48 protein-coding genes and 1 pseudogene are annotated in these 48,974 nt (G+C 70.4%); 15 read left to right on the top strand and 34 right to left on the bottom strand.

Going from position 1 to position 48,974, the window contains the following annotated elements:
* Nucleotides 1-83 precede the first annotated feature (83 nt).
* From AB0878_RS39095 to AB0878_RS39070, 6 genes are all read right to left on the bottom strand, one after another.
* Complete coding sequence (locus tag AB0878_RS39095; protein WP_366586109.1) at nucleotides 84-761, bottom strand: class I SAM-dependent methyltransferase; 678 nt, start codon at nucleotides 759-761, stop codon at nucleotides 84-86.
* Between the two features lie 161 nt (nucleotides 762-922).
* On the bottom strand, nucleotides 923-1,561 hold the full coding sequence (locus AB0878_RS39090; protein WP_366586119.1) for a PadR family transcriptional regulator: 639 nt from the start codon (nucleotides 1,559-1,561) through the stop codon (nucleotides 923-925).
* A gap of 70 nt (nucleotides 1,562-1,631) precedes the next feature.
* Complete coding sequence (locus AB0878_RS39085; RefSeq protein WP_366586107.1) at nucleotides 1,632-2,762, bottom strand: hypothetical protein; 1,131 nt, start codon at nucleotides 2,760-2,762, stop codon at nucleotides 1,632-1,634.
* Nucleotides 2,759-3,271, bottom strand: coding sequence for a sigma-70 family RNA polymerase sigma factor (locus tag AB0878_RS39080; RefSeq protein WP_366586105.1), 513 nt, complete (start codon nucleotides 3,269-3,271; stop codon nucleotides 2,759-2,761). The genes AB0878_RS39085 and AB0878_RS39080 overlap by 4 nt, the downstream gene beginning before the upstream one ends.
* Nucleotides 3,272-3,357: 86 nt before the next feature.
* Nucleotides 3,358-4,203, bottom strand: a complete 846-nt coding sequence (locus tag AB0878_RS39075) for a GNAT family N-acetyltransferase (RefSeq protein WP_366586103.1) — start codon at nucleotides 4,201-4,203, stop codon at nucleotides 3,358-3,360.
* A 31-nt stretch (nucleotides 4,204-4,234) separates the two neighbouring features.
* On the bottom strand, nucleotides 4,235-5,917 hold the full coding sequence (locus AB0878_RS39070) for a TM0106 family RecB-like putative nuclease (protein WP_366586101.1): 1,683 nt from the start codon (nucleotides 5,915-5,917) through the stop codon (nucleotides 4,235-4,237).
* Nucleotides 5,918-6,032: 115 nt separating this feature from the next.
* On the opposite strand from AB0878_RS39070, the gene AB0878_RS39065 reads away from it, so the two are divergent.
* Nucleotides 6,033-6,497 (top strand): DUF6474 family protein, encoded by a 465-nt coding sequence (locus tag AB0878_RS39065; protein ID WP_366586099.1) that lies wholly within the window; start codon nucleotides 6,033-6,035, stop codon nucleotides 6,495-6,497.
* A gap of 65 nt (nucleotides 6,498-6,562) precedes the next feature.
* Here the strand turns inward: AB0878_RS39065 and AB0878_RS39060 are convergent, their stop codons facing one another.
* The 6 genes and pseudogenes from AB0878_RS39060 to AB0878_RS39035 all read right to left on the bottom strand — a co-directional run bounded on the left by AB0878_RS39060 (nucleotide 6,563) and on the right by AB0878_RS39035 (nucleotide 11,164).
* On the bottom strand, nucleotides 6,563-6,898 hold the full coding sequence (locus tag AB0878_RS39060) for a winged helix-turn-helix transcriptional regulator (RefSeq protein ID WP_366586097.1): 336 nt from the start codon (nucleotides 6,896-6,898) through the stop codon (nucleotides 6,563-6,565).
* A gap of 10 nt (nucleotides 6,899-6,908) precedes the next feature.
* Nucleotides 6,909-7,478 (bottom strand): NAD(P)H-dependent oxidoreductase, encoded by a 570-nt coding sequence (locus AB0878_RS39055; RefSeq protein WP_366586095.1) that lies wholly within the window; start codon nucleotides 7,476-7,478, stop codon nucleotides 6,909-6,911.
* A gap of 98 nt (nucleotides 7,479-7,576) precedes the next feature.
* The gene (locus AB0878_RS39050; protein ID WP_366586093.1) at nucleotides 7,577-8,548 is read right to left on the bottom strand and encodes a glycine betaine ABC transporter substrate-binding protein; all 972 of its coding nucleotides are present in this window, start codon (nucleotides 8,546-8,548) and stop codon (nucleotides 7,577-7,579) included.
* A complete protein-coding gene (locus tag AB0878_RS39045; RefSeq protein WP_366586091.1) occupies nucleotides 8,548-9,327 on the bottom strand; it encodes an ABC transporter permease in 780 nt (259 codons plus the stop codon). Before AB0878_RS39045 ends, AB0878_RS39050 begins: the two co-directional genes overlap by 1 nt.
* A pseudogene (locus AB0878_RS39040) lies at nucleotides 9,324-10,524 on the bottom strand (ATP-binding cassette domain-containing protein). Before AB0878_RS39040 ends, AB0878_RS39045 begins: the two are co-directional and overlap by 4 nt.
* Nucleotides 10,517-11,164, bottom strand: coding sequence for an ABC transporter permease (locus AB0878_RS39035; RefSeq protein ID WP_220245499.1), 648 nt, complete (start codon nucleotides 11,162-11,164; stop codon nucleotides 10,517-10,519). The pseudogene AB0878_RS39040 and the gene AB0878_RS39035 overlap by 8 nt, the downstream one beginning before the upstream one ends.
* 295 nt (nucleotides 11,165-11,459) lie before the next feature.
* Between AB0878_RS39035 and AB0878_RS39030 the strand changes: the two genes are divergently transcribed.
* The 4 genes from AB0878_RS39030 (at nucleotide 11,460) to AB0878_RS39015 (ending at nucleotide 14,426) form a co-directional block, all read left to right on the top strand.
* The gene (locus AB0878_RS39030) at nucleotides 11,460-12,005 is read left to right on the top strand and encodes a hypothetical protein (RefSeq protein ID WP_366586089.1); all 546 of its coding nucleotides are present in this window, start codon (nucleotides 11,460-11,462) and stop codon (nucleotides 12,003-12,005) included.
* A 76-nt stretch (nucleotides 12,006-12,081) separates the two neighbouring features.
* Complete coding sequence (locus AB0878_RS39025) at nucleotides 12,082-12,831, top strand: YcnI family protein (protein WP_366586087.1); 750 nt, start codon at nucleotides 12,082-12,084, stop codon at nucleotides 12,829-12,831.
* Nucleotides 12,832-13,401 (top strand): copper resistance CopC family protein, encoded by a 570-nt coding sequence (locus tag AB0878_RS39020; protein ID WP_366586085.1) that lies wholly within the window; start codon nucleotides 12,832-12,834, stop codon nucleotides 13,399-13,401. It abuts the gene before it with no gap.
* On the top strand, nucleotides 13,398-14,426 hold the full coding sequence (locus tag AB0878_RS39015; protein ID WP_366586083.1) for a CopD family protein: 1,029 nt from the start codon (nucleotides 13,398-13,400) through the stop codon (nucleotides 14,424-14,426). Before AB0878_RS39020 ends, AB0878_RS39015 begins: the two co-directional genes overlap by 4 nt.
* Before the next feature lie 239 nt (nucleotides 14,427-14,665).
* Here AB0878_RS39015 and AB0878_RS39010 read toward each other — a convergent pair whose 3' ends face one another.
* Both AB0878_RS39010 and AB0878_RS39005 read right to left on the bottom strand, forming a co-directional pair.
* The gene (locus AB0878_RS39010; RefSeq protein WP_366586081.1) at nucleotides 14,666-15,595 is read right to left on the bottom strand and encodes an aminoglycoside phosphotransferase family protein; all 930 of its coding nucleotides are present in this window, start codon (nucleotides 15,593-15,595) and stop codon (nucleotides 14,666-14,668) included.
* Nucleotides 15,555-16,952 carry a helix-turn-helix transcriptional regulator gene (locus tag AB0878_RS39005; protein WP_366586079.1) on the bottom strand — a complete coding sequence of 466 codons (1,398 nt, stop codon included), beginning with the start codon at nucleotides 16,950-16,952 and terminating at the stop codon, nucleotides 15,555-15,557. The genes AB0878_RS39010 and AB0878_RS39005 overlap by 41 nt, the downstream gene beginning before the upstream one ends.
* Nucleotides 16,953-17,271: 319 nt before the next feature.
* On the opposite strand from AB0878_RS39005, the gene AB0878_RS39000 reads away from it, so the two are divergent.
* Together AB0878_RS39000 and AB0878_RS38995 are read left to right on the top strand one after the other, a co-directional pair.
* Nucleotides 17,272-17,616: a hypothetical protein gene (locus AB0878_RS39000; RefSeq protein WP_366586077.1), complete on the top strand. Its 345-nt coding sequence runs from the start codon at nucleotides 17,272-17,274 to the stop codon at nucleotides 17,614-17,616.
* 13 nt (nucleotides 17,617-17,629) lie between these two features.
* The gene (locus tag AB0878_RS38995) at nucleotides 17,630-18,034 is read left to right on the top strand and encodes a hypothetical protein (RefSeq protein ID WP_360598643.1); all 405 of its coding nucleotides are present in this window, start codon (nucleotides 17,630-17,632) and stop codon (nucleotides 18,032-18,034) included.
* 348 nt (nucleotides 18,035-18,382) lie between these two features.
* On the opposite strand, the gene AB0878_RS38990 is transcribed toward AB0878_RS38995, so the two are convergent.
* Both AB0878_RS38990 and AB0878_RS38985 read right to left on the bottom strand, forming a co-directional pair.
* The gene (locus AB0878_RS38990) at nucleotides 18,383-19,648 is read right to left on the bottom strand and encodes an MFS transporter (protein WP_366586074.1); all 1,266 of its coding nucleotides are present in this window, start codon (nucleotides 19,646-19,648) and stop codon (nucleotides 18,383-18,385) included.
* Nucleotides 19,641-20,963, bottom strand: coding sequence for a GH1 family beta-glucosidase (locus AB0878_RS38985; RefSeq protein WP_366586072.1), 1,323 nt, complete (start codon nucleotides 20,961-20,963; stop codon nucleotides 19,641-19,643). Before AB0878_RS38985 ends, AB0878_RS38990 begins: the two co-directional genes overlap by 8 nt.
* Nucleotides 20,964-21,139: 176 nt before the next feature.
* On the opposite strand from AB0878_RS38985, the gene AB0878_RS38980 reads away from it, so the two are divergent.
* Nucleotides 21,140-21,766: a TetR family transcriptional regulator gene (locus AB0878_RS38980; RefSeq protein WP_220245489.1), complete on the top strand. Its 627-nt coding sequence runs from the start codon at nucleotides 21,140-21,142 to the stop codon at nucleotides 21,764-21,766.
* Here the strand turns inward: AB0878_RS38980 and AB0878_RS38975 are convergent.
* Both AB0878_RS38975 and AB0878_RS38970 read right to left on the bottom strand, forming a co-directional pair.
* Nucleotides 21,739-22,608, bottom strand: coding sequence for a MerR family transcriptional regulator (locus tag AB0878_RS38975; protein WP_366586070.1), 870 nt, complete (start codon nucleotides 22,606-22,608; stop codon nucleotides 21,739-21,741). The two genes, AB0878_RS38980 and AB0878_RS38975, sit on opposite strands and share 28 nt — an antisense overlap.
* A 690-nt stretch (nucleotides 22,609-23,298) precedes the next feature.
* Nucleotides 23,299-24,486 carry an amino acid deaminase/aldolase gene (locus tag AB0878_RS38970; protein WP_366586068.1) on the bottom strand — a complete coding sequence of 396 codons (1,188 nt, stop codon included), beginning with the start codon at nucleotides 24,484-24,486 and terminating at the stop codon, nucleotides 23,299-23,301.
* Between the two features lie 103 nt (nucleotides 24,487-24,589).
* On the opposite strand from AB0878_RS38970, the gene AB0878_RS38965 reads away from it, so the two are divergent.
* Nucleotides 24,590-25,894 carry a D-arabinono-1,4-lactone oxidase gene (locus AB0878_RS38965; protein ID WP_366586066.1) on the top strand — a complete coding sequence of 435 codons (1,305 nt, stop codon included), beginning with the start codon at nucleotides 24,590-24,592 and terminating at the stop codon, nucleotides 25,892-25,894.
* Here AB0878_RS38965 and AB0878_RS38960 read toward each other — a convergent pair.
* Genes AB0878_RS38960 through AB0878_RS38950 form a run of 3 tightly spaced genes read right to left on the bottom strand, consistent with a single transcriptional unit; the run spans nucleotide 25,891 to nucleotide 28,235 of the window.
* Nucleotides 25,891-26,835 carry a ribose-phosphate pyrophosphokinase gene (locus tag AB0878_RS38960; protein WP_366586064.1) on the bottom strand — a complete coding sequence of 315 codons (945 nt, stop codon included), beginning with the start codon at nucleotides 26,833-26,835 and terminating at the stop codon, nucleotides 25,891-25,893. The two genes, AB0878_RS38965 and AB0878_RS38960, sit on opposite strands and share 4 nt — an antisense overlap.
* A 58-nt stretch (nucleotides 26,836-26,893) precedes the next feature.
* A complete protein-coding gene (locus AB0878_RS38955) occupies nucleotides 26,894-27,544 on the bottom strand; it encodes an NAD(P)H-binding protein (RefSeq protein ID WP_366586062.1) in 651 nt (216 codons plus the stop codon).
* Nucleotides 27,545-27,581: 37 nt separating this feature from the next.
* Nucleotides 27,582-28,235 carry a hypothetical protein gene (locus AB0878_RS38950; RefSeq protein ID WP_366586060.1) on the bottom strand — a complete coding sequence of 218 codons (654 nt, stop codon included), beginning with the start codon at nucleotides 28,233-28,235 and terminating at the stop codon, nucleotides 27,582-27,584.
* Between the two features lie 433 nt (nucleotides 28,236-28,668).
* Between AB0878_RS38950 and AB0878_RS38945 the strand changes: the two genes are divergently transcribed.
* On the top strand, nucleotides 28,669-29,526 hold the full coding sequence (locus AB0878_RS38945; protein ID WP_366586058.1) for a CoA ester lyase: 858 nt from the start codon (nucleotides 28,669-28,671) through the stop codon (nucleotides 29,524-29,526).
* A 22-nt stretch (nucleotides 29,527-29,548) separates the two neighbouring features.
* Here AB0878_RS38945 and AB0878_RS38940 read toward each other — a convergent pair whose 3' ends face one another.
* Genes AB0878_RS38940 through AB0878_RS38905 form a run of 8 tightly spaced genes read right to left on the bottom strand, consistent with a single transcriptional unit; the run spans nucleotide 29,549 to nucleotide 37,963 of the window.
* Nucleotides 29,549-30,931, bottom strand: coding sequence for an amidase (locus AB0878_RS38940; RefSeq protein WP_366586056.1), 1,383 nt, complete (start codon nucleotides 30,929-30,931; stop codon nucleotides 29,549-29,551).
* 13 nt (nucleotides 30,932-30,944) lie between these two features.
* Entirely contained in the window at nucleotides 30,945-31,703 is a 759-nt protein-coding gene (locus tag AB0878_RS38935; protein ID WP_366586054.1) for an SDR family NAD(P)-dependent oxidoreductase, read from the bottom strand.
* On the bottom strand, nucleotides 31,700-33,124 hold the full coding sequence (locus AB0878_RS38930; RefSeq protein ID WP_366586052.1) for an aldehyde dehydrogenase family protein: 1,425 nt from the start codon (nucleotides 33,122-33,124) through the stop codon (nucleotides 31,700-31,702). The genes AB0878_RS38935 and AB0878_RS38930 overlap by 4 nt, the downstream gene beginning before the upstream one ends.
* Nucleotides 33,117-33,908 (bottom strand): ATP-binding cassette domain-containing protein, encoded by a 792-nt coding sequence (locus AB0878_RS38925; protein ID WP_366586050.1) that lies wholly within the window; start codon nucleotides 33,906-33,908, stop codon nucleotides 33,117-33,119. Before AB0878_RS38925 ends, AB0878_RS38930 begins: the two co-directional genes overlap by 8 nt.
* Nucleotides 33,905-34,705 carry an ABC transporter ATP-binding protein gene (locus AB0878_RS38920; protein WP_366586048.1) on the bottom strand — a complete coding sequence of 267 codons (801 nt, stop codon included), beginning with the start codon at nucleotides 34,703-34,705 and terminating at the stop codon, nucleotides 33,905-33,907. The genes AB0878_RS38925 and AB0878_RS38920 overlap by 4 nt, the downstream gene beginning before the upstream one ends.
* Complete coding sequence (locus AB0878_RS38915; protein ID WP_366586046.1) at nucleotides 34,702-35,532, bottom strand: ABC transporter permease; 831 nt, start codon at nucleotides 35,530-35,532, stop codon at nucleotides 34,702-34,704. The genes AB0878_RS38920 and AB0878_RS38915 overlap by 4 nt, the downstream gene beginning before the upstream one ends.
* Nucleotides 35,532-36,476, bottom strand: a complete 945-nt coding sequence (locus AB0878_RS38910; protein ID WP_366586044.1) for an ABC transporter permease — start codon at nucleotides 36,474-36,476, stop codon at nucleotides 35,532-35,534. Before AB0878_RS38910 ends, AB0878_RS38915 begins: the two co-directional genes overlap by 1 nt.
* The gene (locus AB0878_RS38905; protein ID WP_366586042.1) at nucleotides 36,473-37,963 is read right to left on the bottom strand and encodes an ABC transporter substrate-binding protein; all 1,491 of its coding nucleotides are present in this window, start codon (nucleotides 37,961-37,963) and stop codon (nucleotides 36,473-36,475) included. Before AB0878_RS38905 ends, AB0878_RS38910 begins: the two co-directional genes overlap by 4 nt.
* 98 nt (nucleotides 37,964-38,061) lie before the next feature.
* Between AB0878_RS38905 and AB0878_RS38900 the strand changes: the two genes are divergently transcribed.
* Nucleotides 38,062-38,802, top strand: a complete 741-nt coding sequence (locus AB0878_RS38900) for a FadR/GntR family transcriptional regulator (protein ID WP_366586040.1) — start codon at nucleotides 38,062-38,064, stop codon at nucleotides 38,800-38,802.
* Between the two features lie 4 nt (nucleotides 38,803-38,806).
* Here AB0878_RS38900 and AB0878_RS38895 read toward each other — a convergent pair whose 3' ends face one another.
* A complete protein-coding gene (locus AB0878_RS38895) occupies nucleotides 38,807-39,706 on the bottom strand; it encodes a LysR family transcriptional regulator (protein ID WP_366586038.1) in 900 nt (299 codons plus the stop codon).
* 93 nt (nucleotides 39,707-39,799) lie between these two features.
* On the opposite strand from AB0878_RS38895, the gene AB0878_RS38890 reads away from it, so the two are divergent.
* Nucleotides 39,800-40,897: an alcohol dehydrogenase catalytic domain-containing protein gene (locus AB0878_RS38890; RefSeq protein ID WP_366586036.1), complete on the top strand. Its 1,098-nt coding sequence runs from the start codon at nucleotides 39,800-39,802 to the stop codon at nucleotides 40,895-40,897.
* Nucleotides 40,898-40,943: 46 nt separating this feature from the next.
* Nucleotides 40,944-41,339 carry a hypothetical protein gene (locus tag AB0878_RS38885; RefSeq protein WP_366586034.1) on the top strand — a complete coding sequence of 132 codons (396 nt, stop codon included), beginning with the start codon at nucleotides 40,944-40,946 and terminating at the stop codon, nucleotides 41,337-41,339.
* A gap of 16 nt (nucleotides 41,340-41,355) precedes the next feature.
* Here the strand turns inward: AB0878_RS38885 and AB0878_RS38880 are convergent, their stop codons facing one another.
* The 4 genes from AB0878_RS38880 to AB0878_RS38865 form a co-directional block, all read right to left on the bottom strand.
* Entirely contained in the window at nucleotides 41,356-41,952 is a 597-nt protein-coding gene (locus AB0878_RS38880) for a class F sortase (protein WP_366586117.1), read from the bottom strand.
* A gap of 104 nt (nucleotides 41,953-42,056) precedes the next feature.
* Complete coding sequence (locus AB0878_RS38875; RefSeq protein WP_366586032.1) at nucleotides 42,057-42,797, bottom strand: hypothetical protein; 741 nt, start codon at nucleotides 42,795-42,797, stop codon at nucleotides 42,057-42,059.
* Between the two features lie 248 nt (nucleotides 42,798-43,045).
* Nucleotides 43,046-44,074 carry a PLP-dependent transferase gene (locus tag AB0878_RS38870; protein WP_366586030.1) on the bottom strand — a complete coding sequence of 343 codons (1,029 nt, stop codon included), beginning with the start codon at nucleotides 44,072-44,074 and terminating at the stop codon, nucleotides 43,046-43,048.
* A gap of 187 nt (nucleotides 44,075-44,261) precedes the next feature.
* Nucleotides 44,262-47,483 (bottom strand): penicillin acylase family protein, encoded by a 3,222-nt coding sequence (locus tag AB0878_RS38865; RefSeq protein WP_366586028.1) that lies wholly within the window; start codon nucleotides 47,481-47,483, stop codon nucleotides 44,262-44,264.
* Nucleotides 47,484-47,632: 149 nt separating this feature from the next.
* Here AB0878_RS38865 and AB0878_RS38860 point away from each other — a divergent pair, with 149 nt between their 5' ends.
* Together AB0878_RS38860 and AB0878_RS38855 are read left to right on the top strand one after the other, a co-directional pair.
* A complete protein-coding gene (locus AB0878_RS38860) occupies nucleotides 47,633-48,007 on the top strand; it encodes an FKBP-type peptidyl-prolyl cis-trans isomerase (protein WP_364043517.1) in 375 nt (124 codons plus the stop codon).
* Between the two features lie 132 nt (nucleotides 48,008-48,139).
* Nucleotides 48,140-48,895 (top strand): trypsin-like serine protease, encoded by a 756-nt coding sequence (locus AB0878_RS38855; protein ID WP_366586025.1) that lies wholly within the window; start codon nucleotides 48,140-48,142, stop codon nucleotides 48,893-48,895.
* Nucleotides 48,896-48,974: the final 79 nt, after the last annotated feature.

Below are 48,974 nucleotides of genomic sequence, written 5' to 3'. Positions count from 1 at the left end.
GGAACGCGTCGGCGGCGTAGCGGTCCGAGCACGAGGGGCACACCGACTCCCGGCGGTCGCGCGTGGTCCAGACCGCCCCGGCGTCACCCCTTCGTCAGCCGCGCTTCGAGCCCGATGCCGTCGGTGGTGATGCGGCAGGAACCGAAGCGACTCTCGCGCGCCAGCGTCTCGAACTGCTCCGGCGTGTACGCGCGCTTGCGCAGCTGCCCGAGTGTCCACTTTGTCGTGAGCGCACCCACGGGCCCCAGGTTCATCCCAGCCACCTCGGCGGCAATGTCCTCCGAGGTGGCCGTCTTGCGCAGGTCCTGCACCAGCGCCACCCCGCCCGGCCGCAGCACGCGCCACATCTCGTCGAGCGCGTCGACCGGGTCGGCGAAGTTCTTGAACGCCGCCTGCGTGATCAGGAAATCGAACGACTCCGCCGCGAACGGCATCGCCGCGACGTCGCCGTGCACGAACTCCGCCGCGACCCCCTGCTCACGCGCGTACTGGCTCGCCAGGGACACGAACGTGCGGCTCACGTCCAGCCCCGTGACCGCGAAGCCGAGCCGCGCCACCTCGACCGCGTGGAAGCCGGGCCCGGGCGCCACCTCCAGAACGTCGGCGCCACCGGGCAGCTGCTTGGCCAGCTCCGCCGCCGACGAGCGGTAGAACGCCAGCTGCGGCGCCGTTCCGCGACCGCGCGCGTACGCCCGCGCGACCGGTCCTTCCATCTCCGGCACGAGCTTGGTCCGGTGCCGTTTGACCTCGGTGTTCGTCATGATCGCACTCCAGTTCGGTGAGTCGGCCGAACCGCTCCGGGGAGTGCGGGCCCGTATCCTGTGATCGCAGCCTGAGGATCGGGTCCGCTGCCGCGGAATCGGTTCGAGGGTTTCCCCGGTCCCGGTGGCGGTGTGCCAGCACTGCCTCCGGGGCCGGCTTTCTACTCCTGGCCGCCTTCGACGAAAGCGGTCAAGTCTTCCGGCAGTTCGCCGGTCTCGCGGTAGTGCCGCCACTCGGCGACGCCCGGCAGCGCACTCGTGGCCAGGTCGTCACGCAGTCCGCGCACCCAGTCGATCTCGGCGCGCAGCAGCACCAGCTCGTATTCGCCTTCGACGAGGAACAGCCGCGGCACCTCGGCGCGCAACGCGTCGAGCGCCGCCACCCGCTCGGCGAGGCGCTTTTCCAGCGCGGTGAGCCGTTTCGTCAGCAGGTCCGCCACCTCGTCCGGGCCGAGCGAAGCCATGATCGACAGCCCGGCCTGGAACTTCGTCGGTTCGAGGTCCGGCTCGCCGAGCAGCTCGGCCACCCAGTCCTCCAGCTCGGCGCGGCCGGCGTCGGTGAGGCGGTAGATCGTGCGCTCGGGCCGCGCGCCGTCGCGGACGCTCTCCACGGTGGCGACGAAGCCGTGCTTCTCCAGGTTGCCGACGACCGTGTAGAGCGAGCCCCACTTGATCTTCATGTCGGCGTCCTTGCCGCGTTCGCGCAGCACGGAGGCCATTTCGTAGGGGTGCATCGGCCGCTCGACCAGGGCCGACAGCACGGCCAGCCCCAGCATGTTCCCGACCTTGCGCCGCTTCACGGTCACCACTTCCTCGTCTACGAGTATTCGCAGACGAGTATAGGCGCAGCCGGCCGGTGATCGCCAGGGTTCAGCGGTGGATCAGCAGCACCGAGGACTGATCGGGCGGCAGGGGGACGGCGCGCTGCAGCAGCCAAGACCCGTCTTTGCCGGCACGGACGGTGCCCAGGGCGACCACGGCAGCCGAGCGGCCGAACCCGGTCAGCACGATCCGATCGCCTTCGTGCAGCGCGCCCGCACCGGCCGGGATGACGGTCGTCGGGCCACCGGTGCCGATCACCGTCACGGACTCGCCGGACGCCGCCACCGTGCGCAGACCCCAGGGTCCCGACAGCTCGTCCGGGTTCGACTTCAAGAGCGCGAAGTCGTCGAGCCCGGTGGTGACCACGCCGACGAACCCGGCCTGCGTCGCGACCACGTCGCCGGGCTTCGCATCGACACCGGAGATGCCGAACTGTGCCGCGGCCCCTGCGCGCACGACGGTCCCCGTCGAGACCGCCGGGTCGTGCGCCGAGCTGGTCAGCGTGCCGAAGACGGGGTGCTGCGGGTTTCCGGTGGCCAACGAGGTGTTCCACGCGGCCGCGGTGGGTGGGAGCTTCGCGGTCGCGAGGCCGTCGGCCACCTGGGTCTCGCCGGAGGTGAACCTCGCCGTGTCCACTTGCGGAGCCGTCACCGCGACGCCCGTGGCCGGGCCGCCGTCCGGCGCCGAAGCGACAAAGCCGTACGCCGGAGCCGTGAGCTGTGCCGAAGGGACGGTCAGCTGCGCCTGAACCCGCAGCTCAGGCCCGGTGAGGAACGCCAGCCGGACGCCACCGTCGCGCTCCTGGCGGCGGAGCACGACGATCGGGCCCACCTCCGGCCGGCTGCCCGCAAACACCACCTGCGCCGCCGGCCCACCCCAGCCCCACCGCGCGCGCTCGATCACGGCCACGTTCCCGGCCAGCGACCCCCGCGCGGGCCACTGCGTCACCGGCACGGCCTGGACCTGCGACGACGTGGTCTGCGTGGTGACGACCGTCGCCGCACCCAGCGCGAGCACCACCGCAGCGGCCGCGGCCCCGACCAGCGCCCGCTGCCTGCGTCGGGCCCGCGTCCCGAGCACCCGCCGTGCCATCCGAGCCGCGTCCCCCGGCTCCGGCGGAGCCAGCGTGGTCTCGCCGAGCTCCCGGCGAACGGTGTCGGTGAATTCCTGCTGCCTCAACGCGGTCCCCTCCCGCTCGCCGCCGGACTCGGCTCGTGCGTGGCCTCCCACAGCTCCCGCAGCCGGGCCAGCCCGCGCGCCGTCGACGACTTCACCGTCCCGACGGCGCAACCCAGCAGCCGAGCGGTCTCCGCCTCGCCGAGGTCCAGGTAGAACCGCGCCGCCAGCACCGCCCGCATCCGCGGCGGCAGCTGCCACAGCAGCGCGACCATCTCCGACCGGCCCGCCGACACCGCGAACGCGTCTCCCCCGGCCTCGACGTCCGCGCCGGCGATCGGCATCAGCCGCTCCCGCCGGCGACGGTCGCGGCGAGCGAGGAAAACGCGGAACAGCGCCTGCCGGGCATAGGCGCGCTCGTGCTCGATGTCCGCGCGGCCGACGTGCTTGACCAGCCGCAGCAGCGCGTCGTGCACCACGTCCTCGGCCTCGCCGCGGTCGCCGGTCAGCACGAGCGCGTAGCGGAACAGCTCGTCGTAGTGCTGCTCGACGAAGACCTCGAACCCGCGCACGCCCACCGCCCTCCGCTACCTGACGCCCCCTTGGATCACGGAGGACACCGGAAAGTTGCCTGGGCGGCCGAACTCGGGCCGGCGAGTCACTCGGCGGGCTGCCACACCCAGTTCTGCCGCTCGTAGGCCACCTGGAAGCCCAGTTCGAGCATGTTGTGCAGCGACGAGTTGTGCTCACCCTCGGCCTCGGCGCCGGTTTCGGCGACGAGCAGGCTGCAGCCCAGCTCGGCCGCAAGCCGGGCGCGGGCGGCGAGGAGCTCCGTCTGCCCGCCGCGGTTGCGGGCGTGCTCGGCGACCGCGCCGCCGAACATCTGGCCGATCTCGCCCTGCCGGTACATCATCGCGGTGCCGACCAGCTCGTCCTCGAGCCACACGGCGAACGGGTGGCAGTTCGGCTCGGCAGCCGACGCGGCGAACATCTCCGCGAAGTGCTCTTCGGGCATGCCGAAGACGCTCAGCATCAACGCCGCCCACCGGTACAGGTCACCGCGTTCGACCGGCGCGATCCGGATGCCGTCGGCCGGCCTGCGCTCGTCGTCGTCGGCACGGGCCACGACCTCGTCGACGGGGGCGACGAGCTTGGCCCACGACGACGTGGTCGTCAGCCCCTCGCGCGCGCAGATCTCGGCCCAGTCGTCCGGAATCACCGACGGCGCAAGCTGCAACGTGGCGCGACGCGTGCCTGCCGCGCGGTAGAACGCGCACACCTCGGCGATCAGCTCCGCGGTGACGGGCTCCTCGCGGCCGAAGCCGAGCGCCTTGCTCCAGTAGTCCGTCGGGTCGTTGCGCACCGCCAGCACCACCGCACCGCCGAGGCGGGTGGCCGTCATGCCGAGCGCGGAACGCACCGTCTCGGGACCGCCGGTCTCGAGCTGGAACAGCGCTTCCGCCTCGGAATCCTCGATCGCCAGCGGCGGGTCGACCTTGATCACCAGGTCACCCTACTGCGCGCCGGACCCCGGATCAGATGTCGAGCATGAAAGGCACCTCGACTTGTGCCCGATCGGACATCCACTCGCGCAACGCCTTGGTGGCCAGCACGTCGTCCTCGTTGTACTGCAGGAGACGCTCGCGCTGGGTGTCGTCGGGGGTTTCGCCGTCCATGCCCACGGCGTCGCGGTACCAGCGCATCGACGCTTCGCCGCCGGCCTCTGCGTCGCGCCACTGGAAGCCCGCGACGGGGGCGATCACCTTGAGGCCCTTGCCGCGCGAGCACAGGAACTGGTCGGTGACGCTACGGAAGAGATCCACCCACTCGTCGGAGTCCACAAAGGACTGCACGTCCTTCTTCGCCGGGATCCCCGGGTGGTCGCCGAAGCGCTCGACGGAGCCGAACAGCCAGCGGTTCTCCGCCAGCGCGTTGTAGCAGTAGGCGCGGAACGTGAGCCCGGCCGCCAGCGTGCGGTCGCGCACGTCGGTGAACCACGCCCAGAACTCCGCGAACGAACGCGCTTCGTCCGTGGTCGGTAAGGGCTCCCAGGTGGCGAAGGCGCGGTAGCCCCGCTCGACGCCGATGTCGGCACCCGAGAGCAGCGTGCCCCACAGGTACGCGCCGGCGTCGCCGAAGCTCTCCATGTCGACGTCGACCTCGACGTCGCCGCGCGGCACCTCGACCAGCGGCGTGCGGCGCACCACCGTGAGGTCGGCCAGCCACGCGCGCGCGAGCATGATCGCGTCGGCGAACGTGCCGCCGGTCCAGTTCATCGGCGGCGCCTCGGCGGCCGGATCGAGCGCGGCCAGTTTGTCCACAGTCGACACGCCGGCGCGGCGCAGCTCGCCGGCGTCCTCGCCGCGCACCACGAGGCTGACGTCGCGGGTCTCGGTGAGCTGCGCCTCGCACGTGGGCCAGAACGGGCAGCGCCGGCACTCCAGCACGCGCGAGGGTTGAGCCAGCGGTTCGCCTTCGGTCGCGGCCGCGGTGGCGACGGCGAGCCGGTCGGCGAAGCGCGCGTCGTACTCCGCCAGCGCGCTGCGGCCGCCGGGCCAGGTGCCGGCGGTGAGGTCGTGCCAGACCACCACGTCGGCGTCGAGCCCGATGACCCCGCCGACGGCGCGGCCGGTCTCGGCGCGCCCGTACGTCTGCAGCATCCGCCGCAGGTGCGCGAGCCGAAGCTGGTCGCGCGGCTGCGAACGGACCTTGCGCGTCTCGTCCGGCGTGCGGTGCGCCGGGTCGAGGTCGGTCAGCCCGGTGGTCGGCGCACCCTGGCCGCGGTCGGTGATGCGGTGGCGCACCACGAGCACCGGCACGTACCCGGTCGCGGTGCGCACGAGCAGGTCGACGCCGCCGCGCCGGTGCCCGACCGGGTCGGCCCGCAGCAGCGGACCCCAGATGAACCGCGCGCCCTCGGCGAAGGCCTCCTCCGTGAGCCGCACGCGGTCGGCCGCGGGCAGGTCACGCGGGATGCGCACCCAGGTCGCGCCGGCCGCCTGATGGTCCCCGGCATCAGAGCCGTCGACGTCGGTGGTCGCGTCGATGAGGCGCTGCAGGATCGCCTCGCGGTGCGCCGTCGCGTCGGCGATCCGCTGCTGCGCCGTCGGATCCGGCGGCGGCAGCGGGACGTCGCGCATCGCGGGGTCGTGCTCCAGATGCACACGACGACGGCAGCGACTGACCGCTCCGGCGTCGAGCAGCACCTCGTTACCCATGACGATCACCTTATCCGCCCCCACCGACAGAACTGCCTTTCCGTGCTGCGAGCCGACATGCCCGGCCCTGCTCGGACCAGTAAGTTCGACCCCGACGAGTAGCAGGAGGTGGGCCATGGCGCGCAAGGCCAAGCAGGACGCGGGTGAAGCTCGGATCACCCCGAAGAAGGCGAAGAACGCGATCGCGGTGGCCAAGGTGCTCGGCCCGGCCGTGATCCCGGTCGTCGCGCCGTACGCGGTGCGCGCGGCGGGCGCGGCCCGGGAGATGTACGACCGCTACCAGGCGCGCAAGCTCGGCGTCGCCGTCGACCAGCTCGGCGAGTTCTCCGGCCGCGGTGCCGCGCTGCACGCGCGGATCGCCGGTCTCGTGCAGGGGCTGGGCGAGCTCAGGAAGTCGAGCAAGGCCACCGACGCCGACGCGAAGTTCGCGACCGACACCCAGGGCACCCTCGAACAGCTGTCGGCCACGGTCCGCGCGGCCGAGCGGATGCCCGCCGCCCGGCGCAAGGCCGCGCACCGCGCGGTCGCGAGCGAGCTCGACTCCCTGGAGGAACAGCTGCTGCACCGGCTCGGCGTCTGAGCGCGAGCCGGGCCGCTCACCCGAAGTGGTGAACGGCCCGGCTTCGGCCGTTTCGACAAGCAGACTCAAGACGGCAGCGGAATCCACTTGTGCGACCACGCGACCACGGCGTCGAGGACCGGTTCCAGGTCCTGGCTCTTCGCCGTGAGGTGGTACTCGACCTGCAGCGGCGTGGCGGTGAGGACGCGCTTCTCCAGCAGGCCGTCCTCCTCCAGCTTCCGCAGCCGCTGCGTCAGCATCGTGTCGCTGATGCCGGGCACCGCGGCCTTGATCAGGGCGTAGCGGTGGTGACCGGTGAAGACCGCCCGCAGGATCGCGCCCGTCCAGCGCGTGCCGATCAGCTCGATCGCCGCGTGGAAGCGCGTGCACACGCGGTGGGCTTCCTCCGCCTGCCGGTCCACGGCCATTCCCTCAGTCGCCCGAGCGAAGCGGCGCCAGCGACGCGGTGACCCGCACCAGCTCGTCGAACATGGCCTTGGCCGAGGTCTTCACGATCTCGTTGGGCACGAACTCGCCCTCGTCGCTGATGAACTGCTGCACGAACGGCACCGACACCGCGTCGAAGACCGGGGTCATGCGCAGCGTCGTCACGACCTGCTTGATCTGCTGCACCGCGCGCGTGCCGGCTGCGACGCCGCCGTAGCTGACCAGGCCGACGGCCTTGTACTTCCACTCGTTGTGCAGGTAGTCGATGGCGTTCTTCAGCTCGGCGTTGTAGCCGTAGTTGTACTCCGGCATCACGAAGACGAACGCGTCCGCTTCGGACACCTTGGCGCTCCAGTCCTTCGTGTGCTGGTGCTCGTACTGACCGAGGCGCGGGTGCTTCGGTTCGTTGAAGAACGGCAGGTTGACCACGGCGAGGTCCACGAGCTCGACGTCGAAGCCGCCGTGCTCGATCGCCGCGGCCTCCGTCCACTTCGCCACCGGCAGGCCCACGCGGCCCGGTCGCGTGCTCGCCAGGATGATCTCAAGCTTCGGCAACGCCGTCGCCTCCTCCCGGCCCGGCAGAACGCGGGCCGCTCGACTAAGGAATCCTGAGCAACTTAGCATTCCTTAGTGAACGACCCGCGTCCGACCGGTTACTTGATGAACCCCTTGTCGAGCATCCACTGGTGCGCGACCACGCCGGCGTCCTTGCCGTCGACGTCGACCTGCTTGCACAGCTGCACCATCTGCTCGTTGTCGATCGCCGCGGTCACCTTCTCGAGCGGGCCCCGCAGCGCGGGGTGCTGGTTCAGGAAGTCCGTGCGCATCGTCACCGCGGCGTTGTACTGCGGGAACGCCTTCTTGTCGTCCTCCAGCACGCGCAGGTTGAGCCCCGAGATCCGGCCGTCGGTGGTGAACACCTCGCCGACCGGGCACGTGCCGTTGGCCACGGCGGAGTAGATCGTGCCGATGCCGAAGTTCTCGATCTTCGGGTTCTGGAAGCCGTACGCCTTGACCGCCGCCGGGAAGCCGTCCTGGCGGCTGGTGAACTCCGTCTCCAGGCAGAACCGCGCCTGGTCAGGCTTCTGCTTGAGGAAGTTCGCCAGGTCGGTGGTGGTCTTGAGGTTGTTCTGCTTGGCGTACGCCTCCGTCGTGGCGAACGCGTACTGGTCGTTGAGCGGCGAGTACTTGAGCCAGGTGATGCCGTTCTTCTCGGCGTCGGCCTTCGCGGTCGCGTCGTACTGCGCCTGCTCGCCGCCCGGCACCGGCAGCTCGTTGCCCTGGTAGTTGATCCAGCCGGTGCCGGTGTACTCCCACGTGACGTCGGTCTGGCCGTTGAGCAGCGCCTGGCGCGACGAGTTGGACCCCTTGATGTCGGTGAGGTCCACGACGTCGGCGCCGGCGGCGCTCAGCGCCATCTCGGCCATGTAGCCCAGGATGATGTTCTCGGTGAAGTCCTTCGACCCCACCACCACCCGCACGCCCTGCACGCCGGGGGTCGGCTGGATGGAACCGGGCTGGATCGCGTACGGCACGGACGTGTTGAGGTCGAGCCCGCACGCCGAGAGCGTCCCGGCGAGCAGCGCCGCCCCCGCGAGGACGCCCGCCTTCTTGAGGACGTTCATCAGCGCAGCCCCTTCGGTCCGAAGAACTGTTCCGCCACCGCGCCCAGCCAGTCGACCAGCAGCGCCAGCGCGACGGCCAGCACGGAGCCGGTGATCAGCACCTTCGTGAGGTTGAGCTTGTAGCCGGTGTCGATCAGCAGCCCGAACCCGCCGGCGTTGACGAACATCCCGAACGTCGCGGTCCCCACGGCCAGCACGAGCGACGTGCGCAGACCGGCCAGGATCAGCGGGATCGCCAGCGGGAACTCCACGCGCCACAGCACGGCCGACGAGGACATCCCGATGCCGCGCCCTGCGTCGATCAGCGCCGGGTCCACCTGCTGCAGGCCCACCATCGTGTTCCGCAGCACCGGCAGCAGCGAGTAGAACGCCAGCGGCAGCGCCGCGACCCACAGCCCGCCGACGGCGCCGGTGACGATGAACCACAGCACCAGCACACCCAGCGCGGGCGCGGCCTGGCCGATGTTGGCGACCGCGAGGAAAACGGGCGCGAGGAACCGCGCCCACCGCCGCGTGACCATGACTCCGAGCGGCACGGCCACGAGCACCACGAGCACCACCACGACCAGCGTCATCGCGACGTGGTCGCGCAGCGCGGTGAGCAGCGAAGTGGCATTGAGCGTGGTCGCCTCGGTGGCGGTGACGCCGGTGCCGAACACCCAGCCGAGCGTGACCGCGACCAGCACGACCACGGCGATGGGCTGCGCGAACAGGCGGAAGCGCTCCGCGCCGCGGGAGCCGGATTCGGTGGAGAAGCCCGCTTCGACGACTGCTGTCACTGCGTCACACCCCCGACCGTCTCGTGATCGTCGGCGTGCTCGTCGCGCAGCTGCTGGATCGTGTTGATCACGGTGTCCAGCTCGATCGTGCCGGCGAACTCGCCGCGCGCGCCGGTGACCGGCACCGAACCACCCTCGGCGAGCATGGCCTCCAGGGCGTCCTGCAGCGTCGACTGCAGGCTCACGATGTCGCGCAACGGCTTGCCCGCGTCGGCGAGCGAGGTCGCCGCGGTGAGCTGGCGCCGGTGCACCCAGCGCGTGGGACGGCGGCGCCGGTCGAGGACGAGCACGAAGTGCTTGCGCTGGTCGTCGAGCTTGCGCGCGATGTCGGCCGGGTCTTCGTCCTCGGCCGCGGTGAGCGCGTCCTGCTTCAGCTCGACGTCGCGTACGCGCAGCAGGGTCAGCTGCTTGAGCGAAGCGCCGGCGCCGACGAAGCCGGCGACGGTGTCGTCGGCCGGGTTGGCGAGGATCGCGTCCGGGGTGTCGTACTGCAGGATCTTCGACTCGTTGCCGAGGACCGCGATCTTGTCGCCGAGCTTCACGGCCTCGTCGAAGTCGTGCGTGACGAACACGATCGTCTTCTTGAGTTCGGTCTGCAGCCGCAAGAGCTCGTCCTGCAGATTGCCGCGCGTGATGGGGTCCACGGCGCCGAACGGCTCGTCCATCCAGCACCGGCGGGTCGGCCGCGAGCGCGCGGGCCACGCCGACGCGCTGCTGCTGGCCACCGGAGAGCTGGCGCGGGAAGCGGTCGCGGAAGTCGGCCGGGTCAAGGCCGACCAGGTCCATCATCTCCTCGACGCGCGAGGAGACCCGCTTCTTGTCCCAGCCGAGCAGCCCCGGCACCACGCCGATGTTCTGCGCCACGGTGAAGTGCGGGAACAGCCCGGCCTGCTGGATCGCGTAGCCGATGCGGCGGCGCAGGGTGTCGACGTCGAGCTTCAGCGCGTCCTCGCCGCCGATCGTGATGCGCCCGGAGGTGGGCTCGATCAGCCGGTTGATCATCCGCATCGTGGTCGTCTTGCCACAGCCGGACGGGCCGACCAGGACGACGATCTTGCCGGCGGGCACGACCATCGAGAAGTCGTCGACGGCGGGCGCGCGCGTGCCCGGGTAACGCTTGGTGACGTGTTCCAGTTCGATTTCGGCGCCGGAGACATGGTCGTCGGCAGCGTGGTCTTCGAAAGCGTGCTCAGCCACGGAGCCCCCTCGGTACGGTCAATCGCTTGATCAGGACGTAGATGGCGTCGAGCACGAGCGCGAGGATCACGACGCCGACGGTGCCCGTGAGGGCCTGGTTGAGCGAGTTGGCGCTGCCCGCGTTGGTGAGGCCCGAGAAGACCTCGGATCCGAGGCCGGGGCCCTTCGCGTAGGCCGCGATCACCGCGATGCCCATCAGCATCTGCGTCGCGACGCGCATGCCGGTGAGGATCGCGGGCCACGCCAGCCGCAGCTCGACGCGGGTGAGCACGGAGAACCGGCCCATCCCGATGCCGCGCGCGGCATCCGTCACCGCTGGGTCGACGCCCGCGAGGCCGACGATCGTGTTCCGCACGATCGGGAGCAGGCCGTAGAGCACCAGCGCGATGACCGCGGTGGTGGAGCCGAGCCCCGAGAGCGGGATCAGCAGCCCGAGGAGGGCGAAGGAGGGAACGGTCAGGATCGTGCTGGCCAGCGCCGTGGCGACAGCCGAGCCGATGGGACTGCGGTACACCGCGATGCCGATCGCCACACCCAGTACGGCGGCGAGGATCGTGCACTGCACGACCATGCTCGTGTGCAGGTACGCCTGCAGCCACAACCGGTCCCACCGGTCCGAGATGTACTCGAAGAGGTTCATGCGTATTCGTTCTCCTGCCGCTAGTGAGGAGCCCCAGACGTCACCCGTTCGGAGTAGCTCATCAACCGGGAGGGTGACTACCCAGAACGAACGCGGACCAAACCTCCTGTCTCACCGTTGGTCAGACCACCGTTTCGCATCCTGAGACGATCGGCAACCGAAGCGAGCGGCCTGGCCGGGCGGTCGTCGCCTGATCGCAACGCTGCGACCAGCATTTACTTGAACGTTCACCGAGACCGTGCTCACAGGCCGGGAGTGCTCGATCACCCGCCGGAGTGCCGATAAACTGCTGTCCGTGAGCACCCGGACCCGGCACCGCGGCGCGTTGGCCGCTGCGCGCGGCGGGCTGCTCGCGGCCAGTTCGGCGTCACTCGCGGTGACCGCCCACGGCGTCGCCGACGGCGGGCTGCCCGACCCGGCGCTCACGGTCCTGCTCACCGGTCTGCTCGGCTGGACGGGCACCGCGCTCGCGGGCAAGGCCCGCGGCCGCCTCGCGACCATCGCCGTGCTCGGTGCCGGCCAGCTGGTGATGCACCTGGTGCTGACGACGCTCGCGGGCCACGACGGCCACCCGGCCGCGGGCTGGGCGAGCGGCTGGACGATGACGGCTTCGCACGCCGTCGCCACGCTCATCACCGCCCTGCTGCTGGCTCGCGCCGACGCGCTGCTGCTGGCCGTGCTCCACGTGGTGCGAGCGGTCCTGCCGCTCCTCACACCGCCACTACCCGTGCCCGCCGGCGCGGCCGTGGCACTCCCGCCGCGACCCGTGCGGTCCGTGGCGATCCTCGACGTCGAGCTGCGGCGCGTCCGCGGCCGGCGCGGGCCTCCGGCATTGCCCTGAACCCGATTTCCCTTTTCCCTCACCGGTGGAACCCCCGAAGGCTCTCCACCGGATCACCCCCTGTTCAGGAGCAGTTGTGTCCCATCACGTCTTCAAGCGCGCCGGTGTGCTGGCCGCCACTGTCGGCATCACCGGCCTGCTCGGCGCCGGCATCGCGTCGGCCCACGTCACCGCCAACGTCTACGGCGCCCCGGCGACCCAGGGCGGGTACGGCGCGATCTTCTTCCGCGTTCCCAACGAGGACGCGAAGCTCGGCACCATCGGGCTCGAAGTGGACTTCAAGCCGGAGTACGGCATCGGCAGCGTGAGCACCAAGCCGATCCCGGGCTGGACCGCGCAGGTCACCAAGTCGACGCTCCCCCAGCCGGTGACCACCGCGTCGGGCACGAAGATCACCGAAGCCGTCACCAAGGTCGTCTGGACCGCCGACACCGGCACCAAGATCGGGCAGAACCAGTTCCAGGAGTTCGAGGTCAGCGCCGGCCCGCTGCCGGCGAACGTGGACCAGCTCGAGTTCCCCGCCATCCAGACCTACGAGGCCGGCAAGGTGGTGTCGTGGAACGAAACGGCGACCGCCGGCGGTGAGGAGCCGGAACACCCGGCGCCCACCATCAAGCTCGCCGCCAAGAGTGGCGGGGATGAACACGCCGGCATGACCGCGTCGACCACGAACGCCGAAACGCAGGCGGCCGCGGTCGATTCCTCCGACAGCACCGCCCGTTGGCTCGGCGGCGCCGGCCTCGTCGTCGGTGCGCTCGGGCTCGGCTTCGGCGTCGGAGCCATCACGCGCTCGCGGCGCACCGGAAACACCGAAGGAACCAAGTAAATGCGGAAAGCGCTCCTCGCGCTGGCAATCACCGGGGTGGCCCTGCTGGGCACGGCCACCCCGGCGCTGGCGCACAACGTGCTGATCAGTTCCGACCCGGCCGACGGCGCATCGCTGGCCACCGGTCCGGCGAAGGTCACGCTGACGTTCGACCAGTACGTGCAGAACGCCGACGTGAACCAGATCGCGGTGACCGGACCCGACGGGAACCAGTGGGCCGAAGGCCCGGTGACCGTGGAGAACAACGTGATCAGCGCACCGCTGCGGCCGCTCGGCCCGGCGGGCAAGTACACGGTCGGCTACCGGATCCTGTCGGCCGACGGGCACCCGGTGTCGGGCGAGATCCCGTTCACCCTCACCAAGGCGGGCTCGGGTACGCCGGCGAAGGTCGACGCGGCCAAGGCGTCCGGGGCACCGGCCGCCGGTACGTCGGCGACGTCCTCGACGTCCAGCTCGACCGGGATTCCCATCTGGGTCTGGATCGCGGGCGCGGTGGTGCTGCTCGCGATCGGGCTCACCGTCGCGCTGCGCACCGGGCGTGAGCCGAGCCAGGAGAAGACGAAGCAGTGACGAGAGCCGAGACCACCTCGACGGTCCGCTGGTCCACGCTGCTCTGCGTGGTCACGGCGGGCCTGCTGGGCGCGCTGATCGGCGTCGCGCTCACGGCGTCGGCACCCATCCCGGGTGTGGTGGAGCCCAGCGAGGTGGTCTCGGCCGCCATCCCGATCGTGCGCGTGCTGATGGACCTGGCCGCGGTCGCCACGATCGGGCTGGGCCTGCTTTCGGTGATGGTCGGCTACGACCGGCCGAAGCTCACCGAGCCGATCATGCGGCGGGCGCGGCCGGCCGCCGTCGCCGCCGCGTTGATCTGGTCGGCGAGCTCGGTGGTCGCGCTGATCCTGCAGACCGCGGAGTACAAGCCGGGCAAGTCGACGCTGACCGCGAGCGACATCGGCGCGTACATCGCCGAAGTCGGCGCGGGCAAGGCGCTGGTGATCGTCGCGGTGCTGGCGCTGCTGCACGCCGGGCTCGGGTTCCTCGCGCTGCGCCAGGGCGAGAAGGTGCCGGCCGAGGTGCGCGTGGGCGTGGGCATGTTCGCGCTGCTGCCGCTGCCGGTGACCGGCCACGCGTCCAACTCGTCGTGGCACGACTACACGATGATCTCGATGGAGCTGCACGTGATGAGCGCCGTCGCCTGGTGCGGCGGCCTCGGCGCGATGATCGTGCTGCTCGCGACGAACCGCACGCTGCTGGCCCACGCGCTGCCGCGGTTCTCCAAGCTGGCGACGCTGTGCCTGGCCGTCTCGGCGGTGACCGGCGTGTTCAACGGCGCCGTCGAGATCCTGGCCAACCCGACCATCAGCTTCTGGGCGGGTGTGTTCACGACGCCGTACGGGCAACTGGTGCTGCTGAAGATCGCGTGCACCGGGGCGATCGCGCTGCTCGCGGCCAACCTGCGCTGGCGGCTGATGCCGCAGATCGTGCGCCACAACCGCACGGCGATCGCGTCGTGGGCGACGCTTGAGCTCACGGTCATGGGGCTGGCGTTCGGCTTCGCCGTCGTGCTGACACGGGCGCCGGTCGCCGTCTCCTGAAGCCGATTTCCTCGAAATCCCACTGTTTCCCAGCTCGTTACCCGTTGGTTCTCACCGCACGTAGCTGCAAGTTGCACCACGGGAGTAGCAGTCCTCCGTTAGAGGCGATCGGCCGCACCGAATTTTCTACTGGCGCGGAGACCCCGCAAGCGATCTTCGGGGAAGCGACGAGTGGTCCTCTTCAGGCGTCGAATGCACGTGCAGCAGCTCATGAATGTGGCGCGGGCCACTAGTGCCGGTCAGCGGTAGCGCGTCCAGCCGGCGGCCGTGCGGCCGTGGCGGAGGTCGTCGAGACGGCGGTGCAGCTCGGGGCGCACCTGCGGGTGGCTGCGCAGGATCGGCAGCACGCTGGTGGTGAGCTTCAGCTCGCGCACGGCGCGCAGCACCGGGAAGCCCGACCAGGCCGTGACGTCGAAGCCGTACGCGCGGGAAAACTCCTCGTAGCGGCCCGGCGGGTCCCCGAACCGCTCACGGCCCACGGCCAGCGGCGTGAGATCCCACTCCGGCGGGCCGACGCAGGACGAGTCGAAGTCGCACAGCACGGGGCCGTCCGGGCCGGGAATCACGTTGCCGGGGTAGGCGTCGCCGTGGACGAAGCCCCTGGCCAGCGGGAAGTCCAGCTCGGCCAGCTGCGTCTCGACCTCGGCGCAGCGCTCCAGCAGGAACCGCCGGTCGTCGTCGGCGAGCTCCTCGGCGTCGGACACCCGGGCGCGCACCGCGTCGAACGGCGCCCACTCGGCGAGCCCGGCGGGCGGCGGCAGCGCGTGGACCCGGCGCAGCAGCCCGGCCAGGTCGGCAGGCGTGGGCGGGCGCCCGACGGACGGGACCTCGTGCCACGCCGTGACCAGGTGCGCCCCGGCGTGCATGGGCTGGCCGATGCCTTCCAGCAGGCGGATCGCGGGAATGTCATGGCGCGCGAAGTGCTCCGCGACGCACACGACCGTGCCGACGCGGTGCCGAAGCCTGGTCGAGCCGACGATCCGGACCACGACCGGGGCCGTGGCCAGCACGTACACCGCGTTGTTGGTGAACCGCAGCAGCCGCGCGCCGGCCGGGTCCAGGCCCAGCAACGCGCACGTTTCGGTCAGCGCTTCCCGCAGCTTCGCGGGCGTGAACCGGCCGCCGACGTCAGGCGGCGTAGAAGATCTTGAGCCGGTCGGCGAGATCACGGGCGTCACCGTTGTTGCGTCGACGCTCGGCCTCCACCTGCAGCGGGCGCAGGCGGTCCTTCACGCGCTCCGACTTGATGCTCTCGGCGTAGTCGATGGCCTTGCTGCCCACCTTGGCGCCGTGGTCGAGATCGCCGTCGAGCAGGTGGTTGGTGGCCAGCGCGCTGAGCATGAACGTCTTGCTGCGCGCCATGTCGTCGGTGTAGGAGTCGACGGCCCTGGTCAGGGCCGGGATGGCGTACTTGGTGTGCTCGGGGTTCTTCTGCGCCAGCACGGTGTGCACGGTGCCGGTCATCGCGTAGACGTCGGTCTCGTTGAAGAACTTCACCCACGACTCGGCGTTGGCGATGTCGGCGCGCGCGAACTCGTCCTTGCTGCGGCCGAGCAGCTTCGTGGCCTGCTCCTCGTTGCCCATCATCGCGTAGGCCCAGGCCTCGTTGGCGCAGAGCACCGCGACGGCGAGCTCGGAACCCGACTCCTGGGCGGCGATCTGGCCGAGCTGGAAGAGCTTCAGCGCGTCGTTGGGGGCGTCGTTGTGCAGGTAGACGCGGCCCATGCGGTAGAGGACGTTGGCGACGAGCGGGTGGCTGTCACCCTGCTTGGCCAGGTCGAGCGCGTTGGCGAAGTGGCCGCGGGCGGAGTCCATCAGGCCGGTGTCGAACGAGGTCCAGCCGGCGAGGCTGTGCAGGTCGGCGAGCGCGACGAACAGGCGCTGCTTCACCGCTTCGGTCGCGGTGGACTCGAGCATCTGCTGGCCCCAGGACAGCTGCGCCACCACGGCGTCGCGGCAGAACCCGCCGCCGTACTGGTAGTCGAGCGCGCGAAGCGCCCTCGTCGCCGCCTCCACCTGGCGGACGTCGGTCGTGCCGATGCGCCCGGGTGCGGGCGTTCGCGCGGGGGCCGCGGACCACGTCCCCGATTCCTGACCGAACACCGCCGCACCCATCGTGACCTGGGCGGCGTGCGCGAGGAACCTCCGTCGCTTCACGGACTCGTCCTCCTCAGCCTGCCGGCCGTCGGACGAACCGACGACCCGTATCGCCGTGGTCTCGTCGTACGCGAGACCCATGTATCCACGGGGGACACCCAGGCCGTCGGCGATTCTCGTGAGCACGTCGTAGGCCATGACCTGGCGACCCTTGAGGATCTCCGACACCTCGGACTGCGACTGGCCGGTCATCGCGGCGATCTGGCGCTGCGAGACACCGTGCTTGCGCAACAGGCGGTACACCGCGCTGACCTCCCGGGCCGCCAGCGCCGAGCGCATCTCCGGCTGTTCCCAGGCATCGGGCGGAACCGGGCTGCCCTGCCGGGCATCGGTGCCACCGGAAACACTGTCGCCAGCACTGGCGTCCATAACGACCCCTCACCGTCCGTTGGGCGTCGGAAGCAGACTAAGCACACCTCGAGAAGCATGTGAATCGAGCAGACAGTGTGTCTGATCGGCCCGGCCGAACTCCACTGACCGCTTACCGTGGAACCCCGCCCGGTCACCGCTATGACGCGGTTTCGACCTTCTATCGCACTCGGTTTCACTTCACTGTAGTTGTCAGATCTCCGTCACCGCCCGGACACCGGTAGCGATCACGGAGAGCGACGAAGACCGGGAGACCGGCGACGACGCGGATGTGCATCTCGCAAGGTGCACACAGGGACGAGAGAGCGGTGGAGGGCCAGTGGAGTTCGTTGACTCGCTCGCAGGAGGACATGCCGGGACCGCGATGCGGCCCTTGCGGCCCGCCCCGGGCGTGCCGGGAATCGCGACCGCGACCCGGCCGGTCACCCCCTCCGCCGCGGCCGACCCCCGCACCGCGGGTGTCCGTCACTACGAAGGCGGACAGCTGGTGTGGCGCGTGCAGTGCGGCGACCTCATCAGCCGCGAGCGTGCGGTGACGGTGTTCGTGGAGAACGACCAGGTCGTCGTCGTTTCGCCTCCCGGTGAGACCGCTCGCCTGACATCCGGTCAGCTCGGCCAGCTCAGGGCCGCTCTCAACGAAGCCGCCAAAATGGCGGAAAGGTAACGGTGAGCTCTCCATGGATCAGGTACTCGGGCAGGTCCTCCGCAACGCGGTCTGGGAACGCCTCGACATGCTGTCCGACCTGGCGACCCGCGCCGACGCCCAGTCGCTCGTCTCGGTGGCCCGCTCCGAACTGCCGCGCCTGACCGAAGGCTGGCGGGCGATGCTGCAGGCCCACGAGCCCGACGAGCGTGGTGACTGCCCCACGTGCTCCACCCGGTGGCACCGCTGCAAGGCGCCGTGCTCGGTGTGGCAGGTGGCGCACGAGCACCTCGTCGCCGGCGGCCTCGCTCCGCAGGCCCGCACGCAGGACGAGGGCCGTGCGAGCCGTCGCCGCGTCCCGAACCAGGCGCGGCGCGCGACGCCCGCCGAAACCACCGGCCGCCACGCGCTGGTGAACCCCCGGGCCGTCACGGCCTGATCCCGAGCAGGCGAGCGAGCGCCGGACCCGACTGCCCCGGTCGGACCGGCACCGGCACTCTCGCCGTGGCCGCGGGCTGGTTCGTCCGTCCCCCCGAGCGAGGCGAACCAGCCCCGGTTACCCCAGTCCCCATCGCGATTAATCGAAAATTATCACGGCAAGCTCTAGCGGACGGCGAAATCCGCCGCTAGGTTGAAGATCATCGCAGCCGGGCCAACTCCCTGGCTACGACCACAAACTCCGCGGGCCGGTGCCGTTGCACTCCCCTCCCCCGACCGGCACCGGCCCGCGGTTCCACTTCCCGGAGTTATCGGGTTTGCCCGATTACCACTCTGGTTACCGGACTGATCACCGCACGGCTTTCACTCGCGTGACGAGCACACCCGCGAGGACCGTCGCCAGCGCCGCCGCCCCGAACAGCGCCGGGTAGCCGCCGAGGAACTTGAGGATCAACGTCGTCAGCAGCGGTGCCACGACCTGGGGCAGCGAACCGGCGATGTTCACCACGCCGAGGTCCTTCGCCCGGTTCTGCGCGACCGGCAGCACCTGCGTGAGCATCGCCAGCGCCACGGCCATGTACACACCGAACCCGATGCCCAGCAGCGGCGAAGCGATCAGCGCCGCCGGCCACGTCTGCCACACCACCAGCAGCAGCGCGGCGATCGCCATCACGGCCGAGGACGCCAGGACGTACGGCTTGCGGCGGCCCGACTTGTCCGAGAAGTGCCCGGCCAGCACGGCGCCGATCACCAGCGCCACGCCGTAGAGGCCCATCATGATGAGCAGCCCGTCTTCCGGCGACGGGTAGTGCACCGCGTCCTTGAGGAAGAACAGCAGGAACAGCGTGCCGAACGCGTTGCCCAGGTTGATCATGAAGTGACAGCCCCAGGCCCACGCGAAGTCCGGGTGCTTGCGCGGCGACACCCACAGGTCGTTGAGGAACCGCCGGAACCGCGTGCTGGACCGGAACTCCCGGGGCAGGCGCGCGTCGGGCGTGCGGAACACGAACGCGCCGGCCCCGCCGAGCACGATCACCGCGCACACCGCGTACCCCAGCGGCAGGCCCGCCACGTCGAGCATCACCACGACCACCACGGCGCCGAGCACCGTGCCGAGCATCTGCGCGATGCCGACGAGCCCACCGACCTGCGCGCGCTGCCCGACCGGGACGCGGTCGGCGATGCCGCACATGAGCGTGGCGCCCAGCATGCCGTTGAGCCCGGCCTGCACGAGGCACCAGCCGATGGTCATCACGACGACGTTGGGCGCCTCGGCCAGCACCAGCAGCCCGGCCGCGCCGAGGACGGCACCCAGGACGGTCCACGGGTGGCGGCGGCCGAAGCGCGAGACCGTGCGGTCGGACAGCAGGCCGACCAGCGGGTTCGCGACGAGCGCCACCGCCGCGCCGACGCCCGTGACCACGCCGAACACCGTTTCCTTGTTCGCGGCGTCGAGCAGCTCGGCCTGCTGCGGCAGCAGGACCTGGATCGGCGCGTAGATCCCCAGCCACATCGCGATGTTCGCGAAGAACAGCAGGCTCATCCAGCCCGGCCGCACCCGCGCGACGGGTTCGGCCAGCGCCGCCGGAAGCCGGTTGGTGGTCGTGTCACTCATGGCGGACCAGCTTTCGGTACCAGGCGAAGGAGTCCTTCGGTGTGCGGCGCTGAGTCTCGTAGTCCACGTGCACGAGCCCGAAGCGGGGTGCGTAGCCCTTGGACCACTCGAAGTTGTCGAGCAGGGACCAGACGAAGTAGCCGCGCACGTCGACGCCGGCGTCCATCGCTTCGCGCAGGGCCCGGAGGTGGCCGTCGAGGAAGTCGATGCGTTCGGGGTCGTGGACCTGGCCGTGTTCGTCGGGTGCGTCGGCGAAGCTGCAGCCGTTTTCGGTGATGTAGACGGGCGGGAGGTGCTCTCGGTAGCGGTCTTGGAACGACACCAGCAGCTCGTGCAGGCCCTGGGGCACGATCGGCGAGTCGTTGGTGGTCACCGGGTAACCCTCGACCGGGCGCAGCTCGAACGGAAGGGGATTCCCCTCGCCGGGTGCCGCGACGCCTTGGGGCTCGTAGTAGTTGACGCCGTAGAAGTCGAGCGGCTGGTGGATCGTGGGCAGGTCTTTTTCGAAGCCGTCGGGCAGGTGCGGGTGGATCTGCGCGGGATAGCTGCCGAGCAGGACCGGGTCGGCGAAGGTGCGGTTGAGCAGGGCGTCGAGCCAGGTTTTGGCGGCTTCGGTTTCGTCGTCTTCGTCGGCGGGCCAGATGGGTGAGTGGTTGTTGGCCGTGCCGACGCTCTCGGCGCCGGCGGCCCGCAGCGCCTGCGTGGCGAGGCCGTGGGCGAGGTTCTGGTGGTGGGCCGTCGGAAGGGCGTCGAGCAGGAGGAACCGGCCGGGCGCGTACTCGCCGATGCCGTAGCCGTAGATCGACATGACCATGGGCTCGTTGAGCGGGATCCACAGTTTCACCCGGTCGGCGAAGCGTTCTCCGAGGATGGCGGCGTATTCGGCGAAGTGGTGGGCGGTGTCGCGGTTGAGCCAGCCGCCGTCGTCTTCGAGTGCCTGGGGCGTGTCCCAGTGGTACAGCGTGACGGCGGGCGCGATGCCGGCGGCGCAGACGTCGTCGATGAGCTTGTCGTAGAAGGCGAGGCCTTCGGCGTTGGGTTTGCCGGTGCCGGTCGGCTGGATGCGCGGCCAGGCGATGGACATCCGGTAGGCGCCCACCCCGAGTTCCGCCATCAGGGCGATGTCTTCGGAGTAGCGGTGGTAGTGGTCCGCCGCTACCTTGGCGTCCTCACCGCGGGCGATCTTGCCGTCGGTCGCGGTGAAGGTGTCCCAGATGGACGGTCCGCGGCCGGCTTCGGCCGTGGCGCCTTCGATCTGGAACGCCGAGGTCGAGACACCCCACAGGAATTCGGGCGGGAAGGTCGGATAGTCCACCGGCGGAACACACCTTTCTCATCCGGCCACCCGGTCGGGTGAACGTGAAAAGTTCTCATATGCTAGGTCGTCACTCGTCCAGGGGGAAGCCCACAAGGGCGCTAAAGTCCCAGATCAGACGAGTGGTTCCGCCGGCACCGGCGGAACAGGGAAGCGAGAAGGACCGAGGAACGACAGTGTCGGAGACCCAGGCGGAGACCACTCCGCTGCGGCGCAAGCCCGTGCAGCAGCGCAGCGCCAAGCGCGTGGAGCAGATGCTCGACGCCAGCGCGCAGCTCATCGACGAGCTCGGCTACGACGCGCTGACGACCACGCTGATCGCCAAACGCGCGAACGTCGCGGTGGGCTCGCTGTACCAGTTCTTCCCCGACAAGCGGGCCGTCGTCCAGGCGCTGACGCAGCGCAACCTGGAGCGTTTCGTGGCCGCGGTGAACGAGCGGCTGAAGGAGCTCAACCCCGAGCACTGGTGGAACATCGTCGACTCCGTGCTCGACATCTACCTGCGGATGCACCGCGAGGTCCCGGGCTTCTCCAAGGTCCACTTCGGTGACGTCATCGACGTCCAGCTCCTCGACGAGGAGCGCGACAACAACTCCGTGATCGTCGACTCGCTGGTGGACATCCTGCGCGTGCAGGTCGACCGCCCGGCGGACGAGCTCCGGTTCGCCATCGCCATCGCCAACGAGACCGCCGACGCACTGCTGAAGCTGGCCTTCCGCCGCGACCCGCAGGGCGACGAGCGGATCGTGGCGGAGGCCAAGCACGTGGTGAAGGGCTACTTGGCGAGCAAGTTCGGCGAGTGATGGCGGGTGGCCGTTTCGAACCACTCGAGGGCCGGCGTGAGTGGCGTTGGTGCGGCCCAGCCGTTGACGGTGGCGAGTAGCCGGAGGTAGCGGTCTCGGCGGGGGTCTTGGGCTTGCTTGATGCGCGCCAAGTCTTGCCGGGTCGGGTTGATGCGCCGGAGGGCTTGGGCGCCTTCCGGTCCCCTGGGATCTGCTTCTTGGTTGATCCCGGCCACTTCGGCGATGACGTCTTTGGCCGGGATCCGCGTGCGGGGCTGGGCGGCGGCCAGGTCGTGGAGTGCGGCGCGGAAGTCCGGGTCCTGGGTGAGCTCGGCCAGCTCGACCCAGGCGTCGACTTGGTCGGGGGTGGGCTCGTCGGGCAGCTCCGGGGTGAGGGTGCGTTTGATGCCCGCTTGCGACGCGTCGAGGCCGCCGAAGACCTCGTCGAGGAACTCACCGATCAGCTTCCGCCGCTCTTGCACCGACATCGCGGCCAGCTCATGCACCATCTCGACTTCCTCCCAGCCGACCCCGTTGCGCGCGACGGCCAGGAGAACCGCGCGCCGCAACTGGAGCACTTTGATCGTTTCGCCGATCGCCTGAGCCTCTCCGGCCGCGACCTCGCTCAGCTCGGCTTCGTGTCCGACGACGGCTCGAATGGTCTTCAGACCGACGCCCAGCGCTCTCAAAGTCCGGATCACGCCGAGCCTTTTCACGGCGTCCGGGCTGTACCGCCTACGTCCGGCTCCGTCCCGACCGTTGGTGGGGACCAGCCCGAGGTCGGAGTAGTAACGGACCGCCTTGACGGACAGCTTGGTTCGCCGGGCCAGCTCGCCGATGGAGAGAAGTTCGTCGTCTTCCACGGGGACAAGCGTGCCTGCTCCTCCGGTGGGAGGCGCAAGGGTTTCGGTTTGTCCACAGGAGTTGTCCACAACTTGTGTCCGCTGTGGACAACTCGGCTTTTGCGGCCTTGGCGCGACTTCCGGCCGGTAGAATGGGATCGGGGCGTCCCCCCGTGGTGGGCGGGGGTTTGTCTCCGCCGGGGTGGGCGGGCAACAGGGTTGTTGCTGGGGGGTTGGTCGGCGGCGCTGCGGGGCGGAGGGCTGGTACATCGGCGCGGCGGAGCGACGGCCAGCGGAGGTGTAGCCGGCGCGGAGCCAGGCGACTTTTCGGCGGCGCGGAGCGGGGCAGTTGTGGTGTTCGTGAGGTTTCAGAGCACGACCCGCAACCGGCGGGGTGGGTTCACCGGCGTGTTCGGCTTGGTGAATGGGCTCGCGAAGGCGGGGCGGCTGTCCGAGGGGCAGGAGGCGTTCCGGCGGGCCTCGAATGATTGGTACGACGCCAATTTCCCCAATCCCGCCAAGGCGGATCCCGGGGTGTACGAGCGGCCCGGTGCGGCGGCGTGGTTCAAGGTGGGGGCGGAGGAGTTCGTCGCGCGGGTTCGCGGGTACTTGGAGATCCTCGACGCGCACGGGGTCGGGTGTGAGCGCGTTGAGTCACCCGCGCCGGGGCAGGTGGTGTACGAGGACGAGTTCCAGGTCGTGGTGGTGCCGTCAGCCGAAGTTCTTGTGTTCGCCGCGGTAGGTCGGGACGGTGCGGTCGAGTTGGTCGCCTCGCAGGAGGTGGTAGGTGTCGAAGCGTTCGGCGAGTTCGCCGGCCTTGGCGTGGCGCAGCCAGACGCGGTCGCCGAGGCGCAGGGTGCGGGCGGCGGGGCCGGTGACCGGGGTTTGGACCTCGCCGGCGCCTTCGAAGCCCAGGAGTTTCAGGCCGGCCGGGAGGTAGGGCGAGGGCACGCGCGAGGCGCCCGCGGGGCCCGAGGCGATGTAGCCGCCGGCGAAGAGCGTGGCGACGTCGCGGGCCGGGCGGCGGACGACGGGCAGGGCGAAGAGCGCGGCGGGGCGCGGGTGGAAGCGGGAGTAGCCGTCGAACAGCGTCGGCGCGACGAGGCCTGAGCCGGCGGCGATTTCGGTGACGGCGGGTTCCGCGCCGGTCGTTTCGATGCTGCCGGTGCCGCCGCCGTTGACGAACTCGAGGTCGGCGATGTCGCGCACGGCGCGGACGACGGCGCCGCGGCGGCGCGAGATCTCGGCGGCCGAGCGGCGCTGCATCCAGCCGATCACGGAGTTGGACACGCCACTGCCGGCCGCGTCGCCGAGACCGGCGATCTGGCCTTCGTAGGCCATCAGGCCCTTGAGCACGAAGCCCGGCCGCGCGGCGATTTCGCGGGCGAAGGACACGGCTTGTTTCACGGTGAACACCGGCGAACGCCGTGTGCCGACGTGGACGCCGGGCAGGGGGCGCCACGACGCGTCCAATTCGAGGCACACGCGGATGTCCGGGTGGCCGTGGCCGAGGGCGGCGTCGACGAGGTCCAGGTGCTCCGCGGAATCCACCATGATCGTGATGGCCGCGCGCGCTTCGTCCGACGCGGCGAGGCGGCGCAGCGCCTCGTGGTCGGCCGTCGGGTAGGCCACGACGATGTCGCGCGAGGTGCCCTGCTCCACGTGCCACACGGCTTCGGCGAGCGAGTAGCACATCAGGCCCTCGAAGCCGTCGCGCGCGAGGACGCGTTCCAGCAGGTAGCGGCACCGGACCGACTTGCTGACCACCCGGATCGGCTTGCCGGCGGCGCGGCGCAGCAGGTCGTCCGCGTTCGCGTCGAACGCGTCGAGGTCGACGATCGCGAAGGGTGGATCGAGGTCCTTCGTCGCGAGGTCGTAGCCGTTCGGAGAGGTGGTCACGGACTTACGGTACGACAACAACGCTTGAAACGCGAATCTCATTCACTTACTGTTTCACCAGCTACCTTCAACGACACTCAGCTCAGCGACGACAAGGTGCGCGATGACTCCGTGGAGCAACTGGGCCGGCACCGCCAAGGCCTCCCCGCAACGGGTGCACCGGCCCCGCAGCACGGCCGAGATCGCCGAAGTCGTGAGCGGCATCGCCGACGCCGGGCGCCGCGTGCGGCCGTGGGGCAGCGGCCACTCCTTCACGGCCATCGCCGTCGCCCACAGCGACGCGCTCGACCTCACGCGCTGGACCGGCATCGAGACGGCCGACCTCGAAACGCACCGCGTGACCGTGCGCGCCGGAACCACGATCAAGCAGCTCAACGCCGAGCTCGACGGCCTCGGCCTGGCCATGACGAACCTCGGTGACATCGACGCACAGACCATCGCCGGAGCGATTTCCACCGGCACCCACGGCACCGGCGCGCGCTTCGGCGGCATCTCCGCGCAGATCGTCGGGCTGCAGCTCGTGCTCGCCGACGGCTCGGTCGTCACCTGCTCCGCCGACGAACGCCCGGACCTGTTCAACGCCGCCCGCGTCGGCCTCGGGGCCCTCGGCGTGATCACCACTGTCACCCTGCAGTGTGAACCCTCGTTCGTGTTGACCGCGCAGGAACGGCCCGAGCCGCTGGAGCAGGTGCTCGAAGGCTTCGACGAGTTCGCCGCCGCGTGCGACCACTTCGAGTTCTACTGGTTCCCCTACGGCAAGAACGCCCTGGTCAAGCGCAACAACCGGCAGCCGCTCGGCACCGAGCGCAAGCCCCTGTCGAAGGTGCGCCAGTTCGTGGACTACGAGCTCACGGAGAACGTTGCCTTCGGCGGCATCTGCCGGCTCGGCCGCGCCGTGCCGAAGCTCGTGCAGCCGCTCGGCGGGTTCGCCGCACAGGTGCTTTCGGCGCGCGAGTACAGCGACCTCTCGCACCGCGTGTTCGTGACGCACCGCGGCGTGCGGTTCGTCGAGTCGGAATACGCGGTTCCACGTGAATCACTGCTCGACGTGCTCGCCGAGCTGCGCGCGCTCGTGCCGCGGCTCGAGAACCCGGTGATGTTCCCCGTCGAGGTGCGCGTGGCCGCGGCCGACGACATCTGGCTGTCCACCGCGAACGGCCGCGACTCGGCCTACATCGCCATCCACCAGTTCGTCGGCATGCCCTACCGCGAGTACTTCGCGGGCTTCGAGGCGATCGTCGCCCAGGTCGGCGGCCGCCCGCACTGGGGCAAGATGCACGACCTCGACTCCCACACCCTGCGCACGCGCTACCCGCACTTCGACGATTTCCTGCGCGTGCGCAAGGAGTGCGACCCGGCCGGCACGTTCACCAACACGTACCTGGACCGGGTGCTCGGGCCGGCCTAGATCGGCTCGAACAGCGAGCTGACCGATTCGCCGTTGTGGATCCGCCGCATCGCCTCGGCCATCGCCGGCGCGATCGACAGGATCTTCAGCTTCTCGCTGCGCTCCTCGACCGCGACCGGCACCGTGTTGGTGCAGACGATCTCCAGCACGTCTTCCTGGCTGCCGATCCGGTCGATCGCCTTGTCGGCGAACAACCCGTGGGTACAGGCGACGCGGATCGTGCGCGGCTTCAGCTCCCGCAGGCGGTCGAGCAGCTCCAGCACGGTGCTGCCGCGCGCGATCTCGTCGTCGAGCACGATCACGTCGCGGCCGGTGATGTCGCCGATCACCGACGTGATCTCCACGCGGTCGTCGGCGTAGCGCTGCTTGGTGCCCGACGCGACACGCGCGCCGAGCAGCCGCGCGAAGTGCGCCGCCTCCTTCGCGTTGCCCAGGTCGGGCGAGACGACGGTGGCGTTGGACAGGTCGTACTGCCGGAAGTGGCGCGCCAGCTCGTGCAGCGCGTGCAGGTGGTCGACGGGCACCGAGAAGAAGCCGTGGACCTGCGGCGAGTGCAGCGTCATCGCGAGCACGCGGTCGGCGCCGGCGGTGACCATGAGGTCGGCCACGAGCCGGCCGCCGATGGAGATGCGCGGCGCGTCCTTCTTGTCCGAGCGCGCGTACGCGTAGTGCGGCATCACCACGGAGATGCGGGCCGCCGACGCGCCGCGCGCCGCGTCGAGCATCAGCAGCAGCTCCACCAGGTGCTCCTGCACCGGCTTCACCAGCGGCTGGATGATGAACACGTCGCGTTCGCGGCAGTTTGCCTGCAGCTGCACCTGGAGGCAGTCGTTGGCGAAACGTTCGACTTGCACCGGGAGCAGCGGCACACCGAGGTGGGTGCAGATCTCCGCCGCGAGTTCGGGATGAGCGCTACCGCTGAAAACCGCGATGTCCCGCAAGGAAGGATTCCCCGTTCGACTGGTCCGGTGGGTACGGATCCAATCCTAGAGGTGCAGGTCAGAGGGCCGAGATCGCGTCCGGGATCGTGTCCTCGCCGGAGATCAGCTCAAGGGTGCGGCGCGCGGTCGACGGCGCGTCGAGCAGGGCGACGACCACCGCGGCCACGTCTTCCCGCGGCACGGCGGCGCGGCCCGTCTTGGGGGCGATCTTGACGTTGCCGGTGCCGGACTCGTTGGTCAGCGCGCCGGGACGCAGGATCGTCCAGTCGAGATCGCGGGCCTTCAGGTCTTCCTCCGCCGCGGCCTTCGCGTGCAGGTACGCGCGGAAAACGGGGTCGAGGCCCGGTGCGTCGGGAGTGTCGGCGCCCATCGAACCGATCTGGATGAACCGCCGCACGCCCGCGCTCTGGGCCGCCTCGGCGAACAGCGCCGCGGCCGCGCGGTCGACGGTGTCCTTGCGCGCCTCGCCACTGCCCGGCCCGGCGCCCGCGGCGAACACCGCCGCGTCGGCCCCGCGGAGGACCCCGGCGACCGCGTCCACATCGGACTGCTCCAGATCGAGCACCACGGTCTCGGCGCCGGCCGCGAGCAGGTCGCCCTCGTGATCGGGGTTGCGCACGATCCCGACGGGCTGATCACCCCGCTCGGACAGCAGCTTCTCGAGACGAAGGGCGATCTGGCCGTGTCCACCGGCAATGACGACTCGCATGATCCCGACGGTAGTCCGGTCCGGGGCCCGATGCAGGTCAGTCGACGTCGGCGGGGACTTCGGCGGTGCGCAGCAGCAGGTCGTACGCCATTTCGTTGACCCAGCGCGACACGGGGTCCTCGGCGAGGAGGATGCGCTCGGTGCGGCCCTCGAGGTCGAGGTCGACCTGGGCGTGGGGGTCGGCGGTGGCGATGCCGAGCCCGTACGCGCGAGCGCGCGGCAGGCAGTTCGCCACGTAGTCTTCCGTCAGTACGGCAGGCGATGGGAGAACCATCGCGGCCTCGCCGTAACGTGCGAACGGAACCGCGGAGGCCATCGCGGTCCGCCAGTGCCGTGCGACCGCGAGGACGCCGATGATCTCGGCGGCCGGCGCGGGTGCGGTCGCAGCCAGCTCTGGCCAGGTCCAGCAGTCGACGGTGGCGCGATCGGCGACGGGACCGACACCCATCGCGATCCGCTCCGCGTGCACGTCGGTACGAAGCCGGGCGACGATGCTGACCTTGCGGCCGAGCAGGGTCGCCTCGGGCAGCACAACGCCGTTCCAGCCCAGAAGGGCCGCGGCCTTGCGCGCCAGCTCGTCGACGCTCGCGGGGAGCTCGATCGGCGGCACCACCCGGCTCGGCATCGACCGGCTGCGCTTCGCGCCGCCGGCGACCGTCGAGCGCTCGGTGTTCTGAGGTGTAGCCGCCACGAGTCCGCCTCCTTCAACAACCTGTACCCCTGTGTGCCTTGTGAAACGGGCACATGACTTGAGTACCAGTGCGGCGGCACGGGGTCTTCACGTTGCGCGAGTGGCTGCGATCGGCGGCGCTCAGCGGTCGGTGACCGGTCGGTAGGCGGTCGGTGGACTTCGGCCCGACGGTGCCGCCAAGCGAGTGAGCCGGGGATGAGTGGCGTTACGGACCGCCTACGAACGGCTACCCACGGACCGGAACGCCGCGTGGCAAAGAGTCCAGTGCGTTACGCCGTTCGGCGCAACCGGGCGGTGTTCCACTGTGGACGTCGCAGGTGGGAGGGGGTCACCCGGTTGGCGGTGACCTTCGCCGCAGCGGTGTCACACGGGCCCGGATTAGGGTTTGACGACTCGTCGAGTCCCCTCGAGTCCAGTCGCGTGAGGAGCGAGCATGACGCAGATCCGGCCCCGCCGATCGGTGCTCTACATGCCGGGCGCCAACGAACGCGCGCTCGAGAAGGCCAAGACCCTGCCGGCCGACGCGCTCGTCCTCGACCTCGAGGACGCCGTCGCGCCGGACGCGAAGGAAGCCGCGCGCGAGCGGGTGTGTGCCGCGCTCGGGAACTACGGGACGCGCGAGGTGGCCATCCGCGTCAACGGCCTCGACACCGAGTGGCACGACGCCGACCTGCGCGCCGCCTCGTCCGCCGGCCCCGCCGCCGTGGTCGTGCCGAAGGTGAACTCGGCGGGCGAGGTGCACAACATCGAGCGCGCCCTGGAGCTCGGCGGCGCGCCCGAGACGACGAAGATCTGGGCGATGCTGGAAACGCCCGTCGCGATCCTGCACGCGGAGGAGATCGCCGCCGCGTCGCCCCGGCTCACCGTGCTCGTGATGGGCACGAACGACCTGACGAAGGAGCTGCACGCCGCCTTCATCCCGGGCCGCTGGCCGCTGCTTTCCGCGTTGTCGGCCGCCGTCCTCGCCGCCCGCGCGACCGGCAAGGTCATCCTCGACGGCGTGTACAACGACGTGAAGGACGCTTCGGGTTTCGAGACCGAATGCCGCCAGGGCCGCGACTTCGGCTTCGACGGCAAGACGCTGATCCACCCGTCGCAGCTGGAGCCGTGCAACCGGATCTTCTCCCCGTCCCCCGCGGACGTCGACCACGCGCGCCGCGTGATCGCGGCCTTCGACGAGGCCCGCGCGGCCGGCCGCGGCGTGGTGACGGTGGACGGGCGGATGATCGAGAACCTCCACGTGGAGGAAGCGCAGCGGGTGCTGGCGCTGGCCGAGGCGGTCGGCAGCTGAGTCCCAGGTGGACGGTCGGTCGTCAGCCGACCGGCCAGGGTCGTTGCTCCGGCCGCAGCTCTTCGTACGCCGCGGCCGCGCGCAGGACGGCCAGGTCCGCGAAGCGGGGCCCCGCGATCTGCAGGCCGATCGGGATGCCGTCCGACGTGTAGCCGCAGTTCAGGGCGATGGCCGGCTGGCCGGACATGTTGTAGGGCATCGTGAAGGGGATGTGCTCGAAGGGGCGCGCCGGGTCGTTGGTGGGGGAAGCGGCGTCGAAGGCGGGGGCGGAGACGGCGCACACCGGCGAGAGGACGACGTCGTAGGGCGAGGTGGCGTGCAACGCCGCGGTGCTGATGCGGTCGATGCAGGCGAAGCCGCGGTAGGTGTCGAGGGCTGAGACCGAGGCGGCGGATCCGGCCCAGGTGGCGATGTAGGGCAGGACGCGGGCGCGGCGGTCTTCCGGCAGCGCCAGCAGGTCGGACCAGGCGCGGACGCGCCAGAAGACGTCGAGGCCGTCGAGGAGTTCGCGGGTGAGGAAGGGGTCGACCGGGGAGATCTCGGCGCCCGCGGATTCGAAGAGGGTGGCGGCCGCGGTGACGGCGGCGGTGATCTGCGGGTCGACGGGCAGGCCGACGCCGGGGTCGAGGTGGAGGCCGACACGCAGGCCGCGCAGCGAACCGGCCGGTGTGGCCCAGTCGAGGGTGGCCGGCGGGAGGCTGAGGTGGTCGCGGGGGTCGGGCGCGGACAGGACGCCCATCAGCAGCGCGGTGTCGGCGACGGTCCTGGTCAGCGGGCCGGCGACGCGGCCGAGGAACGGCGGGTCCACCGGCACGCGGCCGAAGCTCGGCTTCAGGCCGACGAGGCCGCACCAGCCGGCGGGCAGGCGGATGGAGCCGCCGATGTCGGTGCCGACGTGGAGGGGACCGTAGCCGGACGCGGCGGCCGCGGCGGCGCCGGCGCTGGAGCCGCCGGGCGTGCGCGAGAGGTCCCACGGGTTGCGGGTGGCGGTGTGGAAGCTGGAGAGGCCGGAGGTGAGCATGCCGTAGTCGGGCATGGTCGTTTTGGCCAGCAGCACGGCGCCGGACTCGCGGACGCGCGCGGCGGCGGGAGCGTCGGCGGCGGCCGGGGTGAGGGCCGTGGCGGCGGTGCCGAGCGGGACGGGTGTGCCGCGGGTGGCGATGTTTTCCTTCAGCGTCAAGGGAACGCCGTCGATCGGGCCCAGTGGTTCGCCGGCGTGCCAGCGGGCTTCGGACTGCTTCGCGGCGGAGCGCGCTGAAGCCGCGTCGTACGCGTACAGGGCGTGCAGCTGCGGCTCGCGCGCCTCGATGCGGGCGAGGACGGACTCGGTCGCCTCGACGGGCGACACCGTGCCCGCGCGGTAGCCCGCGACCAGGTCCACCGCGGTCAGATCGGCCAGCTCCATCGTTACCTCCGATTCACGAAGCGGGTGGTTCGAAACGCCCGTCGACGGCGGTCCAGCCCCCGTCGACGGCGAGCACGGAGCCCGTGACGAACGTCGAAGCGTCCGAAGCGAGGTACACCACGGCGCCGGCCAGCTCGTCGGCGCGCGCCCAGCGGCCGAGGGCGCCCTTGGTGGCGTAGGCGTCGTACCAACCGGGATTCTGCTTGATCTGCGCGGTGAGCGGGGTTTCGACGACACCCGGCGCGATGGCGTTCACGCGGACGCCGCTCGGTCCGAACTCCGCGGCGGCCGTGCGGAAGAGCTGCACGAGGCCGGCTTTCGTCGCCGCGTACGGGCCTTGGCCCGGCTCGACGGTCGTGCCGCGAATCGAGGAGAACCCGATGATGCTGCCGCGGCCGCGCGCGACCATCGGCCCGCCGAACGCGCGCACCACCTCGAACGCGACCCCGAGGTTGAGCTCCACGACCCGGTCGAACTCCTCGCGGGTGTAGTCGAGGAGGCGTTTGCGGACGTTGACGCCGGCGGTGAGAACGACGACGTCGAGCTCACCCAGCTCCGCGGCCGCCTTCTCGACGGCGCCCGGTTCGAGGAGATCGATCTCGTACGCCTCGGCCACGCCCGTCTCGCGCGCGGCGGCGACATCACGGTCCGCGCAGATCACGTGGGCACCGTGCGCGGCCAACGCGCGGGCGGCTTCGCGGCCGATGCCGCTGCCGCCACCCAGGACGACGGCGCGGCGGCCGTCGAGGCGGAAGAGGTTTTCGTAGCTCACGGGCGCAGCACCGCCATCCTGGTCACGGTCAGTTCTTCCACGGCGAAGCGGGGGCCTTCGCGGCCGATGCCGGAGTCCTTGACGCCGCCGTACGGCATGGTGTCGGAGCGGAAGCCAGGCACCTCGTTCACGACGACGCCGCCGACGTCCAGCTCGTCAAGCGCGCGGAAGGCCGTGCTGAGGGAGCGGCTGTAGACGCTGGCGTGGAGGCCGTAGCGGGAGGCGTTCACGGCCGCGAAGGCAGCGTCCACATCGGACACCGTGCGGAGGCAGACGACGGGGCCGAAGATCTCCTCGTCCCAGCATTCGACGCCGTCGGGGACGTCGGCCAGGACCGTCGGTTCCAGGGCGCCGTCGACCAGCGAGCCGCCGGCCAGCACGCGGGCGCCGGCAGCGGTCGCTTTGTCGACCCACTCGACGACGCGGTCCGTGGAGCGGGAGTCGATCAGCTTGGACACGCGGGTGGTCTCCGCGCGCGGGTCGCCGACGACGACTTCACCGAGGCGAGCCAGGACGCGAGCGGTGAAGTCCGAAGCCACCGACGAAACGACCAGCACCCGCTGCACCGAGATGCACGCCTGGCCGGACGCGTAGAACCCTCCGCGCAACACGGCGTCCGCGGCGGCTTCGAGGTCGGCGTCTTCAGCAACCACCAGAGCCGCGTTCGAGCCCAGCTCCAGCAGGGTCTTGGTCGGAGCGGCGTCGCGGGCGATCTGGTGACCCACCGCGGCCGAGCCGGTGAACGACACCGCGCCGACGCGGCGGTCGGTGACCAGCGCGGACCCGACCGCGGCGTCGCCCGTGACCAGCTGCACCATGGCCGGGATGGGCGCCACCGAGCGGACGAGGTGGACCAGCCACAACGTGGCCAACGGCGTCTGCGGAGCGGGCTTCACCACCACCGGGCAGCCGGCCGCGATGGCCGGCGCGATCTTGTGCGAAGCCAGCAGCACCGGGTAGTTGAAGCCCGCGATCCCGACGACAACGCCGATCGGCTTGCGCTTCCAGAAGCCGACGAGGCCGTCGCCCGACGGGAGCAGGTCCAGGGGCACGGTTTCGCCGTGCAGGCGCGACACCTCCTCGGCCGCCGCTTCCCACGTGACGATCGTGCGCGCGACCTCGACCCGGCAGTCGACCAGTGGTTTTCCGGTTTCCAGGACCAGAAGCTGTTCGAACTCCTCCCGATGCGACCGCAGCGCAGCGGCCACGTCGTTCAGCAGCTGCCGCCGCGTCCGCGAAGGAAGAGCCGCGACCTCGTGTGCGACAGCCACGGCCTCGTCGATCGCCCGGGTCGCCAGGTCGGGAGTGCCAACCGGCGCAGACCCGATCACACTGCCGTCGTAGGGAAAAACCACGTCCGAAGCGTCCGAAACAGACACCCAGCCGGCGCCGATCGGCAGTCCTTCAGGGTATTCAGGCATCCGCACTCCCTCCGCTCGGCCTTCCACTCAGCCGGGCCAGCTCGGCGCGCAGGTTGGGCGCGGCCGCCAGCAGTTCCCGGGTGTACTCGTGCTGCGGTGTTCCGTAGACCTCCTCGACGGCGCCGATCTCCACGATCTCCCCGCGCCGCATCACGGCGACGCGGTCGCACACGTGCCGCACCACGCCGAGGTCGTGGGAGACGAACACGAGCGTCAACGAGAACTCCGCCACCAGGCGCGCCAGCAGCTCGAGGATCTGGGCGCGCACGGAGACGTCGAGAGCGCTCACCGGCTCGTCGGCCAGCAGCACTTTCGGGTTCGGCGCCAGGGCGCGGGCGATGGAGATGCGCTGGCGCTGACCGCCGGAGAACTGGTGCGGGTAACGCGAAGCGGCGTCGGCGGGCAGGCCGACGGCTTCCAGCAGCTCGGCCACCCGCAGCGGCGAACGCCGCCCCAGCGGCTCGGAAATGATGTCCCGCACGCGCATCCGCGGGTCGAGCGAACCCATCGGGTCCTGGAAGACGATCTGCAGCGACGACCGCAGGAACCCCAGCCTCCGCTCCGGCAGGGTGTCGATCCGCTGCCCGGCGAAGGAAACCGTGCCCGACGTCGGCCGGTCCAGCGCGGCGAGCAGCCGCACCAAAGTCGACTTCCCGGACCCCGACTCACCGACGATGCCGAACCGCTGACCGGCCTCGACGTCGAAGCTCACGCCCCGCAACGCCTGGACATCGCGGCGCTTGTACACGCGCGTCAGGTCGCGGACCTCGATCACGGGACTCATCGCAACGCCCCATCCTCTGGGGCCGAGCCCCAGACCCCAGCCGGGGGGCGAGCCCCCCTGGACCCCCCAACCGCGTCGAGATCCGAAGCAGCCAGCAAGGCCTTCGTGTACTCATGCTGCGGCGCTGTCAGCACCGATCGCGTCGAGCCACGCTCCACGATCTCCCCGTCCAGCATCACCAGCACCCGCTCGCACACCGCCGCCACCACCGCCAGGTCGTGCGTGATGAACAGCAACGCGGCCTCAGCAGACAACGAACCCTTGATCAACGACAGGATCTGCGCCTGCACCGTCACGTCGAGCGCCGTCGTCGGCTCGTCGCAGATCAGCAGCGACGGCTCGTTGGCCAGCGCCATCGCCAGCACCACCCGCTGCCGCTGTCCGCCCGAAAGCTGGTGCGGGTACGCCCGAGCGGTGCCCGGCAGCCCGACCGCCGCCAGCAGTTCCTCTGCCGGACGCCCGCGCCGGCCGTGCACGCGGAACGGCTCCGTCACCTGCCGGCCCACGCGCATCGCCGGGTTCAGCGCCGTCATCGGCTCCTGGAACACCATCGACAACCCGTTGCCGCGCAAGCGAGACAGCTCGCGTTCGGACGCGCCCAGCAGCTCGCGATCGTTCAACCGCACCGAACCCGTCGCGCGCAGCTCGTCCGGCAGCAGCCCCATGATCGACAACGCCGTGAGCGACTTCCCCGACCCCGACTCGCCGATCAGCCCGACGCGTTCGCCCGCGCCGATCGAGAACGACACGTCCCGCACCAGGTCAGCGACCCGCAGGTCTTGCACCGTGAGAGTCATGCGCGGGCCGCCAATCGCGGGTCGAGCCGGTCGCGCAAGCCGTCGCCCAGCAGGTTGAACCCGAGCACCGCCACCGCGATCGCGACGCCCGGCACCAGCGCGAGCCGCGGATGGCTGGTCAACAGCTCCTGCGACTCCTGGAGCATCCGGCCCCACGACGGCGTCGGCGGCCGCGTGCCGAAGCCGAGGAACGACAGCGCCGCCTCCGCCAGCACGGCGATCGCGAACGACACCGACGACTGCACGATCAGCAGGCCCGAGATGTTCGGCAGCACGTGGCGCACGGCGATGTTCCCGCGCGAGCGCCCGGCCGCGCGCGCTGCGAGCACGAACTCGCTGCTGCCCACCTGCAACGTGCCCGACCGCGCGATCCGCGCGAACGACGGGATGGTCGCGATGCCGATGGCGATCATCGCCGTGAGCGTGTCGGCGCCGAACACCGCGCCGAACATGATCGCCAGCAGCAGCGCGGGAAACGCGAGCACCAGGTCGTTCACGCGCATCACGACCTCGCCCAGCCACCGCGGCGCCAGCCCCGCCAGCACACCCAGCGGCGTGCCGATCACCGCGGCGATGCCGACGGCCACCACACCGACGTACAACGTGGTGCGCGCGCCGACCATGATCTGGCTGAACACGTCACGGCCGAACTTGTCGGTGCCGAACAGGTGCTCGGCCGAAAAGCCCAGCAGCTTTTCGGCCGCGTTGACCTGCACCGGGTCGTACGGCGTCCACACGAACGACACCAGCGCGGCCAGCACGACGAGCGCCACCAGCACCGCGCCGAGCACGAGGCTGCGGTTGCGCACCGGGGTGAGCGTGGTCATCACGAACCCCGCAATCTCGGGTCGAGCACCGTGTAGAGCACGTCCACGACGAAGTTCACCAACAGCACTCCCGCCACGAGCACCAACACGATCCCCTGCACCGTCAGCAGATCGCGCGACGACACGGCGTCGAGCAGCATGCTGCCCAGGCCGGGCAGCACGAACACGCGCTCCACCACCACCGCGCCGATCAGCAGCGTCGCGAGCTGCAGCCCCAGCACCGTGACCACGGGCACCGACGCGTTGCGCAACCCGTGCCGCCGCAACGCCTGTGCCGGCAACAGGCCTTTCGACCGCGCCGTGCGCAAGTAGTCCTGTCCGAGCGTGTCGAGCACGGCCGAGCGGACGTAACGCGTGAGCACCGCGCCCTGCACCAACCCGAGCGACAACGCGGGCAGGATCAACCCGCGCACGAACTGCCCCGCATCCTGGTCCGGCGGCGTCCACCCGCCGCTCGGCAGCCAGCGCAGCTGCACCGCGAAGATCTGCACCAGGATGATCCCGGCGAGGAACGCGGGGATCGCCACGCCGATCTGCGACAGCCCGGAAACCGTGACCCCGCTGGGCTTGCGGTGCCGCACGGCCGCGATCATCCCCACCGGCACCGCGATCACCAGCGCCACCACCATGCCGGCGCCGACCAGCCACAACGTCACGCCGAGCCGGTCGAGCAGCTGCGGCCCGATGGCTGCGCGCGTGACGTAGGAGCGACCGAAGTCTCCGTGCAGCACCCCGCCGATCCAGCTGAAGTACTGCGTCACCAGCGAGCGGTCGATGCCGAACTCCGCGCGCGTCTTCGCCAGCAGCTCCGGAGTCGCGTTGACGCCGAGCGCGACCTGCGCCGGATCGCCGGGCAGCACCGCCATGAACAGGAACACCACGATCGACGCCACGAACAGGCTGACCACGAGGATCGCCACGCGGCGGAGCACCTTCACCGTCATGCCGGCCTCAACCCCGTGAGGTCGAACGACTCACTGACCTGGTTCTTCGCGAATCCCGTGACCTTGTTCTTCGCCACGATCACGTTGGGGTAGAGGAACAACCAGTCGGCCGCGGCGTCGGTGTTGAGCTGCCGCGCCACCTGCTTCATGTCGGTGACCTGCTGCTGCGGCGTGCCGCTGTCGGCCTCGGCGAGCAGCTGCTGCACGTGCGGGCTGTCGTAACCCCAGTAGTACGTCGGTTTCCCGAACGTCGTGATGTCGCGGGCCTCCACGTGCTGGATGATCGACAGGTCGTAGTCGTGGTCGGTGAACACCTGCTTGAGCCACACGGCCGGGAAGTCGAGCGGCTCGATCGTCGTCCGCACGCCGACGTCGGCCAGCTGCGACTGCACCACCTGCGCGGCCGACACGGCGTAGGGCAGGTTCGGGATCCGCAACCGCAGGTTGAGGTTCTTCACACCGGCTTCGGCGAGCAGCTGCTTCGCCTTCGCCGGGTCGTACGGGTAGACGCCGGAAAGGTCCTCGTACCACGGGTCCGTGGGCGGGACCATGCTGCCGATCAGGGTGCCGCGGCCGTTGAACACGAGGTCCAGCACGGCTTTCCGGTCGATCGCGTACGTCAGGGCCTGACGCACGCGTGGGTCGTCGAGCGGCGCTTTTCGATTGTTGAACGCGAGCGTGACCTCGCTGTTGGTGGTGCCCTGCAGCACGGTGAAGCGGTCGTCGCCCTGGAACTGCGGGATCGAGTCGGCCGAGGTGAGTGAGGAGATCACGTCGATGCCGTTGCTGAGCAGGGCGTTGTTGAGCGCGGTCGGGTCGGCGATGTACTTGAGCACCACCGTGGAGTACGCGGGTTTGCGGCCCCAGTAGGCCGGGTTCTCCTTGAGCACGATCGAATCCCCGCGCCGGCGCGACGCGACCTCGTACGGCCCGGTGCCCACGGGTTTGTTCGCCAGGTCGGCCACCCCGGTCGGGCTGAACATCGCGCCGAGGCGGCTGGTGAGGCTGAACAGCCAGCCGTTGCTGGGTTTCGACAGCACCACCCGCGCGTGGTCGGGCGAGACGACGTCGACGTGGTCGACCACGTCCATGGCCGACTTGATCGAGATCGTCCAGTCGGTCTTCACGCGCAGCAGCGAGAACTTCACGTCCGACGCGGTGAACGGCGCGCCGTTGCTGAACTTCACGCCCGGCTGCAGCTGGAAGTCGTAGGTCTTGCGGTCGGGGCTCACGGTCCACGACTTGGCGAGCAGCGGCACGATCTGGCCCTGCGCGTCGAGCTTCACCAGGCCCTCGTAGACGTTGTACAGCAAGGCCTGCGGGATGGCGGCGCCGTCGGCGTGGGTGAAGTCGAAGTTCGCGGGCTCGGCCGTGAAGCCCACCGACAACGTGTCGGGACCGCTCGACACGCTCGCGCTGGAGCCGGCCGAGCAGGCCGACGCCGCGAGCAGCACCGCCAGCGCCGCGAGGTGGAGCCGGGCTCTCATTCAGCCTCCTGTGACGGGCCCTCGGCCGCTACACTGAGCAAGTACACTGGTCAGACCAGTAGCCTGAGGTTCGCACCGCACGACGCTGAGGTCAAGGGATGAAGTTCGAGCCGGTGGCCCCGGTCCGCGCGTACGAGCGGATCGTGGAGCAGATCGAGGAGGCCGTGGTCAGCGGCCGCCTCAAACCCGGCGAGCGCCTGCCCGGTGAACGCGAGCTCATGACCCAGTTCGGCGTCGGCCGCTCGACGGTGCGGGAAGCGTTGCGCGTGCTGCAGGCCGCCGAGCTGATCCGGTCGCGACCCGGTGACCCGCGCGGGCCCGAGGTGCTGGCCGCGTCACCGGCGGCGTTGCACCGCTCGATGCACCGGCTCGCCCGCGCCGACCACGTGGGGCTGGCGGAGCTGCTGCAGTTCCGGATGGTGCTCGACGGTTCAGCCCACCTGCTGGCCGCACAGCTGCGCACCGACGACGATCTGTCCGCTTTGGACACCGCACTCGCGGCCATGCGCGCCGGCGCCGAGGAGGGCTTCGCGCAGTTCAGCCACGCCGACGTCGCGTTCCACGAGACGATCGCCCGCGCGTCGCGCAACCCGCTGCTGGTGGTGAGCGCCGAGGTCGTGCGCGGCGTGGTGCTGGAGCTGATCGAGGACAAGCTCTCGCACGCCCGCGACCGTTCGGCGTTGATGCAGTCGTGGCTGCGCCACCACGCCGAGGTGCTCGAAGCCGTGCGCGCGGCCGACGGCGAGCTGGCGGCGCGGCTGGCACGGAGAGCGTTGTACGACAACTACGCGGAGTACGTACCGGAAGAGCAGCGGGCGTTGCTCACGCCGTTGCTCTGAATCGTCACGGCCGGCCGGTGGCGGCGATCGCCTGGGTGACCGCGGTCATCGCCGACGTGGGAGGGCCGGGGAGCCGGGCCACGAAAACCCTGCGGATCTCGGCCGGCGCGCCCTCGACGCGCAGGGAAATCACCCCGGCCGGGGCAACCGGCGCCAAGCCTTCCGGAACGGTGGTGACGCCGAACCCTCCGGCGACCAGGTGCAGTTTCGTCAGCCAGTCCCGTGCACTGTGGACGATGCGTGCTCGCCCCGGCAGACCGGGCCAGACCCCGAGCAGCGGCTCCGCGCTCGACGAGGGGCTGGCGATCCACGGTACGTCGACCAGTTCGTCGACGTGCACGGACGTGCGGCCGGCGAACGGGCCGGTGGCCGAGGCCGCCACGAGGAGCTCGGTGTCCTGAACGGCCGTGAGGTGCAGGCGAGGTGACTCGCCGTCAGGTGGCCGGTGCGGTGGGCGCGAGGTGAGCACGGCGAGATCGATCGAACCGGTGCGCAACGCCCGGGCCAAGCCGGGCGTGGTGCCCTCGCGGGTGGAAACCCGGACGTCGGGCGCGGTCCTGGCGAGCCGGGCGAGCGCGGCGGGCAGGATCACCGGGCCTGCGCTGAAGACCGACCCGAGCCGCACCAGTTCCGTGCGAGGAGCCTCGTCGGTCAGGTCGCGCTCAGCCGCGTCGACCGACGCCAAGATCGTTCGCGCGTAGCGCAGCAACGTCAGTCCGCGCGGCGTGAGCCACACCCCGTCGGTCCGCCGCTCGAACAAGGTGGCTCCGACGCTTCGTTCGAGGGCGATCGCCTGGCGCGAGACCGCGGACTGCGTGTAGCCCAGCTCCGCGGCGGCCGCGGTGAAGCTTCCCGACTCGGCGATCTGGCACAGCACGCGGAGGGTCGCGCTCGAAACGTCCATGCCGACTACGCATAGCACAGATACCGGATCATCGCTTCCGGCATGCGCCTGACGTACCTAGCGTGGCGAAGGACGAAACAGAAAGGCGTTTCCATGCGTGCAGCGACACTCACCGCGTTCGGTTCCCCGCTCCAGGTGCACCACGTACCCGACCCACGAACCGGCAACGGCGAGGTACTGGTCGAAGTTCTGGCGACCTGCGTGCCGCCGTATGCGGCCGAGGTGTTCAGCGGTGAACGGCGCTATCCGCTCGAACCACCGGTCGTGCCAGGTGTCGGCGGGATCGGCCGGGTGGTGAGTGTGGGACCGGACGCGACCAAGCTGAAGGCGGGTGACCTGGTGTGGTGCGACTCGACGGTCCGCGCTCGCGACGACGCCCTGACCCCGGACATCACGCTTCAGGGCTGGAGCTCCCGCGGCGAGGGCGGCGCCAAGCTGGCCCACTACCTGCACGACGGACCGTTCGCCGAGCTCATGCGGGTTCCGACCGAGAACGTGCACCCCCTGCCCGGCTCGGCCGCAGCCGATCCCGCCCGCTGGTCCGCACTGGGTGTGCACACCATTCCCTACGGCGGGCTGGTGGCCGGCCGGCTCGCGGCCGGTGAGACGGTGCTGGTCAGCGGCGCGACCGGCAATCTCGGCAGCAGCGCGGTGGCTGTCGCGCTCGCCATGGGTGCCGGGCACGTGGTGGCTCCGGGCCGCAACCGCGCCGTCCTCGACCTGCTTGCCGACCGGTTCGGCGCGCGGGTGAGCCCGGTCGAGCTCAGTGGAGACGAAGACACCGACCGCACGAGAATGGCCGCGGCCGGCCCGATCGACCTCGTGGTGGATCTACTGCCACCCCAGGCACCCAGCTCCGCGACCCGGGCGACGGTCATGACCGTGCGCGAGTACGGGCGGGTCGTGCTGATGGGTGGCGTCGGCATGCTCGGCGGTGCGGATCTCGCCCTGCCCTACCCGTGGATCATGCGCAACTCGGTGACCGTCCGAGGCCAGTGGATGTACCCGCGGACAGCGAACGTCGCCATGATCCGGCTCATCGCGACGGGGGCACTGGACCTCGCCCCCGAACGCGTCACCCGGTTCGACCTCGACCAGGTCAACGACGCTGTCGCCCACGCTGCCATGCACGGCGGGCCGTTCGACCGCACCGTCCTCACGCTGGGAGCGACGCACCTCGGCGACGGGTGAACCGCCGATGCCACCCCGCCCGTGTCAGGAGGCGAGGAGGTGGGTGATGGAACCCGCGAGTTTCCCGGTCGGCAACGCCACGATCATGTACTTCGGCGAGCACATCAGCGATCGGGCATGGCTGCTGGGCCGCGCAGTTGCGGTGGAGGCCGAGCGGACGGTGGTGCTGGACGTGCCACCGCGCCTGCCGGCGGACGTGTGGAACGAAGTCTTGAAGTACTTCCCACGCAAGCCGGTGCGGGTGGTCGCGGCGCACGTCGGGGCGGAGGAGGTGCAGCGGATGGGACGGTGGCTCGCCACGCGGCTCGGGTATGCCGTGCTGATTTCCACGGGGATGCCGGAGCTCTCCGGGCGCATCGGGTGGTTCCGGGTCGAGCCCGCGCCGGCCGAACCGGTCCGAAAACGACCGCAGCCCGGCCGCTGGTGGCGCCGGGCTGCGTGATCGTGCGGGGGAACGCTCAGGAGACGAGGTTCGCGTACACGATGATGTTGTCCTTGTAGCTGTGCTCGGCGTGGTCGAACACGCCACCGCACGTGATCAGGCGCAGTTGGGGCTTGTCGGTGTTGCCGAAGACCGCCTGCGTGGGGAAGGTGTCCTTGGGGACCTCGTCCTTGTGGTCCACCACGAACTTCAGCTTCTTGCCGTCGCTGCGCTCGATGTCGACCTCGTCGCCGGGGTTGACGTCCTTGAGCTTGTAGAAGATGCCCGGCTGGTGGTTGCCGTCGACGTGCCCCAGCACGATCGCCGGGCCGACGTCACCCGGCACGGGCGAGAGCCGGTACCACGCCGCCTGCATCGGCGTCTTCACCGAAGGCACCGAGATCTGCCCGTCCTTGTTGGGCAGCACGGTGATCAGCGACGACTTCGCGCCGATCTTCGGGATCTCCACCGACGTCGGCCGCAGGCCGGTGAACGGCTTGGTCACCGGCACCGAAGTAGGCGCCGCACTTGCCGGCTTCGCGGCGGTCGCCGGGGCGTCCGAACCGCAGCCGCTCAGCGTCAGGGAAAGGAGCAGGGCGCCTGCGATCGCGACGCCCTGCCCGTACTTACCAATCCGGCCAAAAGTAGGCCGACCCCCGCGCGGCACGTAACCGTGACTGCGAAGCCGTTCGGCCGTGACTGTGGCCGGATTGGTAACGATCGGCGCAGTTTTCGCCATCAAGCGGCCATGCCGCCGAAGCCGGTCTCGACGCCGCCCTTGGGCGCGTACTTGACCTGCGAGGTGCCGTCACCGTTGGTCGTGCCCGCGGAACCCGCGCCCGCGCCACCGGCCGGCGGCACCGGCTGGTCGCCGGTCTGGTCGCCACCGCAGGTCCAGGTCGCGGTCACGTTGCCGGCGTCGAAGGACACGCCGTCGTGGCGCTGCACGAGCCAGCCCCAGTAGCGGCCGTCGGTCTCGTCCTGGTGCGGACCTTCGAGCAGGTCGAAGTCGCTCGAGGACACGTTGGTCGGCTCGCCCGCGGCGCACGCGATCACGAACAGGCCCTGGCCACCGTCGAAGTCGATGCCGTAGGCGCTGTCGTCGACGTACGGCGGCTCCTCCGGGGTCGAGGTCTCTTCGGAGCCCGATGTGGTCGGGGTCGAGGAGTCGCTCGGCTCACCGGTGTTGCCCGGGTTGCCCGGGTCGCCCGGCTGGCTGGTTTCGGTCGGCTGACCGCTGGTCGCCGGCGGGTTGTCCGAAGAGGACGGTGCCTGCGAGGACGCCGGAGCGTCCGAAGACGGCGTGTCCGACGCCGGCGCGTCGGTGACCGGAGTGTCCGAAGTGGGCGGAGTGGCGACCTCGGACGTGGTCGGCGTGCCGCCGTTGTCCTCCTGCGCGAACGCGGAGGGCGTGACGGCAAGGCTGATCAGGGCGCCCGCGAGCACGGCGCCCGCGAGTCTGCCCAGGGTCTTCTTCACGTGTTGTTCTCCCCTGGAAGAAAGCGCGGTGGCCCCCACCGCGTTCGCTGATCCTGCCGGACCAAAGGGGTAAACACGAAACGATTTCGACGGTGATTAAAAGCACCGTAAATAGAGGTAACGAACCCGCGGGGCCCGGCGATGATCTGGCTCGACACCCGCGCCCACACACGAAAGCCGGCGGAACCGTGGCTTTACTGTAACAGTTTCCGGCCCGCCGGCGAATCTCCGTGAATTGTTGACCGGATTCAGCCCAGCGCGGTGATGAGGTCGCGCCAGAGGTCTTCCGGATCCTCCAGTCCGACGCTGAACCGCAGCAACCCGGCGGGCACGCGCTCCTCCCCCGGCAGCCACGCACGCCGTTCCACCAGGCTTTCCACGCCGCCGAGGCTCGTCGCCGCGCGGATCAGCCGGACGGCGGAACACACCTTGTCGGCGGCTTCGGCCGTGGCCAGCTCGAACGACACCATCATCCCGAAACCGGGGTAACGCACCTTCGTGACGGCCGGGTGTTCCGCCAGGCGGGAAGCCAGCAGCGCCGCCGTTTTCGACTGCTCCGCAAGCCGCACCGGCATCGTGCGCAGGCCACGCAACGCGAGCCACGCTTCGAGCGCGCCGGGCGTCGAGCCGATCCGCGTACGCGCCCCGCGCAGCTCGGCCGCGACGGTCTCGTCGGCCGCGACGGTGATGCCCAGCAACAGGTCGCTGTGCCCGCCGATGAGCTTCGTCGCACTGTGCACCACGATGTCCGCGCCCAGCTTCAGCGGCTGCTGGTGCAACGGCGTCGCGAAGGTGTTGTCCACGACGACCCGGCCGCGAGTGCCGCGCGCGATGGTCTCGATCTCCATCACTTCGAGCGTCGGGTTCGTCGGCGACTCGAGCCACAGCAGGTCGGCGTCGCAGTCGAGCCACGCCTGAGTGTCGGTGGGTTCGAGCTCGGTGACGGTGATGCGGCCCATCTTCTCGGCGTGGTGCATCGCGCCGCGCGTCACCGCGTAGCTGAACGTCGGGACCGCCACGGACGAGCCGACCGTCAGCGTGTCCAGCACGGCCGACAGGGTCGCGACGCCGGAGCCGAAGCTGGTGGCGTGGCCGCCTTCCAGGGCACCGACGGCTTCTTCGAGCGCGTGCCAGGTCTCCGTGCCGTCGGAGCGCGCGTAGACGGAATCACCGCCGGCTTCGAACGTGCTCGTGGCCACGATCGGGGTGTTCAGGGGCTCGCCGGGGCCGTGCGGCCGCCCGGCCGCGATCGCGATCGTGCGCGGTGTCCAATCCATACCGAACACCGTACTGCGCCTTTGTTGCCAATCCGGCCACAGCCACGGCGCTATGACCTGCGTCGCAGGCTTGCGGTTCGTGCCGGGGGTGCGCCTGCTTTTGGCCGGATTGGCAATGGCGCTATCGCGGCCGGGCAGCCGTGATGTGGCGGTCGGCTCACCCGCGCCGGCGAGCCGACCACGCCTTTCAGTGCGCGTACACCTCGAACTCGTACAGCGAGTAGCCGTAACCGGTCCCCCGCTGCACGCCCTGCATCCGGACGAACCGGGCGTCCGACGGCGTGAACGACACGTTGTCCGCGCCGCCGTTGCCGTCGGTCACCACGGCCGCGTCACGCCAGTTCTCGCCGTCCGCCGAGAGCTGCACCTTGTAGCCCTTCGCGTACGCGGCTTCCCACGAGAGCACCACCCGCGCGACCTGCTGCACCGAACCGAGGTCGACGGTGATCGACTGGTTGTCGCTCCAGTCGCTGGCCCACCGCGTCTTCGCGTTGGCGTCCACGGCGTTCGACGCGGGCGAGTTGTAGAAGCCCGTCTCGGCGCTCGTGGCGCTCACCGGTTTGCCGGCCGCGAGGTTGCTGACGTTGTCGCCACGGTGGGCCGGGTACTCGACGACCTGCTGGAACGTCGGCCGGTTCTGCGTGCTGATCTTGTTGTGCGTGATGCCGCCGAGCGGCCGCTGGATCACGGTGTCGGCGCACCACTGGTCGCCGGCGGAGCAGTCGGCGTCACCCGGGTACACGGTGGTGGCGGGCTGCGCCGCGGCCGCCGTGAGCGAGTCGACCAGCGCGGTGCGGCAGGCGGTGAGGTCGCCGCCACCGCAGAACGTCGCGCCCAGCGGGCCGGCGACCGGCTGGCCCAGCACCGTGCGGATGTCCTTGCTGACGTAACCCCACCAGCCGTGCTGGTACGACGAACCCTGGTGCGGCTGGCCGACGTGCTTGCCCGGCAGCTCGTTCTGGAAGCCGGACGGGCTTTCGTTGATCTGCAGCACGTTCGTCATCGCGGTGAAGGCGTCGTCGCCCAGGGCCGGCTTGAACTCCGCGGTGACGAGCAGCGGCCACCACGCGTCCATGATCCGGATCGCGTCGGCGTCGTTGTACATCTTGCTGCCCGGAGAAGACTCCACGCGCTGGTGCCCGTGTTGCAGCCACGTCTTCAGTTTGGCCTCGGCGTCGGCCGCCGCGCCGGTGAGCGGCGTCTTGTCGAGCACCTGCAGCAGCAACGGCAAGACCTCCTCGGCCCGCAGGTCTGCGAGCGCCGCGTCTTCCATGGCCTGCGCGAGGTTCACGCGCGTCACCTTGGTGCCGCTGGTAATCAGTGCCTTCACACGCGTGTCGAGCAGGTCGGCGCGGTGCACGGCCGACTTGTCGGCGCCGCCCGAGGCGTAGCCCTTGGCCTGGGCGTTGTTCCAGCTGACGTAGTAGTCCTGGTTCACCGACTGCGGGTGCTGGGAGGCCGGGGTGTAGTTCGCCTTGTTGCCGTCCGGGTTCCAGCCTTGCCAGTCGTAACCCTTGTCGCCCCACACCGGCATCATCGGGTCCACAGTGGAATTGCGGACGGGGTTGGCGCCGGAGTTGAAGTAGGCGACGTCCTTGGAGTCGGCGTAGAACCAGTTGAAGGTGAAGTTCACGTCGCTCGCGGCCCGCTGGAAGTCGGTCGCGGAGTGGATGAAGTCGGGGTCGTTGAACTCCTGGAAGCCGATGAGCGAATCGACCTCGTGGAAGTACGACGACCGCAGCGACGCGTACGCCACGGGCTTGCCGCCGATCGTCGCGCGGCTGGTCACCGGGCCGTACTTCGTGCGGTAGCTGCGCAGCGTGTACGAACCGGCGGCGGTGCCGTCGGCCACCGTCGGCGACCAGGAGTCCTTGCGCTCCACGGTGTCCATCGGCAGGCACTGGCCCTGGTAGACGTAGTAGTTCGAGTCCTTCGTGGCCGGCTTGCCGCTCGGGTCGCACAGCGGCAACGCGAACGTGTCGATGATGTCCTGCGCCGACGTCGTGGCGCTCCACGAGTAGTCCCGGCCGCGGCCGAGCAGCACGTACATCGAGATGCCGGCGAACGACGCGCCGCGCGCGCTGATGCCCGGGCCCTGAAGTTCCTGCAGCAGGAGCAGCTGCGGCGCGAAGTACCCGGTCTGCGGGCCGAACACGGCGACCGGGTGACCACTGGCGGTCTTGCTGCCCGAGACCACGAGCGCGTTGGACATGCCGTGCTTGTCGCTCAGCATGTCGCCGGGCAGCACCCCGTTGTCGAACATGCCTTTCGCGGCCTGCTGGTCCGCCGGCGCCTTGACGTCGACCTTCGCCGGCGTGTTGGTCGCCGCCGAGCCGGACTGGTCGTACACGAGCTGCTGCGGCGTGACGGAACCCTTGTCCGGCATGGCGAGGCCCTGCGGGTTGGCCGGGGTCATGCCGTAGTCGAAGGTCTGGCCGTCGTGCAGTGTCTTCACGGCTTCGGGGTCGTCGGCCGAACGCAGGCTCTGCCACACCTGCTCACCCTTGGCCACGCCGTACTTCTCCTGCAACGCGAGCTTCGCGATCGCGTTCTGCACCTCACCGCCGCCACCGGCGCCGAACTGCGCGCCGACCACGGAGGCGAGCACCACGAGGTCGGTGAGCTTGAACGGTTCGATGGTCCCCGCATTGGTGATCGCGTCGACGTGGCCGGTGAGCACGTACTCGCCCGGGAAGTAGCGGCCGTTGTGGGAGTCGGTGATGTAGGAGTTGATGCCGTCGAGGTACGACTGCGCGTCGGCGAGGCCCTGCTTGCCGCGCGGGCCGCTGGCGGCCGTCGCCTCGATCTGCTGCTGCAGCTCGTCCTCGGTGTAGGGCGCGGCGGCGAAGAACGACTGCTCCAGCTCGCGGTTGGCGGGCGCGCCACCGGCGTACGAGGTCAGCTGGCCGCGGCCGACGCGGCGCATGATGTCCATGAGCCACAAGCGGTCCTGCGCCGCCGCGTAGCCGGCGCCGAACTCCGTGCCGGAACGCGTGGTGCCCTGGATGTGCGGGACACCGGTGGCCTTGTCGCGCGTGATCGTGACATCGGAGCGGGGCTGCAGCGTGCTCGCGACCTGGTCGGCGGGGACACCGAAGGAGGAGTCGTTGAAGAACTTGCCGATGGTGTCCGTCGTCAGCGTCTTGTAGCCACCGGCGAGGTCGGCGTACTTGCCGAGCTGGTCGTCGGCGTGCGCGGGCTGCGTGCCGAACGCCTTGTTGCCGAGGATCTCCGCGAGCGTCGCGCTGCCGTTCTCCCCCGGCGGGAGGATGTCGTTGCACTGGCCGGCGCAATAGTCGTTGCCGGGCAAGGCCGCCGAGGCCGGTGGCGCGCCGCCGACCGCTGTCACGAGTCCCGCCGCGACAACGGCCAGGGCCGAAACAGCCAGGGTGCGGATGCGTCGTCGCATGCCGGAGCTCCCGTCCACGAGGTTCCCCCAGGGGTGACCCAGCGCACGCTACCGACGGGTAGATGAAGTGTGAAGACTATTCGCGTTTAACCCCTCTTTGGGCCTAGTCCGATCGGCGCAGCCTGCCGCTGCTAGGTACGGTGAGCGCCATGACCTTGGAAAAGCCCGAAATCGACCGCCCGGACGGACCCCCTCCCGCCGAACTGGAGATCACCGACCTCACCGTCGGTGACGGCGCGGAGGCCCAGCCGGGCAACGCAGTGACGGTCCACTACGTCGGCGTCTCGCACTCCACCGGAGCGCAGTTCGACGCGTCCTGGGATCGCGGCGAGCCCCTGCGCTTCGCGCTCGGCGCCGGCCAGGTCATCCCCGGCTGGGACCAGGGAGTGGCCGGCATGAAGATCGGTGGCCGTCGCCAGCTGGTGATCCCGCCGCACCTCGCGTACGGCGAGCGCGGCGCGGGCGGCGTGATCAAGCCCAACGAGACGCTGATCTTCGTCGTCGACCTCGTCGGCGTGAACTGATCGACGTCCGGGCAACCGGGCCGGCCCCGTGGGCAGCCCGGTTGCCCGAACACTTTCGAGTGAACCCCGGTGCTGGCTAGGCTCTGGCCGATCACCGGTTCGACCGGTGCCATCTGACCAGGGGGAAATGACATGCGCGTTCGCGCGATCCTTTCCGCGGCTCTGCTCACGCTTTCAGCCGCGCTCGCCACCGCCGTACCCGCGTCGGCCGTCGCCAACGGATCCGACGTGCCGCAGGGCCGGTTCGAGTTCGCCGCGAAGCTCACGATGACGAACATCCCGCGGCCCGACGGCACGCACTACGACAGCGGCTGCTCCGGCGCCCTCGTCGCGCCGCAGTGGATCCTCACCGCCGGGCACTGCTTCCACGACGTGAACCGCAACCCGATCTCCGGCCCGGTGCCGTACCCGACTTCGGTGCTGCTCGGCACGACCGTGCAGCGCGGCAAGCTCGGCGTGACGCGCCAGGTCACCGACGTGGTCCAGGCCGGCGCAGGCGACATCGCACTCGCCAAGCTCGACAAGCCGGTCCGCGGGATCACGCCGCTCAAGGTGAGCCGCTCCGAGCCGACGGTCGGGCAGAAGCTGACTCTCGCCGGCTGGGGCGCGCTGAGCTCGGTGGACGCGGCGCCGTCGATGAAGCTGCAGCAGGGCACCGTGGCGGTCGGCGAGGTCGCGGCCACCACCCTCGGCGTGCACGGCGTCGCGCCGGCCGCGGACACCAGCGCCTGCCTCTACGACTCGGGTGCGCCGTACTTCGTGGCTTCGGGCCGCGGCGGCCGGATCGTGGCGGTCGAGTCGGAAGGCCCCGACTGCCCCCACGACCAGCTGGAGACGACCTCGCGCGTCGACGTCGTCGCCGACTGGGTGCTGGCGCAGACCCACTGACACCCGGATACCAGAAGACGGGCTCCGCGCACAGGCCGCGGGGCCCGTTTTCTTTCGCCCGACAAGGGAATTCCTGACC

Source organism: Amycolatopsis sp. NPDC047767 (assembly GCF_040704195.1).
Taxonomy (GTDB): domain Bacteria; phylum Actinomycetota; class Actinomycetes; order Mycobacteriales; family Pseudonocardiaceae; genus Amycolatopsis.
The sequence above is the reverse complement of the archived record's forward strand: the minus strand, read 5'-3'. Positions and strand labels throughout refer to the sequence as shown.

Bases quoted from the DNA above. Each gene is read 5' to 3' on its own strand.
- AB0878_RS39095 (WP_366586109.1), bottom strand. From the start codon at position 761: ATGACGAACACCGAGGTCAAACGGCACCGGACCAAGCTCGTGCCGGAG.
- AB0878_RS39070 (WP_366586101.1), bottom strand. From the start codon at position 5,917: ATGGGTAACGAGGTGCTGCTCGACGCCGGAGCGGTCAGTCGCTGCCGT.
- AB0878_RS39065 (WP_366586099.1), top strand. From the start codon at position 6,033: ATGGCGCGCAAGGCCAAGCAGGACGCGGGTGAAGCTCGGATCACCCCG.
- AB0878_RS39050 (WP_366586093.1), bottom strand. From the start codon at position 8,548: ATGAACGTCCTCAAGAAGGCGGGCGTCCTCGCGGGGGCGGCGCTGCTC.
- AB0878_RS39035 (WP_220245499.1), bottom strand. From the start codon at position 11,164: ATGAACCTCTTCGAGTACATCTCGGACCGGTGGGACCGGTTGTGGCTG.
- AB0878_RS39020 (WP_366586085.1), top strand. From the start codon at position 12,832: ATGCGGAAAGCGCTCCTCGCGCTGGCAATCACCGGGGTGGCCCTGCTG.
- AB0878_RS39005 (WP_366586079.1), bottom strand. From the start codon at position 16,952: ATGGACGCCAGTGCTGGCGACAGTGTTTCCGGTGGCACCGATGCCCGG.
- AB0878_RS38995 (WP_360598643.1), top strand. From the start codon at position 17,630: ATGGATCAGGTACTCGGGCAGGTCCTCCGCAACGCGGTCTGGGAACGC.
- AB0878_RS38990 (WP_366586074.1), bottom strand. From the start codon at position 19,648: ATGAGTGACACGACCACCAACCGGCTTCCGGCGGCGCTGGCCGAACCC.
- AB0878_RS38965 (WP_366586066.1), top strand. From the start codon at position 24,590: ATGACTCCGTGGAGCAACTGGGCCGGCACCGCCAAGGCCTCCCCGCAA.
- AB0878_RS38955 (WP_366586062.1), bottom strand. From the start codon at position 27,544: ATGCGAGTCGTCATTGCCGGTGGACACGGCCAGATCGCCCTTCGTCTC.
- AB0878_RS38945 (WP_366586058.1), top strand. From the start codon at position 28,669: ATGACGCAGATCCGGCCCCGCCGATCGGTGCTCTACATGCCGGGCGCC.
- AB0878_RS38940 (WP_366586056.1), bottom strand. From the start codon at position 30,931: ATGGAGCTGGCCGATCTGACCGCGGTGGACCTGGTCGCGGGCTACCGC.
- AB0878_RS38930 (WP_366586052.1), bottom strand. From the start codon at position 33,124: ATGCCTGAATACCCTGAAGGACTGCCGATCGGCGCCGGCTGGGTGTCT.
- AB0878_RS38925 (WP_366586050.1), bottom strand. From the start codon at position 33,908: ATGAGTCCCGTGATCGAGGTCCGCGACCTGACGCGCGTGTACAAGCGC.
- AB0878_RS38920 (WP_366586048.1), bottom strand. From the start codon at position 34,705: ATGACTCTCACGGTGCAAGACCTGCGGGTCGCTGACCTGGTGCGGGAC.
- AB0878_RS38915 (WP_366586046.1), bottom strand. From the start codon at position 35,532: ATGACCACGCTCACCCCGGTGCGCAACCGCAGCCTCGTGCTCGGCGCG.
- AB0878_RS38910 (WP_366586044.1), bottom strand. From the start codon at position 36,476: ATGACGGTGAAGGTGCTCCGCCGCGTGGCGATCCTCGTGGTCAGCCTG.
- AB0878_RS38905 (WP_366586042.1), bottom strand. From the start codon at position 37,963: ATGAGAGCCCGGCTCCACCTCGCGGCGCTGGCGGTGCTGCTCGCGGCG.
- AB0878_RS38900 (WP_366586040.1), top strand. From the start codon at position 38,062: ATGAAGTTCGAGCCGGTGGCCCCGGTCCGCGCGTACGAGCGGATCGTG.
- AB0878_RS38895 (WP_366586038.1), bottom strand. From the start codon at position 39,706: ATGGACGTTTCGAGCGCGACCCTCCGCGTGCTGTGCCAGATCGCCGAG.
- AB0878_RS38890 (WP_366586036.1), top strand. From the start codon at position 39,800: ATGCGTGCAGCGACACTCACCGCGTTCGGTTCCCCGCTCCAGGTGCAC.
- AB0878_RS38885 (WP_366586034.1), top strand. From the start codon at position 40,944: ATGGAACCCGCGAGTTTCCCGGTCGGCAACGCCACGATCATGTACTTC.
- AB0878_RS38870 (WP_366586030.1), bottom strand. From the start codon at position 44,074: ATGGATTGGACACCGCGCACGATCGCGATCGCGGCCGGGCGGCCGCAC.
- AB0878_RS38865 (WP_366586028.1), bottom strand. From the start codon at position 47,483: ATGCGACGACGCATCCGCACCCTGGCTGTTTCGGCCCTGGCCGTTGTC.
- AB0878_RS38860 (WP_364043517.1), top strand. From the start codon at position 47,633: ATGACCTTGGAAAAGCCCGAAATCGACCGCCCGGACGGACCCCCTCCC.
- AB0878_RS38855 (WP_366586025.1), top strand. From the start codon at position 48,140: ATGCGCGTTCGCGCGATCCTTTCCGCGGCTCTGCTCACGCTTTCAGCC.